Raw genomic sequence first — 56,042 nt, forward strand, 5'->3', positions numbered from 1 at the left:
GTCACCGGCCCGCGCAAGCCGGGCGCGATCGGCTTCGCCTCGCTGCGCGGCGGCACGGTGGTCGGCGACCACAGCGTGATCTTCGCCGGCGACGGCGAACGCATCGTCCTCTCCCACCACGCTGAGGACCGCTCGCTGTTCGCGCGCGGCGCGCTCAAGGCGGCGTTGTGGGCGCACGGCCGCAAACCGGGCCTCTATTCGATGGCCGACGTGCTGGGGTTTGGCGAGGCGTAAACGGGCGCCGGGCGCGGCCGCTCCAGCATCGTCACCGGATCGCCGTGGTAGGTCGTCTCGGCGTAGGGCGCGAAGCCGAGCTTCGCGGCGACGCGCAGCGAGGCGACGTTGTCGACGTTGACGATGCAGGTCATGCGCGGGCCGGGATGGACGCGGTCGGCCCAGGCGATCGCGGCGCGCATCGCCTCCTCGGCCAGGCCCCGGCCCTGCATCGCGGCGACGAGCCCCCAACCCGCTTCCATCGTCCCCTCGTTCGACGGGACGATCGTGCGGCGCAGATCGTGGAAGCCGGCCTCGCCGACGAAGGCGCCGTTTTCGCGATCCTCGAGCGCAAAAAAGCCGAACCCCAGATAGCGCCAAAGGCCGATCTGGCGCAGGAAGCGGATCCAGGCCGCCTCGCGCGACAACGGTTTGCCGCCGATGAAGCGCACAACCTCTGGCGCCGCCCACATCCTGGCGTAGCTGTCGAAATCGTCGGCGCGATAGGGGCGCAGGCGCAGGCGCGGCGTTTCGAGCCTCACGGCGTCAGGCAAAGTCAAAGCGTCGATCCTGTCGTTGCGGCCGATCGAGTCGGCCGACTGGGCGATGATTGCGCGATTGTCGCCGTCGTCGGCTGCTCCGTCTATCGGTTGAGCGGGAACCTCGCTAGTTTGACGGCGAGCAACGAACGGACGCGCCGCCTGTTCGAAGAAGCCCGGGTTCGGCGGCGAGCGGGAGGTTGAGCGGATGAAAGTCGGCGTCGTCGGAGCGGGCGCGGTCGGCAGCAGCGCGGCCTATGCGATGGTTCTGCAGGGGACGGCCGACGAGATCGTCCTGACCGACCTCAACGCGAATCTGGCGGCCGCTCAAGCGCAGGACATTCTGCACGCGACGCCGTTCGCCCATTCCAATTTCGTGCGCGCCGGCGGCTATGACGCGCTGGCCGGGGCCGACGTCGTCATCCTCGCGGCCGGCGTCGCGCAGCGGCCGGGGGAAGCCCGGCTCGGTCTGCTCGAACGCAACGCGGCCGTGTTCGGCAAGATCATCCCCGCCGTCCTCGGCGCCGCTCCAGACGCGGTCTTGTTGGTCGCCTCGAACCCCGTCGACGTCATGACGGACATCGCCGCGCGCATTTCCGGCTTGCCCGACGGGCGGGTGTTCGGCTCCGGAACGATCCTCGACACCGCCCGTTTCCGCTCGCTGCTGGGCGAGCACCTGGGCGTTTCGTCGCGTTCGGTGCACGCCTATGTCGTCGGCGAGCACGGCGATTCGGAAGTGCTGTGGTGGTCGGGCGCGGCCGTCGGCGGCCTTTCGGTGATCGACGTCGCCACGCAGCTCGGCCGGCCCCTGAACGACGTCGAGCGGGCCCGCATCGACGAAGACGTGCGGCGGGCCGCCGACCGCATCATCGCCGGCAAGGGCGCGACCTGGTTCGGCATCGGGGCCGGCCTGTCGCGCATCGTCCAGGCGATCGGCCGCAACGAGAACGCGCTGCTTTCGGTGTCGGCGCGGGCCGAGAACGTCGAAGGCGTCGTCAATGTGACGCTGTCGCTGCCGCGCATCGTCGGCGCCGGCGGCATCCGCGGCGCGCTGCTGCCGCATTTCGACTCGGCCGAGCGCGCGGCGCTGCGCGACAGCGCGCGCATCCTCAAGCAAGCGGCCGAGAGCGTGAAGCTTTAGAGGCGGACGGGGAGCAGCCGGTTGGCGGCCATCGCCGCGGATCGGGAATTGGCGCTCCCATGGGGAATCGAACCCCAGTTTTCGCCGTGAGAGGGCGACGTCCTGGACCGCTAGACGATGGGAGCAAACCGCGGTCGGCGAGGGCGTTCTATATCGACGCGGCGGCGCGAAGGCAAGGCGAAGCGCGGGCCGAGCGGCGGTCGGCTCTTTAGCCGCGCGGCGGCGCGCGGCAGGCGTTGATGAAGATCGCGACCGACTGGTCGACTGCGGCGTCGATCTCTTCCTGCGAGATCTCCACGTCCACCATGAACAGCAGGCGCTTGATGAAGTCGCCAGTGCACATGTCGATGAAAAGGCGCGCCGCGAGCGTCGTGTCTGCGACTGTCAGCGAGCCGGCGGCGACGAAGGCGTCCAGCCGCTGCTTCAGCTTGAGCAGGCCGAAAAGCGGCCCCGCTTCGTAGAAGGCCCGGCCGAGGCGCGGGAACTTCGCCGCGACGGCGACGACGACGCGGGCCTGGGTGAGCGCGTCCGACCCGGTGACGTGCGCCACCAGCGCGCGGCCGTAGATCGCCAGCGCCTTCGCCGGATCGGGCTCGTCGTCGGGGAACATCGTGTTGCGCTCGGGCTGATGGGCGCGCTCCTCGCGGATCAACGCCTCGAACAGCGCCTCCTTCGAATCGAAATAAGCGTAGAGCGTCCCTTTGGACACGCCTGCCGCGCGCGCGATGTCGTTCATGCTGGCGGCGTCGAAGCCCGCCGACATGAAGATCTCGCGGGCGCCCTCCATGATCTGTCGCCGTTTGACGCCGTCGTCGGCCGACGGCTGGCCGATCTCCTCCGCGCTCGTGGCCGCTGTCACCGAAATTGCGTCAGCCATGTCATCCATCAAATGTTGACCGAACGGTTCGGTCAGGGGTTGATTTAGACAAGCGATTGGTCTATGTCAAGCCATCGACCGAACCGTTCGGTCAAAAATGTAGGGCGCAGCCCAATGTCACAGGACCAAGCCCAGACCGCTCCCCTCGCCCGGGCGCCGGCGCACGGGCCCGGCGCGCTCGCGCCGATGCGTGAACCGGGACAGCTCGCAACCCTGAGCCGCGACGCGGCCCAACCGCCGGCTGGCGGCGCTCCTCCCGCCGCTCCCGGCCGCGTTCGCTCGCCGCGGCGCTTCGTCCTGCCGCTCGTCGCCTTGGCCGCGCTCGGCTACGGCGTCTATTGGGGCTACGATTGGTTCGTCGAGGGGCGCTTCCTCGTCTCGACCGACGACGCCTATGTCGGCGCCGACGCGTCCATCATCGCCGCCAAGGTCGCCGGTCATATCGTCGAAGTTCCGGTCGCCGAGAACCAAAAGGTCCACGCCGGCGATCTGCTGGCGCGCATCGACGACGGCGACTACCGCCTCGCGGTCGACGCCGCCAAGGCCAAGATCGCCACCCAGGACGCGACGATCGCCCGCATCGGCCGGCAGGTCGAGGCGCAGAACGCGGCGATCGACCAGGCCGCCGCCCAGATCGCCTCGACCGACGCCCAGGCCGAGGGCGCGGTCGCCGACCAGAAGCGCGCCGCGCTCGAGCTCGACCGCTCGCAGAAGCTCGCCGACGTCGCTTTCGGCTCGCAGCAGCGCCTCGAGCAGGCGACCGACGACCGCGCTCGCGCCGCCGCTGCGCTCGCCGCCGCGCTCGCCGCCAAGGCTGGCGCCGTGGCCGCGCTCGCCGGCGCTAAGGACGCTGCCGAGGTGCTCAAGGCCGAGCAGACCGAAGCCGAGCGCGCGCGCGGCGAACTCGTCACCGCTGAGGCCAAGGCCGAACGCGATCTTTCGTTCACCGAAATTCGCGCGCCGTTCGACGGCGTCGTCGGCAACAAGGCGGCGGTGGTCGGCCAATACGCGATGCCAGGCACGCGGCTGCTGGCGGTCGTGCCGACTCAGTCGGCCTATGTCGACGCCAATTTCAAGGAGACCCAGCTCGACGCGATTCGCCCGGGACAAAAGGTCGACATTGCGGTCGATTCGTTCGATGGGCGAGTCGTGCCCGGAATCGTCGAATCGGTCTCGCCCGCTTCAGGGGCGCAGTTCTCGCTGCTGCCGCCTGACAACGCGACCGGCAATTTCACCAAGGTCGTGCAGCGCGTGACGGTGCGCATCGCGATCGCGGCGGAAGCGCTGGCGCGCGAGCCGCTGCGGTCGGGGCTGTCGGTCGTCGCCACCATCCACACCCGCGACGAAAGCCAGCCGCGCCCGACCCTGCTCGGTCTGTTCGGCCTCGGCGCCAAGGCTGGGGAAGCAGGCGGGGCGAAGTGACCGACGCCGTCGTCCTCGGCGGCCCGCCTGCCGCGGCGCCGACGCCCGTGGCGGAGCCCCATTTCGAGCTGCGCCGTCTGTTCGCCTTCATCTTCATGGTCTTCGGGATGTTCATGGCGATCCTGGACATCCAGATCGTCTCGGCGTCGCTGCAGCAGATCCAGGCCGGCCTGTCGGCGTCGTCTGACGAAGTCACCTGGGTCCAGACCGCCTATCTGATCGCCGAAGTGATCATGATCCCGCTGTCGGGATTTCTGTCGCGCGCCTTCTCCACCCGCTACGTCTTCGTCGCCTCGGCGGCGGGCTTCACGCTGATGAGCTACTTCTGCTCGCGTGCGACGACGATCGACGAAATGATCCTCTGGCGCGCGGCGCAGGGCTTCATCGGCGGCGGCATGATCCCGACCGTCTTCGCCACCGCCTACACGATCTTCCCGCGCAGCAAGCTGCCGATCGTCGCGCCGGTCATCGGCCTGGTGGCGACGCTGGCGCCGACGATCGGCCCGACGGTGGGGGGCCTGCTGACCGACTATTTCTCCTGGCACTGGCTGTTCCTGGTCAACATCCCGCCAGGGATCATGGTCACTGTCGCCGCCTGGCTGCTGATCGACTTCGACCACCCCAATCTCAAGCTGCTGGACAACTTCGACTGGGTTGGGCTCGTTTCGATGGCCGCGTTCCTCGGCGCGCTCGAATACATCCTTGAGGAAGGCCCGTCGAAGGACTGGTTCCAAAGTGGGGCGATCACCTATGCGGCGATCCTTTCGGTCACCGGCGCGGTCGTCTTCTTCTGGCGCGTCACCAGCGCGCGCAGTCCGATCGTCGACCTGACCGCATTCCGCGACCGCAACTTCTGGTCGGGGTGTTCGCTGTCGTTCATCCTCGGCATCGGCCTCTACGGCCTGACCTACATCTATCCCGTCTACCTCGCGGTGGTGCGCGGCTACTCGCCGCTGATGATCGGCAACACGTTGTTCGTCACCGGCGTCTGCCAGTTCATCATGGCGCCGGTGTCGGGCATCCTGATGACCAAGATCGACCCGCGGTGGATGATCGCCGTCGGCTTCGTCGGCCTCGGCGCCGGCACCTGGATGTCGTCCTACGTCACCGTCGACTGGGACTTCTGGGAGTTGTTCGTGCCGCAGATCCTGCGCGGCTTCTCGATGATGCTGTGCATGGTGCCGATCAACAATCTCGCGCTCGGCACCATGTCGCCCGACCGGGTCAAGAACGCCTCCGGCCTGTTCAACCTGACGCGCAACCTCGGCGGCGCGTTCGGCCTGGCGCTGATCAACACTGTGCTCGACAAGCGTATGGACCTCCATCTCGAGCGGCTGCGCGAGTCGGTCGTCTGGGGCCGGACCGCCGCCGACGAGACGGTGGCGGCGCTCACCCAGGCGCTGGCGGCGCGCGGCTCCGACGCGGCTCAAACGGCCATGCACGTGATCGCGATGAAAGTCCGTCAGCAGGCGGAAGTGCTTGCCCTCGGCGACGTCTTCCTGGCCCTGACCGTGATCTACCTCGTGTTCGCCGTGCTGCCGCGGGTGATGCGCCGGCCAGCCTATCTCGGCGGGCCGGCGGGCTTCGGCGACTGAGACCGTCCGCGCGCTCGCCGATTGCGTTAACGATGCGGCCGGCGGCCATTGTTACAAGGCGGAAAGGCGGCGCGGGCGGCCCTGCGGCCGAGCCGCTCCGACCATATTAGCCGCCTAGCGCGGCTTCTCCCCGCCGCGACCTGTGAGAGGATTCCATGTCCGACTATGACCGCTACGCCAACGCCCGCGCCGGCGTCGGCATCGCCCGGTCCGCCGCTTCGATCGACCAGGGTCTGCGCGCCTATATGCTCGGCGTTTACAATTACATGACGCTCGGCGTCGGCCTCACCGGCGTCGTCGCCTATTTCACCTACCTACTGGCCGACGTGCATTTCGCCGGCGCGCGCATCGTCTCCGCCAGCCCGTTCGGCGAGGCGTTGTACTTCTCGCCGCTGCGCTGGGTGGTGATCTTCGCGCCGCTGGCGCTGGTGTTCGCGATCTCGGCCGGCCGCAACGCGATGTCGGTGTCGGCGACGCGACTGGTTTTCATCGGCTTCGCGGCGCTGATGGGCCTGTCGCTGTCGACGGTGTTCCTGATCTACACCCAGGCGTCGATCGCGCAGGTGTTCTTCATCACCGCCGCCTCGTTCGGCGCGCTCAGCCTCTACGGCTACACCACCTCGCGCAGCCTGTCGGCGATGGGCTCGTTCCTGGTGATGGGCCTGATCGGCTTGATCATCGCGAGCGTCGTCAACGTGTTCTTGCAGAGCGGCGCGTTTCAGTTCTGGCTGTCGCTCATCGGCGTCGGCATCTTCGCCGGCCTGACCGCGTGGGACACGCAGGCGATCAAGGACAGCTACGTCTCCGGCGACGCCTACGAAACGTCGGAGAAGAAGGCGATCTTCGGCGCGCTGCGGCTCTATCTCGACTTCATCAACCTGTTCCAGCAGCTGCTGTTCCTGATGGGCAACCGCCGCAGCTGACGGTTCGCCTCCTCCTACCCGTCTCGAGCCCCGGGCCGCGCCGCGGTCCGGGGCTTTCGTTTGCGCGCCTGACGGCGGAGGGGCGCGCGGGCCGAGGTCAATTGATTTGTCGCAACGCGGCCCGGGCCCGGATGCGGCAGAATTCGCTTGTGGGCGGCGGCGAACATATGGCCGCCCTGCTTCGGCGCAGAGACTTCGCCTGGATAAATCGCCGCGTCGGGGTTGGTTAGTGAGGAAGGGACGGCTTTTCGCCGTCCCTTCTTTTTGTTTTGCGGCGCTGTCGGCTGAAGGCGCCGAGGCTGCGCGAACAGCGCCGCTGTTCCTTGACAGTTTCGCCGCCGCCACTATAAGCGGGCCGCTTCACGTAAGCGCGTGGCGGGGTAGCTCAGCTGGTTAGAGCAGCGGAATCATAATCCGGAGGTCGGCGGTTCGAATCCGCCCCCCGCTACCAACGCCCTCGATCGCAAAAGGATCTTTGGCTTCAGGCGCTTGGGCGCCCGCAAGGCGGCGTCCGGCGCGGCGCGGCGCGAGCCTTCGGGCATGACCGCCAACGCCGCCAAGTCGGCGCCAAACGCAAGGGCGCGAGCGCGCGCTCAGACGAAGCAGGACCGCTGCGCTGTCGGCGCCGTTCGCATGACCGACAGACCCCTCACGAATGGTCGCGTTGGAATGTCGGTCCGCCGGTCAAAAGCGGAAGGCCGCAGGCGCTCGCGAGGTCGCTGGACTGCGGCTGCTCGCCGAACGCCGCCGGGTCCGATTCGCACGTCGCGATCGAAGTCCGATTTCGGCCGCCGCGTTTGGCGCGATAGAGTTCGGCGTCGGACAAGGCGACCAGCCGCTCGGCTGAACCGTCAAAGCCCCGGGCGGCCACACATCCGCCAATGCTCAGCGTGAGACTTCGAGACGCCGCCGAAAAAGGGTTCGCGATGCGAAGGGCGTCGATGCGCCCGCGAATGTGTTCGGCGACCCGCAACGCGCCGATCCTGTCGGTATCGGGCAGAATGATCGAAAATTCGTCGCCGCCGTAACGCGCGGCAACGTCGCCGGCGCGCCAAAGCGCGCCGCGGATCGCCTGCGCCACCGTTCTCAAACACGCATCGCCGACCTGATGGCCATGGGCGTCATTGTACGGTTTGAAGTCGTCGACATCGACCATCAGCAACGCCAAAGGAAGCTCGGCGCGCAAGGCCCGACGCGCTTCCAGCGTCAGTCTCTCGTCGAAGCTGCGACGGTTGAGCAATCCGGTAAGGCCGTCGAGCGCGGCCAGGGATTCCAATTCGGTTTGGCGCTGCTTCTCGACGGTGAGGTCGCGAAGCGTCTCCACCGCCGCAATCATCGCGCCCGCTTCGTCGTAGATCGGCGACGCGTCGGCCGCCAAATAAAGCGGTCGACCAAGTCTGGGCATTTCGCACCAATTTTCAGTGGCGGCGCCGGCCCTGCCGTGAACGGCCCTGCCGCCGCGGGCGTAGCGCAAGGCGATGTCTTCGAACTTTTGCCTCAGCACGAGATCGGCGAGACAGGGCCGCCGCTTGTCGTAGAAGGCGCGCCAATGGTCACGCGTGCCGAGCATGTTCTCGGCAGGCGCGCCGGTCAGGCGCTCGCAAGCCTTGTTCCACATCAGGACGCGGCGATCGGCGCCGAGCACGAAGGCGGGAACGCCGAGGTGCTCCATCACGCTGACGGCGAATCCGTGGTCCGACTGGCGCGCTGGCGGCGCGCCGACCCGTCTGCCCAGACGGCTATGAAACGTCTGCATGGCGTTCGCCTTTCAGCGCTGCACAGTCGGTTCCCATCTCAGCACGATCTCCGCCCGACGAAACCGGGTCGACGCGCGGCGGCGAGTCGTCGTTTTATCGGCGCATCGCAGCCGGCAGTTCCGCGTGTTCGATCGTGGCGAGGCCGAACTCTGCGTCCTCGACCTGCTGCTGCTTGGCCTGCAGCCCGGCGAAGACCTTCTTGGCGCCTTCCCAATCGCCCTTCTGATAGAGCGCCCAGCCGCGCACGATGGTCAGCCCCGACGGTTCGGCCAGTCCCTTGCTCTTGCGCTCCTCGAGCATCGCGAGCGCCAGATCGACTTTGCCGGCCTGCATCGTCTTGGCGATCGCGTCGGCGTTCTTGTCCCAACTTCCGCCTCCTCCGCCGCCGGAGCGGGCGGTCGCATTCGACGGCGCGCGCGCCGCCGGCGCGCCGCGCGCGGCGCCCATCGCGGTTTCGAGCGCGGCGACCTTGGGATAGACGTCGCGGTACTTGGCGACCAGATCGGCGTAGTCGCGCATGTTGCGCAGACGCCGCGCGGTGACGATCAGACCGATCGCCGCCGGTTCGTTCTGTTGCCAGTCGACCGACTTGCGGAACCAGTCCGCCGCGCCGGCGACGTCGTTGGCGTTGTACAAATGCCAGGCATAAAGCTGCGCGCCGTCGGACGACTTCGCCAGGTCGATCGCTTGCGACAAGGTCACCAGGTCGTCGGGCGACAGCGGCGTCGCGGCGGGATCGTTGAGCGCCGCCGTCAGCACTTCGATCATCAACTTGCGATTCAGGGGACCCAGTCCCGCGTATTGCACCGCGAGCTTCTGCGCGTCGGCGATTCTGCCCGCGCTGCGAAGGGTCAGCACCAGGCCCTCGGCGGCCTTCGGATCGGGGCCCGGCCGCAGCGCCGTGGCGAACCAGTCCTCGGCCTGGACGAAATCCTTGCGCGAATAGGCGAACCAGCCCAGCAATTGCTGGTCGCCGCGATCGTTGGCGCTGCGCGCGTGCGCGGCGAGCGCGTCGATTTCCGCCTGGCTCGCTTCCGGCCCGGCCTTGCCCGCCGCCGCGTCGCCGAGTTTCTGGCGGATGAGATCGAAGCGGACGGATTCAAATTCGGACGTTCCGTTCGGCAGGCGCCGCCCGAGCCGCAACAGCGTTTCGAAATCCTCGGGCGATTTGAGAATCTGGCTGGCCTTCTGAACCGTCGCCAGCCGCTCCTCGCGCTTGGCGCACGAGGTCAGGATGTAGCGATAGGCCTCGAGGGCGCGCGGCTCGTCGTCGGTGTGCGCCAAGGCCTCGGCGGTGCGCCAGATCGCGTCGACGTCGGCGCAGGTCAGAAGCATCTTGTTGGCGGCGGCGATGTCGATGACGTCGCCCCATTGCTGGGCGTCGGAGGCCTTGACGAGCTTGTCGTTCGCCTCGGCGAACGCCAGTTTGTCGGTCAGGTCCGACGAGGGCTGCCAACCCGGGTTCTTGTCCTGGATCGCCGCGACGCCGGCGCGCACGCCGTCGTAATCATGCTGGGCGAAGAGGTCCCACAACGGCTTCTCGAATTCGCTGTTGCCCGACTGGGCGAAGAGATCCTGCGGCGGCTCCCAACCCGGATGCTTTTCCCGCAGCCGTTTGATTTCCGCCGCGACGCGCGCCAGGTCGCCCTGGCCGGCGAAGTAGCGCAATGCGGTGAGGTCGATGTCGCCTTCGCGGCTCTTGCTTGCGGGGTCGCCGTCGGTCGCGTCGGGCGTCGGCTTGGGCGGCGAAAACTCCCACGGCGCCGCGCTGGCCTGAACGGCGGGGCGCGGCGCGCTCGCCGGCAGGTCGACCGCGCTCGCGGCGTTCGGCGCAACATTGCGTTGCGGCGCGGCGCCGTCGGCCGGGACGTCGGCGAAAATGGGCGCAGGGCGCAAGCTCGGCGCCTCGTCGGAATTGGCGTCCTGCGATCGAATCGCTGCGCCCGCGAGCGCCAATATGGCGGCGAGGACAAGGGGGCGTTTCAAAAGCATTGCGGGAGCCTTTCCTGAATCGCCGCGAGCGACAACATCCGCAGCGTGTCCGGGTAGTAGAGCGGATCGCGGGACTTGATGACCTGCTCGTCGATCGGCGAATCGAGCGAGACGCAGCGCGCCAGCGCGAGCGCCAGACGATAGCCGGCGCCGTCGAGAATCTGTTCCGCCGAACCCGAATTGACGTCGATGACATAAGGACCGGCGCTGCGGGGGCCGCGCCAGAGATTGACGAAGCCGCTCAACGCATGGCGGGCTTGCGGCGCAGAATCCCATGCGAGATAGAGCGGAATGCGGATGGCGTTGTAGCCGAACTGGCTCGGGAACTTCTGCGCCGGAGCGGGCGTCTGGCCGCCGAGCGACAGCCAGTCTGGCGGCAAGCGGAGCGGTCCGAACCGGCCGACGTTCAAAAGCTTCAGCCCGTTGGCGTGAAGCGCCTCCCAATCATAGGCGGGCGCAAGGTCCTTGAGCGTCGAGAAGGCGGGAAAAACCCAATACGACAGGTTGACCACGGGTCCGTCGGGCTGATCGTCACGGCTGAAGCCCTGGGCGGCCGGCAGCAGGATCAGACCGTGATCGCCGTTCTTGATCAAGTTCGCGCCGATCGCGCCGGCGATGACCGCGGCCGTGACGCGATAGTCGGGACGGTTGAACTTTTGCGCGGCTTGGGCGAGCGCCCACGCCACCAGGATGTCGCCGTCGGTCGCGTTGTTCGTATCGGTGATCGCGCCCTTTTGCGGATCCCACCGCCAAGACAACAGGTGGTCCGGCCGGACCATCATGTGGGTCTCGGTCCATCGCCAGATCTTGTCGAAGCGGTCGGAATCGCCGGCGAGCGCCGCGAGAAGAAGGCCGTAGCCTTGCCCCTCGCTGTGCGAGACGTTTCCGTTGGCGTTGTCGACCACCCGACCGTCCTGAGTGACGAAGGTCGAGGCGTAGATTTGCCATTCGGCCTTGAACCACATCCGCGCGACCCGCGCGTTCGCTTCGCGGTCCCCCTGATCGCTCCTCGACGACGCCTCGTCGGCGAGCGGGCGCTGCGGCGTCACCCACGCCTGGGTCTCCGTCCCGGCGTGGATCGGGGAAGCCTGAAGGCAAGCCGCCACGATCAACCCCGTCAACCGACCCTTGACGATCATCGGGCGCCCATTCGTCGGATCAACGCGTGGGTCGACAGACCCAGCATCGACATCAGCAGCAGCAGCACGCCGAGACTGAGAGCGATGTTGTCGGAGAACAGGCCACCGAGGATCGGACGAACGTCGGCGGCGACAAAGTGGTCGGGCAGCACATACGAGACCTGCAGCGGCTGCACGGATCGCAGCTGGTCCGTATCGGGATCGAAGCTGACCGCCTCGCCCGCCAACGCGCTCCATTTGCCGTTGGCGATCATCCGCTCGACCGCGGACTGATACGCCTCGGCGCTGTGCGCGGTGACGACGAGCCATTGTCTCGGGCTGACGACAATCTGCGGGATCCCGACGCCGCCGAAGATCGGGGTCGGCGTCGTCGGATCCACGGCGCCGACCAGCAGGCCGTTCTGAGACAGCGACAATGCGTCCGCGCCCCGGTCGCCGCCGTAGAAGAAGCCGTGCATCCTCAACTGGGCCCTGACTGTCTCGAGCGCGGAGCTCCAATCAAGATTGAACCTGAACGCGTCGGAGGAAGCGGGTTGTTGCGTCGCGTCGGCGACCTTGACCGCCTCGTCGCCCGTCGCCTCCGACGGCGACATCGTGCCGTGCAGCGAAGAGGCGAGAAATTCGGGAAGTTGATCGAGCGGCGCGACCACGACGCCTGGAACGTCGTCGCGTTCTGGCGGCTCGAGATGGACGATGAGCGTCTTTATCGGCCCCAATTGCGGGGCCATGTTCGCCAGGACGGACAGGGCCGCACCGACGGCGCCAGGCTCGGCGTCCGGCAGATAGAGGTTGACCTGCCCATTGCGATCCTTGACGCCGTCCGACAGCGTCGAAGAGAGCTGCGGCAGAGTCCGAAGATGGGCGAACTGCGGAAATTGGAGCTCGGACGTCCCGGCGATCGAAAGCCGGCTCTCGCGAGACGACGAGGCGAGGTCGCACTGTCGATCGGCCGGCGCGGGCAGGATGCCCTCGATGGCGATTTCGTTGTGGCCGGGATGGAAGAATCGCAGCGGGAGTTCAACCATCTTGTGGTTGAATTCCTGGACGGCGCCCGACGCGAGGCGCATTGACGACGCGATCGCGCCGTTCACCCGAAAGACGAGCTGGCTGTCCGGGTCGAGACCGCCCGACCGGACGCCGTCGATCAGCAGCCGTGCGCGATCGTTGTCGGCCGAGAAGAAGTCCGACGGCAGCGTGACGCTGGCGCTCGACAGATAGCGCCGGCCTTCGAAATTGTCGGTCGCCAGGCCGAGCTCGGCGAAAGTCATGCGACCACCCGATTCGATCGCGACGTCGTCGGCGCCCCCGGGCGAAACGCGCGTTTTGGGCGCGGCCTGTTCGAGATTGGAAATCTGCTGGTCGAGATCGGCGTCATCCGCGCCCGACAGAACGACGACCAGCCGATTGGTCGTCGGATCGCGCGCGACCGTGACGGCGTTGTCGCGGTCGAGAACGCGCAGATCCTTGACGAGATCGTCGCCCGCGGCGGCGTCGGCCATGACGAGGTCCAAACCGGCGCCCTGGCCTTCGTCCGGGCCGACGTCGACGACCGGGCGCAACAGACCGGCTCGACGCACGACGGCGTTGACGAAGCGGCCGGCGCGGCCGATCGCGACCGGATCGGCGTCGACCGGCAGGCGCACGTGAATGCGCGTCGCGCCGTCCTCGGCCGCTGGCTCGGCCGCCAGATCGTCGAGCGAATGAATCGCATAGGAGGCGCTGGCGCCGTCGAGCACGAATCCGGTCTTGGTCGGGTCCAACAGCGCCCAGAGTTCGTAGGTCGCCTTGACGGAGCAATCGACCCGGTGCGCGAGGGCGACGCGCATCTGCACGTCGTTGGCGCCCGGCGTCAGAACCCCGGGCGGGATTTTGACCATGACGGTGCTGAGCTTTTCGGCCGACCGAACCGGCACGGTCGACAGAACCCGACCGTTGACGATCAGTTTCAGCGACGACCGTTCCGGCAAGACGACGACCGCGTTCAGCATCGCCAATTGGAAGCTCTGCGTGCGCGCGGCTTCGGCGGGGCTGAGATAGACCGACCAGCGGCCGCTGGCGTTCTCGCCACGGAAGACGAGTTCGCCGGGGCCGGCCGGCAATCGCTTCAGCGCGACGGCGTCCGCGCGCGCGGACGTCTCTTCGCCCGGCTGGGCCATCGCCGCGTCGGGCTCGCGCCACGGCAGGCCGAGCGTGAGCGACGCGGCCAGCGCGCCGATCGCCGCCGATCGCAAGAAAGACGAACCAAGGAGACTCATGGGCATGGCTCTCGCAAAAGGTGGGACGGAAACGCCCTCAAGAGGCGGAACTCTCCGAGGAACGAGCGGCCGGCGAAGCGATGACTTGGCCCCTTCGGAAGAATACGTAGTACAACCCACGGAACGTCTGATTCAACGCTGCTATGGCGAAGTTGAACGAGCCGCGCAGGACGCCAAAATGCAAATATGTCTGGGATCGTCGCGCATATATCGGATCGATAGTTGAAAACATAACCTTGGCGATGATCTTGAAGCGGTCGCCATTGAAACCATAGAACTTGAGGCCGACGCCGCGTCCCTCGTCATTGACGCGCCGCCCGGCGATGACGATCGGCGTTTCGAGAACCGACCCGGCGTCGTCGGCGGAATCGATGCGCAGGACCCCTGTCCCTTTCGGCGGCAGCTTGGTCGCGTCGAGCACGCGCACGCGCAACCCGCCGAACGACATATCCTCGATCGCCACGGGCGACGTCTGCGGGCCGAACGCCAAGCTTGCAACCAGCTTGCTGGCGACCCGCGGCACGCTGCGCCGCTCGCGCCGCTCCGAAACGACGCCCAGCGCGACCCCGGTCAGGCAAAGGTTGAACACGCTCCAGACGCCGACGACGCTGATCAGATCGCGCGCGTCCGGCTCATTGGCGAACTTGACGCCAAGCGCCGCCATGCTGATCGCGACCAGGGCGAAGAGCGCGAAATAGGGCCACGCCAAGCTCGACAGCTGATTTTCTTCGAGGGTCTGACCCTTGGCGGTGACGTTGAATTTCGGCCGGCGAGGATCGAGAAACACGCCCAGCACGGCCGGAAACAGCTTAACCGCCTGGACGTATTCATAGAGGTCCGACGTCCACGGCCACCGCACCCGACCGAAGACATAGCTCTGGATCAACAGCGCGGACAGCATGTACGTCAGGGTATAAGCGACAAATTCCTGTCCGTTTGCAATGTAAATCTTCATGTCGAAGAAGATGTACATGAGCGGAGCGAATATGAACACCATCCTCGACAGCGGGAAAAGCCAGAAGAGACTGCTCGACAGGTAGCACAACCGCTGCGCCATTTTCAGGCCGGGGACGAACAGCGGATTTTTGAGCAGCAGGATCTGGGCCATGCCGCGCGCCCAGCGCGAGCGCTGGCCGATGAAGGACTCGAAGGTCTCCGGCTGCAGTCCGGCGATCAGCGGCTTCTGCACATAGACGCTGTTCCAGCCGTGGGCGTGCAATTCGAGCGCGGTCTCGGCGTCCTCGGTGACGGACGAGCCGTGAAAGCCGCCGACCTCCTCGAGCGCCTGCCGCCGCAGGACGGCGGCCGAGCCGCAGAAGAAGGCGGCGTTCCATTTGTCCAGGCCCTTCTGCACCAGGCCGTAGAACATTTCGTTCTCGGCGGGCATGCCGGCGGCGCCGATATTGCGCTCGATCGGATCCGGGTTGAGGAAGAAATGGGGCGTCTGAACCAGAAACAGCTTTTCGTCCTGCCCGAAAAACCCGACGGTTTCGGTGAGGAAATCCTGGGCGGGCACGTGATCGGCGTCGAAGACCGCCACGAGATCGCCTTGGCTGTGCGCCAGGCCGAAATTGAGATTGCCCGCCTTGGCGTGCTTGTTTTCTTCGCGCGCGAGGTAATGGACCCCGAGCTCCACACACAAAGCCTGAAAGCTCTCGCGCCGATTCTGGGCGCGGCGCGCCGTCGCCGCGTCGTCCGACTGGAGCTTTTCCTCGGTGCCGCCGTCGTCGAGCAGAAAGACGTTGAGCTTGCCTTCTGGGTACCTCATCCGCTTGATCGCCGCCAACGTCGGCGCAACGATTTCGATGGCCTCGTTGTAGGTCGGAACGAAGACGTCGACCGTCGGCGCATCCTCGTCAGTCACGCGCGGCGCCTTCGGCCGCTCGATCGGGTCGGCGACTGTGAACAGGCTCATGAACAGCATCGAGATGCAGTAGACTTCCGCGAGCAGCAGAACCATGCCGGCGGCGAAATCCAGCGGCGAGCTGATCGGGGGGATCGTGCTGGACAGGCGCCAAAACAGGTAGCGCAGGATGACGAACGTCCCCAACCCCAGGAACACGGGGCGGAACGGGCCCCTGATGTTGAAGAGCTTCAACGCCAGCATCGCCGCGAGGGCGCCCGCGGCCAGAGCAAGTTGAGCTTCAATGCCCAACGGAAGGCTTGCGACCCCCAGAGTCGCCGCGGCGCCGAACAGCCACAACAGGAAGGTGAGGACTGCGAACATTGAAACTCCTATCCGTTGCTGAAGCCGCAACTCGCCGCTCCGGAAGAACCTCCCTGTTCTTGCCTCCCCTGCACAATTACTATTTTTCAGTTACGGAACCCGTTATATGATCATTCTAACACAATTATGACGTGGTTCGTGACGGTTACGAGACAAAACAATACACCGACGCAGACTTCAACCATCCGTCCGCGTGACGCTCTGCATAGAATGCTCACAACTTAGGGACTGTTGACTTCGTCGTCCCCTTACATTGCGCGACGATACCACATACACGCCGGAATTGCTCGGCGCGAGGCGATTTACGACACCTCTATGACAACATTGTCATAACAACACTTTCATCATCGTCGACGCCTGTAGACCGATCAGCCGCATCTGACGGTCTGCTGGCATAAACGAAATCATTACAGTACCACGTCTCGAACCTGGCGCATCACACTGCTATTATTGTTGATTATCGTCGATTACGGACGAAGCGTTTCAGGCGCTGGCGCGTCTTCGCTGTCATTGTAAGACAAAGTTTACGCTAGGGTAACTGAAAACGGGAGTCAAGGCGCCCCGTGACCAAAATGTGGGGCGGATAGAACAAAATTGCGCCAGATTGCCCACCTGATAGCCAACGGCCTGCATCTCTCGCCAGCCTTGGATTTTCCAATAGTGTTAGCGAGTTTAGCGGCAGCGTCACACTTGTGCTCGACCTCCGCTGAAGGGCTCTAACCCTGCAAGTCTTCATTCACGGGGCGGCGGACTGACGGCCGGCGACGAGCCTGACCGCGGCTTCAAGTTCGACATCGGGCAGATGTCTCGCCTGCGCGCCGCGTTCGGCCTCCGCATCGCGCAGCCGGCGGCGGCGCCGACCTTGTCGTCGGCGCGCGCGCTCGTCGATTCGAAATCGAGCGGCGCTTGAACGCGCGTCATTCGCAATACGAACTGCCGTTGAAGGTGAAGCAGCGCTTGCCGGCGGCGGGGGCCGGGGCGCGAGCGGCGGCCGTCGTTTGCGGCTTGGGCTGGCGCGCAACGCAGGCGCCGTCGTGCGTAAGGACCTGGTTCGCTCCGCATGTCTTGGGCACGCAGCGCCCGTCGCTTGCGACCTCGCGCGGCGAGCATTGCGGCGCGCAGAAATGGTCGGGCTCGCTCTTCAGCGCCGCGAGCAGGCCGACGTCGGGCTCGGCAGGCAAGGTCGCGAGCTTGGCGAGCTCGGCGAACTTGTCGACGCCGAGCCGCAGATCGACAGCGTCCCAGCCGGTCGCCGCTCCGCTGTAGCAGCCCAGTCGACGAAGCTCGGCGGCGACGAGCGGCGTCAAGGCGGCGAGATCGGTCCGCGTCGGCTTGGCGGCCGGAGCGGCGAGCGCGACCTGAGGTTCTGAGCTCGCCGCAGCCGCCGTCGGCGACGCGGCAACGGGCGTCAGCGGCGCCGAAGCGGCGAGCATCGGCGCCACAGCGACCGGCGCGGCTGCCGTCGGCAGCGCGAAGACCTTCGGCGGTGGCGCGGAAGGGGTCGGCTGCGCCTCGTCCGTCTTGATCTCGACCTCGCGCAGCGGCGGCGCATCCGGGCTCGCCGTCGCCAGCGGGCTTGCCGCAGGCGCAGCGGAGAGCGTCGGTTGCGCTTCGATCGCGCTGACCTTCGTCTCGAGCGCCGGCGGCGCCTTGGCGGTCGCCGTCGCCGCGGGGCTCGGCGAGAGCGACGGCGCGCTCGCCGCGGAAGCCGTCGGTGTCGGCTCCAGCGTCGGCGCTGCCGAAACGACGACGGTCGGCGCGGCGGAGGGCGTCGGCTGCGCTTCGATGGCCTTGGGTTTGGCCTCGAGCGGCGTCGCGTCCGGGCTCGCCGTCGCCAACGGGATTGTCGGCGGCGCAACCGGCGCCGCGGACGGCGCCGCCGAAATCGTCGGCGTCGGCTCCAGCGTCGGCGCTGACGAAACGACGACGGTCGGCGCGGCGGAGGGCGTCGGCTGCGCCTCTTCGATCTTGACTTTGGCCTCGCGGGACAACGGCGCAACCGGGCTCGCCGTCGCCAACGGGATTGTCGGCGGCGCAACCGGCGCCGCGGAGGCGACGACGGTCGGCGCGGCCGAGGGCGTCGGCCGCGCTTGGTCCGTCTTGACTTTGGCCTCGAGCGACGGCGACGCGTCCGGGCTCGCCGCGGGCGCCGTCGGTTCCGTCGCCGCCGTGGGGGTCGAGGTCGGGGCGGCTGCAATCTTCGTCGACATGGGGTTGGCGATCGACGGCGCGCCGTCGGCGCGCTTGGCGATCGAGTCCGTCGCGACCGCCGAAGGCGACGACAATCGCCAGACGAGGACGCCCGCCCCGGCGGCAATCACCGCCAACGCCGCCAGCGCGGCGATCGCCATCGGCGCGAGGCGTCGGCCCGCGGCGACGGGCGAAGCGGCTTCGCGGGCGCTTCGCGTCGAGATTGCGGGCGTTTCGGCGCCGCGCGGCGTCTGCCTCCGCTCCAATTCGAACTGCGCACGCTCCGCCTCGCGCAATCTGCCGATCGCGACGACCAGCGCCTGCACGTCGGCGCGAAAACGCTCGTGGGTCAGCCGGGCCGCGTTGCGTCGCGCGAACCGCTGCAACGCGTCGGGGAGCTTCTCCGGCCGAGGCATCTCCGCGCCGTCGACCAGCACCGGGATGATGTGCTTGCCCAGGCGCTGCGCGGATTCGATCTCGACCCGAACCCAGTCGTTGGGATTGTCGAGCCGGCGGCTGCCGTCGACGTCGACGACATCGGCCCAGCGCCTGCCGATGACAGCGAGAAAGACGTCGCATTGCTCGACGCGGGTCGCCAATTCCTCAGTGAAATCGCGGCCGGGCGCGATATTGTCGACGTCGATGAAAATGCGCTCGCGCGTGAACGTCGCTTCGAGCTGGTCGTAGAGCCGCCCTGCGGCGGCCTGATCCTCGCCGCGTCGGTAATTGATGAAAATGCTCTCGCCCATCGCCGGCGGTCGCGCGGTTGATCGGGAAACTATACTGCCGCAACGGCGCAGAAACACAATAGTCCTCTGCCGCGCTCGCCAGCGAGCGCGGCCGTCGCCCAAAGGCCCGCCGGCTTGGAACGCCGAACGTCGCCGCGAGATTGCGTCCGGCGGCGATTCATCTCACTCTATTGGCGGAAACGGGATTGCCGTTTGCGCAAAGGGGAGCGAGCGACGCCAATGAGCATCCGACGAGCGGCTATCGTGACCGTCGCGGCGTTCGTCGCCGCCGCGGGTTCGACCGTCCCAGCCTCCGTCGCCCGAGCCGGCGGCTATGTCTGCACCATCCCGCGCGCGCTCCTGTGCGACGGCTGCGCCAGCCAGGTCGCGATCACTCTGGTCCGCGGCGGAACCTGCCGCGTCAGCTTCACCCCCGTCGCGCCGGGAACCGCGCCAGCGGCCGGGACGCCATTCAGCTTCTACGTGCAGACGCCAGCCGTCGGCGCCGAGCCGCGCCCCGCGGCAAAGCCGCGCCAACCGGCGGCCGCCGCGACGCGCCAGAAATGCTTCATCTTCAACAACAATCAGTATTGCGAGTGACCGAGAGCGTGGGCGAGGCGGCTGCCGGCGCGCGATGACGCCGGCGCGGAGGCGAAACCGAACTTGTCCAGCTCGACGAACCGGGGCAGGTTTCCCCGTAGCGCGCTACGTGGGGGGGCGGGCGACATGGCGGAAGCCGGGTCGAAGAGGCGGCGCAGGATGCGGGCGAGGCCCCGCGCGTTCGCCGCTTTATCGTCATCGCCTTGGCGGCCGGCGCGACAGCCCCGACCTCGGCCAAAGCCGACAAAGTCCTCACGATCGAATGCGTCGAGACTGATGACCGCCTCGACCCCGACCCCAAGACCGGGATCATCGCCCGGCACGAGATCGAGGCGACCTTGACGGCCGACAATCATGTCGGCGAGCACGACGAGAATCGGGCCGGCGGCCGCCAGCGCGTCTTCTTCAAGCAGCTCGAAAGCCGGGGCGCGCTGGGCGACATTTCCGCCTGGGCGACGTGGCGCGTGCTTCGGCCGCACACCGGCGACCCGGCGCGCATCAGTCCGCCGAAGGTTCTCAGCGCGCAATGTTCGATTCGCTGAACCGCGCTCCGACGCAGCGAGAGCCGGGCCTCGCCGTGGCGACAAGCGCGGCTGGATCGGGTGGCGAACCGCCCTATTTCCGCCCCGCAACCGGCAGTCCGTTCCAGCCCGCGACGAAATCGGAAAGCATCGGCACGTAGGCTTCGCCTTCGCCGGCGGCGACCGCCTGGGCGAAGCTGTTGCGCACCGCCGCGCCGACCGGGTTGGCGACGCCGAGCGCCTGGGCGAAGCTCGCCAGATAGGTGACGTCCTTCAGCGCGTTGGCGAGGGTGAAGCGGTGCGCCTCGCGATCGCGCTCCAGCACGTACTTGAAGAACGTCTGGTAGAACAGGCAGTCCATTCGCCCGCCGCGGATCACCGCGTCGAACACCTTGGCCGACAGACCCGCCTTCGCGCCGATCATCAGCGCTTCGGAATAGAGCGCCGCGTAGCCCATCGCGACGAAGTTGTTGAGCAACTTCATCGCGTGGCCGGTTCCGACCGGGCCGGTCTCGACGATGCGGCCGGCGAACGCCTCGAGCACCGGCCGCGCGCGCGCGACCGCCGCCGCTTCGCCGCCGACCATGACGTCGAGCGTTCCGGCCCATGCGTCAGTGGGGGTGCGGCTGAGCGGCGCGTCGACGAGCGCGATTTGTTTCGTCGCCAGTTCGGCGGCGAGGCGCGTGGTGGAGGCCGGATCGCAGGTCGAGCAGTCGACGATCAGCAGCGGCTTGTCCGCCGCCGCAAGCCCTTTGGCTCCGTGGATCAACGCTTCGACCTGAGGCGAGCCGGTGACGCACAGAACGACCACGTCGCTCTCGGCGGCGAGCGCAAGCGGCGAAGCCGCCTCGTTCGCGCCACGCCGCTTCAAGTCGTCCACGGCCTCGCGGCGGCGGTGGCCGAGCACGGTCAGCGGCCAGCCCTTTTCGACGATGTTCTTGGCCATGCCGTGGCCCATGGCGCCAACGCCAATGAAGCCGATCCGCTCTTTCATCGCCGCCGCTCCTGTGCCGCCCGGCATTGCGCCGCGGGTTCAAGACATCGCCAAAGCGTCGCCAAAGTGACTCGCGCCGCGCCGGCCCGCAAGCCCGGGACAAGCTTGCTGTGATCGCATCCCCGTCAAGCGCGCAAAAAGGACCCTCGGGCGATGGACGACGTTGTCAACGACGGCTTGCGCATCCGGTTGCGCGACGGACGCGATATCGCCGACCTGTTGGCGCTGTTCAACGAGGAGCGGTTCCTGCGCTACGCTTCGGCGCGCGGTCCGTTCGCCTCCGCCGCCGAACTGGAGGCGTGGCTTTCGGCAGTCACCTGCGCCAAGCGCTATGAGACGGTCGCGGTTCTGGCCGGGCGGACGATCGGCTTCGCCGGTCTTTACGTCATGGGCGAGGGCCTCGAACATTCGGGCTGGATCCTGATCGGCGTGCGCGAGGAATTCCAGGCGCGCGGCGTCGGCGCGCGGCTGCTCAAGACGCTCGTCGGCGCGGCGACCGTCGTTTTCCGGCTGCGGCGCGTTCAACTAACCGTGTTCGGCGACAACGACCCGGCGATCAAACTCTACCGTCGTTTCGGTTTCGAGATCGAAGGCCGCCATCAAGACTTTGTCCGCCGGGGCGAAAACTTCGTCGACGGCTATACCATGGCGAGGCTTAACATCGCCGGCGCACGGAGGCCTGACGCAGCGTAACCTGCGGTTTCGACGGCCGATTTCATCGTCGAGCAACTTTTGTCCGTTAGCATCCCCGAGCGCCGCCCTCTCGGGCCGCGGTTAAGAAACCCTAATCAGGTCATTGGTTCGCCGATGAATCCGCCGGGCGAAACGAGCGCCGGCCCTGCCGCTGAAAAGCGACGTGCGCCGCGAATGCGCTGCCTGCGCCCTGCGCGTTGCGTGTTCAACAGAGGCTATTCCGATTTCACCGTCCTGGTCCGCAATATCTCGGCGACCGGAGCGAAGCTGGCCGGCGACGAGCTGTACCGCCTTCCCGACGAATTTGAGCTGCAGATGACCAACACCGCGGGCGCGGTTACGACGCGGCGGGTCCGCCGGGTGTGGAGCCGCCCAGACTCGATCGGCGTCGAATTCCTCGAACCGGAGCGCGCGGCGCCGAAGGGCGCGGTCGAGCCGACAGCCGCGGCGATGCGCTAGGCGAACGCCTTCTCCAGCACCCGGCGCAGCCGCCCAGCGAACGCCGGGGCGTCGCTCAGCGCGTCGCCGTCGGCGAGCCGCGCCTCCTCGTAGATCAGCCAGGCGGCGTCCTCGATCAGCGCTTTGTCCGGCCCGCCGGCGAATTTACGCGCCAGCGCCAGGATGAGCGGGTGGCTGGCGTTGACCTCGAGCACCGCCTTGGCGCGTTCGGCGAGGCGCCCGTGAGCGGCGAGGATCTTCTCGAGCTGACGGTCCGGGGCGAATTCCGGCGCGACCAGGCAGGCGAGGCTGTCGGTCAACCGATCGGAGGCGCGCGCTTCCGCGATCTCGCTTTCGAGCGTCTGCTTGAAGAACGCGATCAGGGTCGCGACTTCGGGCGAGGCGTCGGCAGGCGTCGATACGCCATCCTTGAGCGCGATCGCCTTGATGTCGGCGACCCCCTGGCTGACCGACTTGAACGGCTTGCCTTCGAAGCCGACCGCGCTCGAAATCCAGAAGGCGTCGACCGGATCGGCGAGCAACAGCGCCTCGACGTCGCGGGCGCGGAAGCCCTCGAGCTGCGGGCTTGCGGCGAGCCGCTTGGCGTCCTCGCCGGTCAGGTAATAGATCGCCGTCTGGTTCTCGCGTAAGCCGGCGACGTAGTCGGCGAGCGTGCGATCGCCGGCGGGATGCGTCGTGGTGGTGAAACGCGCGAGCTTGAACAACGCGTCGCGCCGCTCGGGGTCTTCGTACAGGCCCTCTTTGAGCACCGCGCCGAAATGCTCCCAGATCTTGGCGTAGCGCTCCGGCTCGCTTTCGGCGAGCTTGGTCAGCTCCTGGACCATGCGGTTGGTCACGCCCTTGCGGATCGCGGCGAAGACGGCGCTCTGCTGGATCATCTCGCGCGAGACGTTGAGCGGCAGGTCGGCGCTGTCGACCACCAGCCGGACGAAACGCAGCCAGCCCGGCAGCAGGTCGGCGTCCTGGGTGATCAGCACGCGCCGAACATAGAGCTTGTTGCGGCTCTTGCGGGCCGGATCGAACAGGTCGAACGGCCGCGAGCCGGGCACGAACGCCAACGCCGAATATTCGTGCCGCCCCTCGGCGCGCCAGTGAACGGTCAAGGCCGGCTCGTCGAACTGGCCCGACAGGCTGCGATAGAACTCGACGTATTGCTCGGCGGCGATTTCGCTCTTCGACTTGGCCCAGATCGCCGCGCCGTCGGCGACGCGGCGCGGTTCGGCGCCCGGCTTGTCGACGAGGTCGATCGGCACGGCGACGGCGCCCGAATGTTCGCGCACGACGCGCTCGAGTCGGTGGGGCTCGAGGTACCCGCTCGAGTCCGCGTTGAGATGGAGGATCACCCGCGCGCCGCGCGCCGGCGCTTCGATGAGCGGCAGCGGCGCGACGGAGAATACGCCCTTGCCATCCGACGACCAGCGCCAGGCTTCCTCGGTTCCGGCGCGGCGGGTCTCGACGACGACCTCGTCGGCGACCATGAACGACGAATAGAAGCCGATGCCGAATTGGCCGATCAGATTGGCCGCCTCCTTGCCGGCGTCTTCGGCGGCGAGCCGGTCGAGGAACGCGCGCGTGCCGGAGCGGGCGATGGTGCCGAGCGCGTCGATGAGCTCGGCGCGGGTCATGCCGACGCCGTTGTCGCCGAAGGCGATCGTCTTTCGTTCGGGATCGAGCGCAATCTCGATGCGGAACGGCTCGCCCGATTCGATCAGCTCCGGCTTGGCGATCGCCTCGTAGCGCAGCTTCTCGCAGGCGTCGGCGGCGTTGGAGACGAGCTCGCGCACGAAGATGTCGCGGTCCGAATAGACAGAATGGACCATCAGTTGCAGGAGGCGGGCGACATCGGCCTCGAAACTCTGGGTCTTGGTCTCCTCGCCGGCGGAAACATGCGCGTCGTTCGTCAATTTCGCCTCGTTGACAATGAAATCGGCCAGGGCGAACGCGGCCGCTCGCCCGCAGCGCTCATATCGCGAAGATTTTCTGCGATTTCAAGGCGCCAGGGCGTCGTCGCGCCGGGCAAAAAAAGAGGCGGATCGGCGAGGAGGGGGCCTGCCGATCCGCCAGCCTGCGTGGCAATTTCAGTGCCCGGACGCCGCTCGGGGGCTGGGGGGCAATATACACCGAGCGCGGCGCCGAACCGAACCATCGCGGCTCAGTGTTGTTTTGACGGACCGATGCGGCGTCTGATTGACCACAAGCGGGCAAAAGCAAGGCATTTGTCACGCCATCGTGAGCCCCGCCTCTCTCAATGGGCGGGCGGGAGCTGCGCGTCGGCGGCCGGCTTCTTCGCCTTGACGGCGACCGTCTGCTTCTGCGGCTTGGCGGCGACGGGTTTGTGCGATCGCGCGGCGAGCGGCGCCAGTTTCACCGGTTTGAGCGCGCCCTTCAGCGCCGCCGGCGCGCCCTGCGTTTCGGCGCCTTCGGCCAACGGCGACTTATCGGTAACGTAAGCGCGCGCCGCATCGGGGCTTCCCGCGCCGGCGTCGTTGCCGCTCGGCTTCGCGGCGAGCACCGGCCCAGTCCAGCCAGGCTTGGGGCCGATGAAGATCGGCTCGGGATCGAAATGGACCGGTTTGATCGCGTCTTCGAGCGTCATCTGCGCCGGCGCCTGCATGAAGGCGGAGTAGGGCGCGCCCCGCCCGACGACGGCGGTCGCCGGCCCGGCGTTTTCTTCCTCGGCGGCGAGCACCGCGGCGCGATTGCGTCGCGAGCAGATCTCGCCGCGCATGTCCGGCGCGCTGCGCACGGCCGAATCCGGCAGACTCTCCGGCGGCCCTTCGCCGCCGCCCAATTTGGCGAAGCCGGCGTCGAACAGGCGCCCCGCCTCCATCGTGCGCTCGAGCGGCGAAGGCGCGCCGAGCACGACGACGATCAGCCGGCGCCCGCCGTGGGTCGCGGTCGCGACGACGTTGAAGCCGGCCGGGCAGGTGAAGCCGGTCTTCATTCCGTCGGCGCCGGGATAGCGTCCGAGCAGGCCGTTGTGATTGGCGATGATCTCATCGCCGAGTTGCAGCGCGCCGATGCCATAGAGGTCGCGCTGGTCGGGAAAGTCGCGCAGCAGCGCGCGGGCGACGATCGCCATGTCGCGAGCGGAAGAGACGTGGGCGGGATCGTGCAGGCCGTTGGGGTTGACGAAATGCGATTCGCGCATGTCGAGCTTGAGCGCGGTCGCGTTCATCTCGGCGGCGAAGGCTTCGACCGAACCGTCGACGCTCTCGGCGATCATCACCGCGACGTCGTTGGGCGACTTCACCATCAACATCTTGAGGGCATTGTCGAGCGTCACCTCGACGCCGGGAGCGAAGCCCATTTTCGACGCCGGCATGCTGGCTGCGCGCGCCGACATCGTCAGCGGCGTATCGAGCGTGAGGCGGCCGTCGCGCACCGCCTGCAGCGCGACATAGGTGGTCATCAGCTTGGTCAGCGAGGCGGGATACCAGGGCTCGGTCGCGCTGGTCTCGCTCAGCGTCTGACCGCTGTCGACGTCGACGACCAGCGACGGACCCGCAGCCGCGGCGCCCGCGACGAGCGCCAATGCGCCCGCGAACGCGGCGACGCGAATCGGGGTCGTCAAGCTCGCTGACAACGTCATTGTCGATTTCCCTCGCACGCGGCTCACGAGCGGCCGCCGCTGCGCCGATCGCCTTGGTACCGGCTATCGCCCCCCGCCTCAAGCCGCGAAGCGTTGGCGCGAGTGACAGACCGGAAAATGTTGGCGATGGTGGGGCGAAGCGGCGTTTTTGCGGCGCGAAGCGACATTCGCGCGCTTGTGCGCGACAAGCGCGGCGACGGTCCGCGTTTCCGGCTAGCGCTGCGCCGACGACTTCAGGCGGCCTTGCCGGCGAAGGACTTGGCGATCGTCCAGGCGATCGGGATTGCGACAACGAGGCCGATGATCGCCGCCATCGGGATCCGCTTGCCGAGTTCGGCCTGCAGCGCCGGAGTCAGGAGCGTCGGCAAGACGAGAACGCCGGCCGCGACTGGCGCGATGAAGACCGAGACCAGCGCAGCGCCCCCCACCTGGCCAAGCCCTCCCTTGCATTGCCTCAGCGCAAGATTGGGGCTGAGGCGAAGGGCGCCTTTCCGATGCGGGTCAAAACGTCACGAGGCGGAGGCGGCGCGCGACCAACGGTCGCGACGGGACGGCGGCGACCGGGAGCCCCCAACCCCAACGCAGCGCCGCGGCTTCCCCCGCCGCGGGGGCCTCGAGGAAGCGGGCGATCCCGCGCGCGGCCGGCACGCCATAAACGGCGCCGAGCAGCGCAGCGATCGGAATCCACAGCCCGGCCTCGGCGGCGAGTTGCGGCGTCGCGAGCACGGCGATGATCAACGCCCCGGCCAACGCCGGCGCGGTGAAGACCCAGCAAAGTGCGACGATTCGCCACATGACGTTTCCTCCGAGGCGCGATAAGGGTTTAGTGGGGTTTTTTGCCCTCAATTACCCCTTTTGGCGAAAGCGTAACTTGGATTCGACCGCGGGTCAAAGGACCCCGGCGTGTCTTTGCGCGCCCGGCGCTTGATCGCCGCCGCCGCATTCACTAGAAAGCCGCCACCGGCCCGGCGGTCGGCTCCCCCGCCCGCTCCCCATGCGAAGCCGCGGAAACGCCAGCGAAGGACATTCCATGCGCGTGTATTACGATCGCGACGCCGATCTCAACCTGATCAAGGGCAAGAAGGTCGCGGTGATCGGCTATGGCAGCCAAGGCCACGCCCATCTGCTCAACATGCGCGACAGCGGCGTGAAGGAGATCGCGGTCGCGCTGCGCGCCGGCTCCGCCAGCGCCAAGAAGGCCGAAGCGGAGGCGATCAAGGTCCTCAGCGTGCCGGATGCGGCCAAATGGGCCGACGTGGTGATGATGCTGACGCCCGACGAATTGCAGGCCGACATCTACCGCGATCAGCTCGCGCCCGCCATGAAGCAGGGCGCGGCGCTGATGTTCGCCCACGGCCTCAACGTTCATTTCAACCTGATCGAGCCGCGCCCCGATCTCGACGTGCTGATGGTCGCGCCGAAAGGGCCCGGCCATACCGTGCGTTCCGAGTACAAGCGCGGCGGCGGCGTGCCGTGTCTGATCGCCATCCATCAGGACGCGAGCGGCAACGCCCATGACCTCGGCCTCTCCTACGCCAGCGCGATCGGCGGCGGGCGCGCCGGCATCATCGAGACGACGTTCCGCGAGGAATGCGAGACCGACCTGTTCGGCGAGCAGGTCGTGCTATGCGGCGGCCTGGTCGAACTGATCCGCAACGGCTTCGAGACGCTGGTCGAGGCCGGCTACGCGCCGGAAATGGCCTATTTCGAATGCCTGCACGAGGTGAAGCTGATCGTCGACCTCATCTACGAGGGCGGCATCGCCAACATGAACTACTCGATCTCCAACACCGCCGAATACGGCGAATACGTCTCCGGTCCGCGCATCATCACCGCCGAGACCAAGGCGGAAATGAAGCGCGTGCTCGCCGACATCCAATCGGGCAAGTTCACCCGCGACTGGATGCTCGAGAACAAGGTCAACCAGACCTCGTTCAAGGCGACGCGCGCGCGCAACAACGCCCATCAGATCGAGGCGGTCGGCGAGAAGCTGCGCGCGATGATGCCGTGGATCGGCAAGAACAAGCTGGTCGACAAGTCGAGGAACTGACGGCGCTCCGCGGCGATTTCGGCGCTGGACAGGCCGGCGCGCCTTTGCTAAATGCCGGGCCGCGCACGGGGCCCGGCTCCGGCGATTTCGATGGGCGCATAGCTCAGTTGGTAGAGCAGCTGACTCTTAATCAGCGGGTCCAAGGTTCGAGCCCTTGTGCGCCCACCATCGAAAGCCTTCGCGCCGCCTTCGACTGACGGCGCCGCTACGCTCGCTCGCCGCTTCGATTCGACGTGCTCTCGTTGCGCGCGACGGCGCAAAAAGAAACGCGCCGGCGGGAGGTCGTCGCCGGCGCGTTCATGAGGACGGGCAAGGCTCAGTAGCAGACGTTGACCGGGCGATTGCCGATGTAGTTGCCCCAGCGGTCGTAGACCGGCTGATAGCGGGTGCAGTCGTAATTGTTCGCGGCGATCGCGGCGCCGGCGGCAAGGCCGATGACGCCGACGGCGGCGTAGGGGCCCCAGCCGTAGTGGTTGTGGTAGCCCCACCAGCCCGGGCCGGCGGAGGCCGGCGCGGCGGCGAAAACGGCGAAAGCAAGGGTCAGGGCCGCCACCGTTCCGGCGACCGTCTTCTTCAGCGAAGCGTTCATTGTCTTGGCTCCAAGGTTCGGCGCCGTCCGCCGCGAGCGGCGGTGGTCGCGTTGCGCTTGGAGCTTACGGGATGACCGCGCGCGGCCTTGGTCGCGCGCCGCCGGGATCGAGCGTTGGAAACGAAAACGTGATCGGCGGGGCGAGGCCCCTCTTTCTCACCAGTAACGGCAGACCGTATGGCCGGCGCTGCGGCTCCACCAGCAGTGCCGATGGGCGTAGCGGGGCCGGGTCAAGTCGGCGATCGCCACGCCGGCCACGGCGCCGAGCGCGCCGCCGACCACCGCCCCGCCGACCGAATGGGAGGCGACGCCGCCAACCACCGCGCCGGCGCCGCCGCCGAGCAGGGCGCCGTTGGTTTCACGGTCGGACAGGCCACAACCGGCGACCGACAGGGCGACAACGCTCGCGAGTAGCAGCTTATTCATCGGATCCTCGCCAGTCTGGAGGGTCTCATCGCGGCGAACGATAGCCGGACTGCGGCCGCCGGTACAGCGGCCGCACAGACAGAAACGCCGGGCGCGTCACTTGCGACACGCCCGGCGTTCAAACGCGAATTTCAGCCGCCTCAGGCCGCCTCTTCGACCGCCGCCTCTTCGCCGTCCGCCGCATCCGCCTTGGCGGCGCGACGCTGCGACTTCTTGAGGTGGCTCTCGATCAGCTTCAGCGCGTCGATCTCGGACAGCTTCTGCACCGCCGCGATCTCGCGCATGATCCGGTCGAGCGCCGCTTCGTAAAGCTGGCGCTCGGAATAGGACTGCTCGGGCTGCGCCTCGGAGCGGTAGAGGTCGCGCACCACTTCGGCGATGGCGTTGATATCGCCGGAATTGATCTTCGCCTCGTATTCCTGGGCGCGGCGCGACCACATCGTGCGCTTGACGCGCGCGCGGCCGGTCAGGATCTCGAGCGACCGCTTGGCGGCGTCGGGATCGGACAGCTTGCGCATGCCGACGCCCACGACCTTCGACGTCGGGACCCGCAACGTCATCTTGTCCTTGGCGAAATTGATCACGAACAGCTCGAGGCGGAACCCGGCCACCTCCTGATCCTCGACAGCGACGATCTGCCCGACGCCGTGGGCCGGATAGACGACGAATTCACTGACCTTGAACCCCTGACGCGGACCGGAGGCCGGCCTGGCCGACCTGACGGCGGCGGACTCCGTCTCGATTGCCGCGGCGACGTCGACCGGGCGTCCCTTGACCGGAAACGGCGCCCGCTTGCCGAGCGGCGCGGCGGGTTTGGCCGGCGCGGCGGCGGCCGGACGCGGCGCCTGAACCGCGGCGCGCGCCACCTTGCCGTCGACCGCGGGCTTGGCGGCGGCGGCCTTGGCGGCTTCGTTGACGACGGGCTTGGCCGCAGCGGCCTTGCCGGCCTTAGCGGCGACAGGCTTCGCGGCCGGAACCGCCGAAGCCGAACGTGCGCGACGCTTGGCGGCGGCGCTGGCCGCGGCGCGCGCCGCGCGGCGCTTGGCCTCGACCTTGTCCGTCTTGGCTTTGGCGTTGCGAGCGGTTTTGGCCTTGGCCGTCCGGCGCGGGGCCGATGCGGCGGCGGAAGGCTTGCGCTTGCGCGAGGCCGTCGATCTGACCGGCGCTTTCGTCTTCTTGGTAATCGTGCCGGACCCCTTCTTGCTCGCCTTCTTGCGCGCCGCCATGACGGAAAAACTCCAAACGCGATGACCGACCGGCCAGACGGATTTCCGAATTGCCGGTGCAGACAATCAAGAGATTAACGCTGTGTGCCCCAACTCTGAGGATATGGGGCGAGAATCGCGCCTTGCTAGGCCGCAGGGGGCCTTACAATGTTTTCTTTAGCACAATTTCGGCGAAGAATCAAAAATGACCGCGATCAGCGTTAAGCGGCGACGCGGCTCAATCCCCCTGGCCGGGTTTGGGCGAGAAGAACGCTGCGAATTTTGCCTCGATGCCGTCGTAGTCCTTCGCATCCGGCGCCGGCTCGCGTTTGGCCGTAATATTCGGCCAAGTCTTTGAATAGTCAGCGTTAAGGCGCAGCCAAGCGTCGAGATTGGGCTCGGTGTCGGGCTTGATCGCCTCAGCCGGGCACTCGGGCTCGCAGACGCCGCAGTCGATGCACTCGTCAGGGTGGATGACGAGCATGTTCTCGCCTTCGTAGAAGCAATCGACCGGACAGACCTCGACGCAGTCCATGTACTTGCACTTGATGCAGTTTTCGACCACCACGTAGGTCATTTCGCCGATCCTCGCCCTTTCCGTCGACGCCGCGCGTCGCAGGACGCCGTCCCCAAGTCGCAGCCCAGCGCTCTATACAGCAATTTCATCATAAGACTAGCCGCCGCGAAGCGAGGCGATCAAACGCCGCGCCCGCCGAGGACCGTCTCACTGGTTTTTGTCGCGCCCTTGCAGCAGCGGCTTGAGGGCGAGCAACTTGGCGAACGGCGAGTCGAGGTTGACGCGCGGCTCGGCCGGCGGCGGCCGCGGTCTGTCCTTGTCCGGCCGCTTCGCCTCCTCGTCGCGCGGGCGCCGATCGTCGCGGCGATCGCCCTTTGCGCCGGCGTCGCGCCGCCATTGCGGCGGAACGCGCCGGCCTTCGCCAGGCCGGGCGTCGCCACGCGCCTCGCCGGCGGCGGCCACGGGACGAGCGTCCTCCCCCGACGCGTTCCCCGACGCTTGGCGCTCGCGCCATGGCTTGCGCCCGCGCCCGTCCTGGAGGCGCGGACCTTCCTGGAGGCGCGGACCTTCCTGGGGGCGCGCGCCGTCCTGGGCGCTGACGCCGCCCTCGACCGTCGCCGCTATGCGTTGCGGGCGAAGGTCGCGATGGCGATGATGATGGGGGGCGTGGCGCGGGCGGCGCGGCGCCGGCCGCCAGACTTCGATCATCTCTTCTTCCGCCGGCGCGGCTTCGGCCGGCGCGGCTTCCGTCGGAGCGGATTCGCTCGGGCCGGCCTCAGCCAGCGACGCTTCGGGCGCGGGCGCGACCGCTTCGGACGACGACGAAAGCGCACTTTCGGCCGCATCCGCGACCGGCGCGGGCGCAGGTTCGATGGCGTCAGGCGCCGCGGCGAGTTCGCTGACGGCCACGACGGCAACCGGCGGCGCGGCCTCAACCGCGACAGGCTCGGCAGCGGCCTCCGCTTCCTTTGGCGCCTCCACGGACGCGGCGGCGTCGACGACCGCCGCTTCTTCGACCGGGGCCGCGCCTTCGGTCGCGATCGGCTCGGCCGCAGCTGGCGCCGTTTCGCCTTCCGCCGCGGGCGGAACCGCGACTTCGGCGACGGGCGCGGCGGCGGCGGCGGCGGCGCGGCGCGCGATCGCCGCCAGATAGGCCGATTTCTTGACTTGGTGGGCGACGAAGCCGAGCGAACGCAGGATCGACGCGAACGGCTCGCCCGAGCAGCCCGTCAGCGAAGTCATCTGCCCGGTGACGACGAAGCCGTCGGCCTCGTCGGCCGGTCCCGGCGTCGGCGAGCGCGGCAGCGCGGCGCGGATCAGGTCGGATAGCCGCTCGACGATGTCGACCCGCACCGCCCGATCGCCGCACAGGCGGAAGCCGGCGATGCGACAGAGTTCGGCCGAGGCCGGCGGCTCGGCGGCGAAGGACGTTCGTCCCGAAGCGGCGAAGTGCAGCAGCCGCTCGGCCCCGTCCTGATCGACGCCGGGCTGGGCCAACGCCCACAATTGCGCGCACAGCGTCCGCGCCGCCGGCTTCAGCAGCGCCGGGACATAGATGTAATGGGCGCCGAAGCGGACGCCGAGCTTGCGCAGGGCGCCGCGCGCTTCCTGGTCGAGCGCCTTGACCTCGGCCTTGACGCGCTCACGCTCCAGCACGCCGAGCGCCTGCGAGACCTTGAGGGCGATCGAGCGCGCCGCTTCGGGCGCGCCTTGCGCGTCGGCGAGCGCGATCAGGGGCCCGAGGACCCTATGCAGATAAGCGGCGAGCCATAGCGACAGACGGCGTTGGGCCGCCTCGCGGCCTTCCGACGGCAGCGCCTCGTCGGCGAGCAGCGTCGCGCCCGGCTCGAGCGACCCTACGCCCACGATGAGCTTGCCGATCGGATCGCCGAGCCAGCGGATCGCCCCGTCGCTGGCGAGCGTCAGCGCGTCATCGACCGCTTCGGCGAGCCGCGAGGCGCGCGCGGCGAGCGCCTGAACGATCGCCTCCTTGCGCGCGGCCTCGTCGAGACCGTCGGCGGCCGCCTCCCCCGCGGGGGCGAACAGCTGCAGGCCGCGGATGACGCCCGGGTCGAAGGCCGGCGCGGCCGGCGCATCTGGCGGCGCACCGTCAGCCGGCGTCGCTTCTGGCTCTGACATCGCGATACTCTGCAACCTCGATACGACGGATCGACGCCCGGCTTGTCGCCGCCGCAGCCGAGCGGCGACGTTCTTTACCTGAGGCTGGCCGCGGCGCCAATGGCGGGCGGCCGAGGCGGAGGGCCGCAGGCGCCGCGAGAAACCCATTATTTGCCCTCATGGCCTCAGGGTGCGATGCGGGCCCTTCGGCCCACTCGGGTGATTCGCGGCCAGGCATGTACCGCAACTTCCTCTCGGTCGGCGGGTTCACCGCCCTGTCGCGGCTGACCGGCTTCGCCCGCGATCTGATGATCGGCGCGGTGATGGGCGTCGGCCCGCTCGCCGACGCCTTCGTCGTCGCGTTGCGGCTGCCCAATCAATTTCGCGCGATCTTCGGCGAGGGCGCGTTCAACTCGGCCTATGTGCCGACCTATTCGCGCGTGCTGGTCGCCCAAGGGCGCGAGGCCGCCAATCGTCTCGCCAGCCGCGTCTTCACCCTGCTGCTCGTCTCGCAGGTCGTGCTGCTCGTCGCCGCGCTGGTCTACACCAACGCGCTCGTCGCGCTGATCGCGCCCGGCTTCTCCGAGCACCCGGATAAGTTCGCGCTCGCCGTCGGCATGACGCGCATCACCTTCCCTTATCTCGCCTTCATCACGCTGGCGACGCTGCACAGCGGCACGCTCAACGCGAACGGCTATTTCAGCGCCGCCGCTTTCGCGCCGGTGCTGCTCAACCTGTTCGTGGTGGGGTTCCTCGCGCTCGCCTTCCTCTTTCCCAACGCCGGCGTGGCGGCGTGCTGGGGCGTGTTCGTTTCCGGAATCGCGCAGCTCGCGCTGCTGATGGCGGAAGCGCGCCGGCGCGGCGTGCTCGAACGGCTCGCCGTTCCGCGCCTCGACCCCGACGTCAAGCAGTTCTTCGCCGCGCTCGGGCCGGCGGTGATCGGCTCGGCCGGCCAGCAGATCGCCATCCTCGCCGACACGATCCTCGCCTCGCTGCTGCCCAACAGCGCGAACTCGTCGATGTATTACGCCGAGCGGCTCTACCAACTGCCGCTCGGCGTGATCGGCGTCGCGGCCGGCACGGTGCTGCTGCCGGAAATGAGCCGGCGCCTCGCAGTCGGCGACGTGGGCGGCGCGGCGGCGGCGCAGAACCGTTCGATCGCGCTCACCTTCGCCCTCGCCGCGCCGTTCTTTGTCGCCTTTCTCGTGCTGCCCGAGGAGACGATGCGCGGCGCGTTCCTGCGCGGCGCCTTCACCGCCCAGGCGGCGCACGGCTCGGCGGCGGTGCTGGCCGCCTACGGGCTCGGGCTCGCGCCGATGGTGCTCATTCGCTCGGCGGTGGCGAGCTTCCAGTCGCGCGGCGACACGACGACGCCGATGCTGTGCTTCTTCGCCGGGCTGGCGGTCAATCTCGCGCTCAAGCTCGCTCTCTACCAGCCGATGGGGCCCGCCGGCCTCGCCCTGGCGACGGCGGCCGGCGCCTGGATCAATTTTGCCCTGTTGATCGCGCTCGGGATGCGGCGGCGATGGTTCGCCCCCGACAAGCGGCTGATCGAGAACATCGCCATCGCCGCCTTCGCCGCCGGCGCCGCGTCTTTCGCCGCGCCGTTCTGCTTCCTCGCCGCCGACCATTATCTCGGCCGCCTGCCGCTGCTGCGCAACGAACTCGACATCGTCGTCGTCGGGCTGCTCGCGTTCGTCGTCTATGCGATCGTCTACGTCCTGGGCGCGCTCGCCTTTGGCCGCTCTGCGCGAAAGCAATTGCTGTAACGAAAAACTTGGCTTGCCCGCCGGTCCGATTGTGCTAGGTGGGCGGCTGTTTTTCCGATTGCGTCAGGGATGTTCATGTCGCGCCGCTCGATCGTCATCATCGGCGCCGGTCACGCCGGCGTCCAGGCCGCGGCCAGTCTGCGCGAAGAAGGGTCGGACGATTCGATCGTCCTCATCTCGGGCGAGCCCGACCTGCCCTATCAGCGCCCGCCGCTGTCGAAGGCGTTTCTCAAGGGCGCGATGGACCTCGCCGGCCTGCCGCTGCGCGCCGAGCAGTTCTATCGCGAGAAACGGATCGACCTCAGGCGCGGCGTCCAGGCGACGCGCATCGACCTTGCCGCGCGGCGGGTCGAACTCGGCAAAGACGGCGCCGAATCGTTCGACCATCTCATCCTCGCCGCCGGCGCGCGGCCGCGGCCCTTCGCCATTCCCGGCGCCGATCTCGACGGCGTGCTGACTTTGCGCAACATCGCCGACGCGGCGGCGATCCGCGAGCGGCTTGGTCCCGGCCGGCGCGTCGTCGTCATCGGCGCCGGCTTCATCGGGCTCGAGATCGCCGCCACCGCGCTCGCGGTCGGCGGCGAGGTGACGGTGGTCGAGATCGCCCGCCCGCTCGGCCGCGCCGTGTCGCCGCCAACCTCGGACTTCTTTCTCGACGCGCACCGGGTCTTCGGCGCGCGCTTCCGTCTCGGCGTCGGCGTCAACGCGATCGAGGGCGCAAAGGGCGCCGCCGCCGCAGTCATCCTTTCTGACGGCGAACGCGCGCCCGCCGACCTGGTCATCGTCGGCGTCGGCGTGCTTGCCGAGGACTCGCTCGCGCGCGCGGCGGGGCTCGTCTGCGACAACGGCGTCGTCGTCGACGCCCATTTGGTCGCGTCAGACCCGGCGGTGTCGGCGATCGGCGACTGCGCGCTGTTCCCGCAGCATTCGGTCGGCCAGATGCTGCGCCTCGAATCGGTGCAGAACGCGACCGACCAAGCCAAAAGCGTCGCGCGGCGGCTGACCGGCAAGCCGGCGCCCTATGCGGCGCTGCCGTGGTTCTGGAGCGACCAGGGCGACCTCAAGCTGCAGATCGCCGGCCTGTCGCACGGCGTCGATCGCTGGGTCTTGCGCGGCAATCCGACCGATCGCGCCTTCGCCGCGTTCGGCTTCCGCGCCGGCGCGCTGGCGGCGGTGGAGACGGTCAATCGCGGCGCCGAGCACATGGCGGCGCGCCGCATCATCGGCGGCGGCCTGCCGATCAGCGCCGAGGAGGCCGCCGATCCCGCCTTCGACCTGCGCAAGCTCGCGCTTTCGGCCAAGGCTTGAAGCGTCACAGCGACGTCCACTTCAGCGCGTTGGCGATTTCGCCGACGATTCCGCGGCGGAACATCAACACGCAGGCGACGAAGACGCCGCCCTGAATGACCGTCACCCATTGCCCGTACTGGGCGAGATAGTTCTGCATCGACACGACGACGATTGCGCCGACGACCGGGCCGTAGAGCGTCCCCATGCCGCCGAGCAGGGTCATCAGCACGACTTCGCCCGACATGGCGAAGGCGACGTCGGTCAGCGAAGCGTTCTGGCCGACGATCGCCTTGGTCGCGCCGGCGAGGCCGGCGAGCGCCGCCGACAGGACGAAGGCGGCGAGCTTGTAGCGCTGGACGCGATAGCCGAGCGAGATCGCGCGCGGCTCGTTCTCGCGGATTGCCTTGAGGATCTCGCCGAACGGCGAATTGACCGCGCGATAGACGGTCAGAAAACCGAACAGGAACACGACCGCGACGAAGACATAGAGCAATGCCGGTTGGCTGAGATCGATCAACCCCAATGCGCGGCCCTGCGGTACGCCTTGGATGCCGTCCTCGCCGTGGGTGAACGGCGCCTCGACGCAGAAGAAGAAGATCATCTGCGACAGCGCCACCGTGATCATGGCGAAATAGATGCCCTGGCTGCGGATCGACAGCGCGCCGGCGACGAAGCCGAGGATTGCCGAACAGGCGACGCCGGCGAAGATCGCCAGAACCGGATCGAGCCCCCACACCTTGGCGGCGTGGGCGCAGACGTAACTCGCCGCGCCGAGGAACATCGCGTGGCCGAGCGACAGCAGGCCGACGTAGCCGATCAGCAGGTTGAAGGCGCAGGCGAAGAGGGCGAAGCACAACGCCTGCATGACGAAGAACGGATAGGCGACGAAGGGCGCGACGGCGATCAGCGCCAACATGACGACAAAGGCGACGGCGAACTGCCGCGTTTCGCGCGGGAGAGCGCCGGCGGGGGTGACGATCGGGTTCGCGCTCATCTCAGGCGACCTTGCCGAACAGGCCGGCCGGCTTGATCAGCAGCACGACGGCCATGATGACGAAGACGACGGTGTTGGAGGCTTCCGGATAGAAGACTTTGGTCAGGCCTTCGACGACGCCGAGGGTGAAGCCGGTGATGATCGCGCCGAGGATCGAGCCCATGCCGCCGATCACCACCACGGCGAAGACGACGGCGATGATGTCGGCGCCCATGCCCGGCCGCACCTGGTTGATCGGCGCGGCGAGCACGCCGGCGAGCGCGGCGAGGCCGACGCCGAAGCCGTAGGTGAGCGTGATCATGCGCGGCACGTTGAGGCCGAAGGCGCGGGTCATCGTCGGGTTCTCGGTCGCCGCGCGCAGATAGGCGCCGACGCGCGTCTTTTCGATCAGGAACCAGGTCGCGAAACAGACGAAGCCGGAGAAGCCGATCACCCAGGCGCGATAATTGGGCAGGAACATGAAGCCGAGGTTGTGCGCGCCGGCCAGTTGCGGCGGGATCGCGTAAGGCTTGCCCGAAGCGCCGAAATAGTTCTGGAACAACCCCTCGATCACCAGCGCCAGGCCGAAGGTCAGCAGCAGGCTGTAGAGCGGGTCGAGCCCGCGCAGGCGGACGAGCAATGTGCGCTCGACCAGCGCGCCGAAGGCGCCGACGATCAGCGGCGAGCCGATCAGCGCCCACCAGTAGTTGAGGCCGAGTTCGTGCAGCAGGAAATAGGCGACGAACGCGCCCATCATGTAGAGCGCGCCGTGGGCGAAATTGACGATGTTGAGCATGCCGAAGATGACGGCGAGGCCGAGGCTCAGCAGCGCGTAGAATGAGCCGTTGATCAGCCCGATCAGCAATTGCCCAAAGAGCTGCTGGGCGGTGATGGCGTGGCCGAAAATCATCGCCTCACGCCCCCTTGGCCGCCGGCCGGCGCTCGTCAGACGCCGAGACGCACATGCAGCTTCTCCATGTTGTTGGCGTCGAGGTCGGAATTGCCGAAGCCGATGCCGATGCGGCCGTGCTCCATTACGTAATAGCGGTCCGACACCGTCGCGGCGAAGCGGAAGTTCTGCTCGACCAGCAGAATGGTGAAGCCGTCGCGCTTCAGCTCGGCGATGGTCTGGCCGATCTGACGGATGATGACCGGCGCCAGGCCTTCGGTCGGCTCGTCGAGCATCAGGAAACGCGCGCCGGTGCGCAGGATGCGGGCGATCGCCAGCATCTGCTGCTCGCCGCCCGACAGCTTGCCGCCGCCGCTGGCGAGGCGCTCGGCGAGATTGGGGAAGAGCGCGAAGATGCGTTCGAGCGTCAGCCCGCCGGGCGCGACGCGCGGCGGCAGCAGCAGGTTCTCGCGCACGCTGAGGCTGGCGAAAATCGCACGCTCCTCGGGGCAGATCGCCATGCCGAGACGCGCGATGCGGTCGGAAGAGAGGCCGACCGTCTCGCGGCCGGCGAAGACGACCGAGCCGCTGCGCTTGCCGACGATGCCCATGATCGCTTTCAGCGTCGTCGTCTTGCCGGCGCCGTTGCGGCCGAGCAGCGTGACGACTTCGCCCGGACGCACCTCGAAGTCGACGCCATGGAGAACATGCGACTCGCCGTACCAGGCCTGCAACCCGGAGACGACGAGCGTCGGCGCGGCGGCCTCAGCCGTAGCCATGTCCGTCTCCCATATAGGCCTGCCTGACTTGCTGGTTGGCGGAGATGGCTCTGTAGTCGCCCTCGGCGAGCACCCGGCCGCGCGTCAACACGGTGATGCGGTCGGAGAGGTCGGCGACGACTTGCAGATTGTGCTCGACCATCAGGATGGTGCGATGGGCCGAGACGCGCCGGATCAGCGCGGCGATGCGCTCGATGTCCTCGAGGCCGAGGCCCGCCATCGGTTCGTCGAGCAGCAGCATCTCAGGGTCGAGCGCCAGCGTCGTGGCGATCTCCAGCGCGCGCTTGCGGCCATAGGGGAACTCGACCGCGACCGAATGAGCCCAGTCGCCCAGGCCGACCTGATCGAGCAGTTCCAGCGCGCGCGCGTTGAGCGGCGTCAGCGCCTTCTTGGAGCGCCAGAAGTCGAAGCTGTCGCCGCGATGGCGCTGCAGCGCGACGCGCACGTTCTCGAGCGCGGTCAGATGGGGAAAGATCGCCGAGATCTGGAACGAGCGGGCCAAGCCGAGGCGGGCGACGTCGGCCGGGCGCGTACGGGTGATGTCGCGGCCGTTGAACAGGATGCGGCCGAAGCTCGGCGCGACGAACTTGGTCAGCATGTTGAAGCAGGTCGTCTTGCCGGCGCCGTTGGGGCCGATCAACGCGTGAATCGAGCCGCGCCTGACCTTGAGATTGACGTCGCTGACCGCCGCGAAGCCGCCGAAGGACTTGCCAAGGCCTTCGGTGACAAGGATGTCGTCCTCGCTCATCGCCGCCGACCGTCCGCCCGCATGCGTTCCCCCGAATTCCGCTTTGCCTAGTCAAGGCACGGCGAGGCGGGGCTTGTAAAGCCCGACCATCGGCAGATTGCGAGGGAATTGCGGGCGGCGGCGGTTCAGGCCGGATCGGGCGGGCCGAGGCGATTGTGCAGGCGCCGCTCCCAGTCGAGCGCTTGGCGGACGATCGCGTCGAGATCGTCGCGCTTCGGCCGCCAGCCCAGCGTGCTGCGGACGCGCTCGGCCTTGGCGACGATCGCCGCCGGGTCGCCCGGCCGCCGCGGCGCGTGGTTGACCTTGAAATCGACGCCGGAGACGCGCTTGACGACCTCGATCACCTCCTTGACCGTCGCGCCGTGGCCGTAGCCGCAATTGCAGGTCAGGCTGTCGCCGCCCGCTCGCAAATAGGCGAGCGCGGCGAGATGGGCGTCGATCAGGTCGGTGACCTGGATGTAGTCGCGCACGCAAGTGCCGTCGCGGGTCGGGTAGTCCTCGCCGAAGACGTCCATGCTGGCAAAACGGCCGAGCGCCGTCTGCACGCCGCGCTTGATCAGATGGGTGGCGTTGGGGGTCGACTGGCCGAGCCGCCCCTGGGGGTCGGCGCCGGCGACGTTGAAGTAGCGCAACGCGACGTAACGCAGGCCGTAGGCGCGGCTCGAGTCCTGCAGCATCCACTCGACCATCAGCTTCGACCGGCCGTAGGGAGAGATCGGATTGAGCGTCGCGTCCTCGGCGACGGGCTCGGCCGAAGTCTCGCCATAGACCGCCGCGGTGGATGAGAAGATGAAATGCTTGACGCCGCCCTCGACGGCGCACCGGATCAGGCTTAACGCCTTGGCGGTATTGTTGTCGTAGTAGCCGAGCGGGTCGCCGATCGATTCGGGGACGACGATCTTGGCGGCGAAATGGGCGATCGCGTCGATTCCATGTTCGCGGATCAATCGGGCGACCAGCGCCGAATCGCCGAAATCGCCGACCACCAGCTTGGCCGGCGGCTGGACCGCCCAGGCGAAGCCGGTCGACAGATTGTCGAGCACGACCACGTTTTCGCCGGCGTCGCCGAGGCCGAGCGTCATATGGCCGCCGATGTAACCCGCCCCGCCGGTCACCAAAACCGCCATCGCGTCACCGCGGCCCTTGCGGGCCCGCGTCCCCTTTTGACAAATGGAGGCCAATCGGCGAGCCATGGCCGCCGTCCCGTCGCCGGAAGCGCAATACACTCCGCGCGGCGGATTGACCACAGCTTCGCACGCGACTTCCGTTGTGAACCGCCGCGTCAAAGAGGAAACGAAAGGCATTTTCCCGATGCGTAAACCCATCCGCAAGGCTGTGTTGCCGGTGGCCGGTCTCGGCACGCGATTTCTGCCGGCGACCAAGGCGGTGCCTAAGGAAATGCTGACGGTGGTCGACCGGCCGATCCTTCAGCACGTCGTCGACGAGGCGCGCGCGGCGGGGATCGAGAAATTCATCTTCGTCACCGGCCGCAACAAGGGCGTCATCGAGGACCATTTCGACATCGCCTACGAGCTCGACGACACGCTGCGCCGGCGCGGCAAGCTGCAGCAGATCGAGGCGTTGAAGGCGGACATGCTGCCCGAGGGCGCGGCGATGTTCACCCGCCAGCAGGCGCCGCTCGGGCTTGGCCACGCGGTGTGGTGCGCGCGCGACCTCGTCGGCCGCGAGCCGTTCGCGCTGCTGCTGCCCGACATGGTCACGTCGGCGGGGCCGCGCGGCGACCAATGCCTCGCCCAATGCGTCGAAGTCTACGAGCGCTTCGGCGGCAACGTCGTCGCGGTCGAGGAAGTTTCTCCAGAGGAGACCCAGTATTACGGCATCGTCGGCATCGGCGAGGACGAAGGCCACGCCTTCGAGATCAATGGCATGGTCGAAAAGCCGCCGAAGGGCACGGCGCCGTCGAACCTGATCATTTCCGGCCGCTACATCCTGCAGCCGGAAATTTTCGACTTCCTCGAAAACGTCGAGAAGGGGTTCGGCGGCGAGATCCAGCTCACCGACGGCATGATCGAGCTCGCCAAGCGCCAGTTCTTCCATGGCGTGCGCTTCGACGGGCGCAGCTACGACTGCGGCTCCAAGCTCGGCTTCCTCAACGCCAACATCGCTTTCGCGCTGATGCGCGAGGACCTCGGCCCGCAACTGCGCGCGGAACTGAAGAAGCTCGATCTGTAGGCGAGGCGGCTCAGCGCTGCAGCTTGAGGCCGAGCATGAAGACATCGGCGACGTAATTGGAATTGGCCGCGTTCGATTCATAGATCTGGCGGCTGGCGCTCGCTTTCAGCACCAGCTCGCGCGACACGTGATATTCGGCGCGCAGTCCGTAGGTCGCGGTCGAATCGCGCTGCGTCACGCCGACGTAGGTCTCGCCCGACCAGCTCGCCGTGGCCCCGAGCGTGAAGGCGCGCGTCAGCTCGTGGGCGACGTCGAGCGAATAGGCGCGGGTCAAGACGCCCGAGGCGCCGGCGACGACGGAGTCGCCAAGCGTCGTCTGCGCTTTCGCCGTCACCGTGGTCAGCGGCGTCGCCGACCAGATCAGCGACGCGTCGATCACCGGGCCGCCGAAATTCTCCAGGCGCGGATCGACATAGGCGCGCGCGCCATAGCCGAAGCTCGCTTCGCCGGTAAGCTGGCGGGTGAAGGCGAGCGTCGCGCCGGCAACCGCCTGCCAGCCATCCGAATTGCGATCGTAACCGTTGTAATCGATCGAAGAATCGTAGCGGCGCGCGTCGGCGCCGAGCTCGACGAAGGGCGAGATCGCCTCGCTCAGCCGGTAGGAGACGCGGCCGCGCAGGCCCCAATCGTCGAAATCGTCGCTGGCGAGATCGTCGGTCCCGGCGCTCGCATAGGTGGTGCGGTCGAGAGTCGCATGCAGCGCCAGCGTCAGGTCGCCAAACTTCTGCGCGCCGCCGAGGGTCGCGCCGTAGGTCGAGACCAACGGATGCGCGGTCGTCCCCGTTCCCGAGCCGAGGCCGAGCGAGGTCAGCGTCTGCTCGCTGACGTTGAAACGGCCTTCGGCGTCGAACGACAGGTCGCGGCTCGCGTCGTAACGCCCGTCGAGCGTGCCGCTCGCGGTCGGCGAATTGGCGCTGGGGTCGTCGAAATAGTCGGTGTAGGCGCCCTTCAACTGGCCGTGCAGATCGCTGCGCGACCAGTCGGATTGCAGCGCGACGCCCGCTTCGGTCGTCTCGAAGGCGCTGCCGCGTTGCGGCCCGGGGCTCAGGCCGGGATTGGAGGCCCAGCCGCCATCCTCTTCGACATAGGGCGTCAGCTTGAGATCGCCGACGCGAAAGCCGACGGGATCGAACGGCTTGTCGTCGGGGGCGGGCTTTCGCCGTTGCGGGGTCGGCTGGGCCGCGACGGTCGGCGCCGGAACCTTGGCTTGCGGGTCGGCCGGGCCGCCGCGCAAGCCCAGCCGTTGCGCGCCGGGATAGGGCTTGAGCGGCGGCAGCTTCGTCGCATCGGCCTTGGCCGGCTTGGTCTTCGTGTTCGCGTCGTTTGCCCCGTCGACCGGCGGCGCGATCGTCGGCGCGGCGGTTGCGGCGTCGGGCGTCTGGATCGGCGCGGCTTGCGTGAGCGGCGAGGCGGCGTCGGCGAGCCTTTCCGTCGCGCCGCGCAGACCGAGGTCGGCGTCCTGGGCGAAAGCGGGCGCAAACGCCCCGCCGAGCCCCGCGGCCAGCGCGCCGAGGGCGACCCAGCGAGCGCGGCGAAGCTCGACCAGACGCGACCGCACGAAGGCTCCTTTCGCCCGCGCGTCAGCCGCTTTACGGGCGCTTCGAGGGTTAGGCCGGTATGGTTAATGGCGGCTTAAACGGCCGGGCGGCGGGACCCATTGGCGCACGGGGATGATTGGCGGCGGCGGTCGTGCTAAGAGCGCGCATGACAACCAGCTCCGTCGAAGCCGTGGCCACTGGGCTGCGCACGATTTTCATTGAACAACAAGGTCTTACGGCGATGGCCGAGGCGCTCAGGGCGCCCGGCGGCGATGGCCTCGGGGCCGCCTTCCGCCGCGCCGTCGAGACGATCGCCGCCGCGCCCGGGCGGGTGATCGTCACCGGCTTGGGCAAATCCGGCCATGTCGGGCGCAAGATCGCCGCGACCTTCGCCTCGACCGGCCAGCCGGCGTTCTTCGTCCACGCCACCGAGGCGAGCCACGGCGACCTCGGCATGCTGCAGAACGGCGACGTCGTCATCGCCGTCTCGTGGTCGGGCGAGACGCCCGAGCTGGCGGCGGTCGTCACCTACGCCAAGCGCTTCGCCATCCCGCTGATCGCCATCACGTCCAACGGCGACAGCGCGCTCGGCCGCGAGGCCGACGTTCGCCTCTGCCTGCCCAACACCCAGGAGGCATGCCCCAACGGCCTTGCGCCCACCACTTCGACGACGATGCAACTCGTGCTCGGCGACGCGCTGGCGATGGCCCTGCTCGAAGGCAAGGGCTTCACCGCGCGCGACTTCCGCGTCTTCCACCCCGGCGGCAAGCTCGGCGCCAAGCTCGCGTTCGTGCGCGATGTCATGCATCGCGGCGACCGCATCCCGCGCATTCGCCTCGGCGCCAAGATGGCCGACGCGATCCTCGAAATGAGCGCCAAAGGGTTCGGCTGCGTCGGCGTGTTCGACGATTCCGACAAGCTGGTCGGCATCATCACCGACGGCGACTTGCGCCGCCATCTGAAATCGCACCGTATCGTCGATACGCCGGTCGAGGAGGTGATGACCCGTTCGCCGCGCACCGTCGCCCCCGACGCGCTGGTCGCCGAGGCGCTGGAGCTGATCAGCCGCAAGATCTCGGCGCTGCTGGTGGTCGAAGCCGGCGAGGTCGTCGGCATCATCCACTTCCACGACCTGCTCAGCGTCGGCGCGGCCTGATCCGCTAGCGCGACAAACCGGCTGGCGGCCGGCGCGACCGTCCAGGGAGCGCTTGGCGGCGATTGCGCGCGCGGCGCTTCCGCTCCGCCGAGCAAACAATGAACACGCTCGCCCAGGAGTCCCAATGAGTGGCCTGCGACGGCGCACATCCTTGCCTTGGCGGCCCCGCTATGGCAAAAGCCCGCCGTCCGCCGCGGCAGGAATCCGCGCGCGAAGGCTGCAGTAGCTCAGTGGTAGAGCACTCCCTTGGTAAGGGAGAGGTCGAGAGTTCAATCCTCTCTTGCAGCACCAGCAAATTCCATCAATACAATCAATGAACTATAAGCGGGTCGGCGGCTTCGTGGCGCCTGCGCCGGCCGACATGGGCGAATCGCGACGCCTGCCGGCGTGGCGCGACCGAAGCGGGTCGACGGCGTCTCTTGCTTCCGACAAAGCGCCGCCGGCAGGCTCATGCTTCGGCGCGGGAACGACAGCCGATCGGCGCCGATCAGCAGGCGAGATCCAGACCGACATCCAGAATTGGCGCGCTATGCGTGAGCCAGCCGACGGAAATGAGATCGACGCCCGTCGCGGCGATCGCCGGCGCCGACTGAGGCGTCACCCGACCTGAGGCTTCCGAAATCGCGCGGCCGGCGATGCGATCGACGGCGCGGCGAAGGTCGTCGAGGTCCATATTGTCGAGCAGCACCGCGTCGACGCCTTCCGCCAGCGCTTCATCGAGCTGGGCGAGCGTATCGACTTCGACCTCGATCTTGACCAGATGGCCGACGTGGGCCTTCGCGCGCCGGATCGCGGGGACGATTCCACCCGCGACCGCCACGTGGTTGTCCTTGATCAGAACCGCGTCGTCGAGACCGAAGCGATGGTTGGCGCCGCCTCCGGCTCTCACCGCGTACTTTTCGATCGCGCGAAACGTCGGCGTCGTCTTGCGCGTGCAAACGATTCGCGCCTTCGTCCCGGCGACGCTTGCGACAAGCGCGGCGGTCGCCGAGGCGACGCCGCTCAGCCGGCTGAGAAAATTGAGCGCGACCCGTTCGGCGCCGAGGATTCCCTGCGCCGATCCCGAGACGCGCGCCACCGTCTCGCCCGCGCCGACCGCCGCGCCGTCCGGTCTTTCAATCTCGAACGCGATCTTGGGGTCCATCAGCGTGAAGGCGAGCCTGGCGAGATCGAGACCGGCGATCACGCCGGCCTGACGGGAGACGAAAGCGCCCGCGATCGCCAGATCGGCGGGCGCGATCGCGTCGGTCGTGATGTCGCCGGCGCGGCCGAGGTCCTCGATCAGGGCGGCGCGAACCAGCGGTTCGACGATGATCGGCGGCAGGAGAGCGAGCGGCATCGTTCAGGCCTTGCGAAAGTTGGCGGTGAAGGCGAGTTCGCGCGCCGAGCAAAGCGCTTCGGCGAGCGTCACGGTTTGCCTGGCGGGCGCTTGCGCCTTGCCGGGAAAGTCGACGCGCGCGTGCGCGCCGCGCGATTCTTCCCGCCGCAACGCGGCGACGCAGATCATCATCGCCACCGCTGCAGGGTCCGCGCCGGATTCGTCGCCATCGGCGAGCGGCAGAAGCGCCCTGATACCGGCGCGTAGGCCCTCCGCGTCGCGTTCGACCCCGGCGGCGGCGGACAACGCGCGGCGAGCGCCGGCCGGATCGGGCGCAGCGTCGCTGAAACGGCGGCGAACCGGCGCCGCGCGGGTCGCGGTCGCGCTGGCGACGTCGTCGGCGACCCAGCCGGCGAAGACGACCGCTTCCGTGAGGGAATTGCTGGCGAGGCGATTGGCGCCGTGCAGCCCGGTGCAGGCGACCTCGCCGCAGGCCCAAAGCCCATCGATCGAACTGCGCCCCGTTTGGTCCACGACGATCCCGCCCATGTGATAATGCTCGGCGGGCCGAACCGGTATGAGATCGCGCGTCGGGTCGACGCCATGCCGCGCGCAGATCGCCGACACCGAGGGGAACCGCGACCCGAACCGGGCGCCGATCGCGCGCGCATCGAGAAACACGCGGCGCCCGGCGCGTCTTCGTCGCCAGATCGCGCGCGCGACCACGTCGCGCGCCGCCATCTCGCGGCCCGGAATGTCGGCCATGAAACGCTCGCCGGCGTCATCGACGAGGATGGCGCCTTCGCCGCGCACCGCTTCGGTGATCAGCGGGGCCGGCCGCGTCGCCGCCTGCAGCGCGGTCGGATGGAACTGCACGAATTCGAGGTCGGCGAGCGCGGCGCCCGCGCGCGCGGCGAGCGCCAAGCCTTGCCCGAAGCTTCCCAGAGGGTTGGTGCTGACGTCATAGAGCCCGCCGACGCCGCCGGTCGCCAGCACGACCGCGTCCGTCGCAATCGCCGCGCTCTCGTTCGCGCCCGTTACGACGACGCCGCGAATTTTGCCGTCCTCGACCAGAAGACGCCGCGCCGCCGCGCCTTCCAGCGCCGTGATCGACAGCGTTCGTCGGACGGCTGCGGTCAGGGCCCGCATGACCTCGCGCCCCGACCCGTCGCCCTCGGCGTGAACGACGCGGCGACGGCGATGCGCCGCCTCCTGGCCGAGTTCGAGGCGTCCTTCTGCGTCGCGATCGAATCGGGCGCCCCAAGCCGCCAGCTGCTCGATCGCCGCCGGCGCGGCGCGGGCGAAGCGGCGCACGACTTCCTCGTCGCAAAGGCCGTCGCCGGCCGCGAGCGTGTCGATTGCGTGTTGCTCGGCGTCGTCGCCGTCGCCGACGGCGGCGGCGAGTCCGCCCTGCGCCCAGTTGGTCGAACCCTCGGCGCCGAGCGGTCCCTTCGAGACGACCACGACCGGACGCGGGGCGAGGCGCAACGCCGTCGCCAGCCCAGCGATCCCGCCGCCGACGACGACCACCCGCCCGTCGAGCGCTGAGACGTCGCCGGTCATAGCGCCGTCATCCGTTCGACCGCGCGGCGCGCCCGCGTCGCAACGGCAGGATCGATCTCGATCGCCGTCGTCATCGTCTCCAGGGCGCGCCGAATGGCGGGCAGCGTGATCCGCTTCATGTGAGGGCAGAGACCGCATGGCCGCAGGAACTCGACCTCCGGATGTTCACCGGCGATGTTGTCGCCCATCGAGCACTCCGTCAGCAGCAGGGCCCGACGCGGGCGGCGCTCGGCGACGAACGCCGACATCTGGGCGGTCGAGCCGGAAAAGTCGGCGGCGGCGACGACCTCCGGCGGGCACTCGGGGTGCGCGAGCACGACGGCGTCCGGGTAGACGGAGCGCAGTTCGCGGACATCCCCGGCGCGAAAACCTTCGTGGACCTCGCACGCGCCGTCCCAGGAGATGATCTCGACCGCCGTCGTCTTGGCGACGTTGGCGGCGAGAAACCTGTCGGGCAGCATGATGACGCGCGGCGCGCCCAGCGACTCGACGACGTCGCGCGCATTGGCCGACGTGCAGCAGATGTCGACCTCCGCTTTCACCGCCGCCGTCGTATTGACGTAGGCGACGATGGGAACGCCGGGGTGGCGGCGGCGAAGCGAACGCACGTCCTCGGCGACGATCGAGGTCGCCAACGAACACCCCGCGCGCGTATCCGGAATCAGCACGACCTTGTCCGGGTTCATCAGCTTGGCGGTCTCGGCCATGAAATGAACGCCGGCCATTACGACGACGCGCGCTTCGATCTTCGCCGCCGCCTTGGCGAGCGCCAGGCTGTCGCCGACGACGTCGGCGACGCAGTGGTAGATTTCGGGCGTCATGTAATTATGGGCGAGGACGACCGCGTCGCGTTCGCGTTTGAGGCGCAAGATCGCCTCGATGTCGGGCATGTAGGTCAACCATTCGATCGGCGGAATGACGCGACTGACCCGCGGATAAAGCGCCTCGAGGTCGAAATCCTGCGCGCGAGCGTTCATGTTATTCTCATAGTGAGCATATCACGACGCTTATTCTTAGTTTGATAATAAGTGCGCGTCAAGAGGGGGGATGTCGGTCAGCGGCTCTCGTCGATAGCGGACCCGCAGCGGACGACATGAAAGAACGAAGACCGTTTGCGACAGGTCCGCAATCGCCGATTGCCGGCGCTTTGCGCGCTCGGCCCGCAGTTCGGCTGCTAGGCGTTCGCGGGCGCGGCGCCGGCCTGGCGACGGCGAACCGCATCGAGCGCGTCGCGTCACGCCTTGGCGATCGGCAGCTTCGTCCCGACGACGGCGCGCTCTTCTTTCACCGCCTCGCGGAAGCGGAAGGCCTTTGCCGGTCGTCCCCCCGTTTCGGCGACCATGTCGCCAGTCTCCTCGACCAGTTGCTGCTGCTCGATCAGGCGGCGAAAGTTCGGTTTGTGCAGGTTCATCCCAGCGATCGCCTCGACGCAGCGCTGTAGCTGCAGCAGCGTGAAGGCCGGCGGCATCAGCTCGAAGACGACGGGGTTGTATTTGATCTTGGCGCGCAGGCGGGCGATCCCGGTCGCCAGGATCCGCCGATGGTCGGCGACCATGGCTCGGCCGAGCCCGTTGGCCCCGCGGCCTGAAGGGTTGGCCTCGGACGCCAGCCCGGCCTCGTAAAGCAATTCGTAGCGCTGCAGCGCCAACTCTTCGTTCCACCGCCGACCGTCGAGGCCGAAGGCGATTTCGGCGCGGGTCCGGCGGCTCTCCTTCGCCAGGCGCGACCCGCCGGCCGCCATCCACCGCTTGAGCTTCGGCTCGATCGACGCCGCGAGCGGCTGGGCCGCGCGCTGGCGCTGGTCTTCCCACGGGAAGTAGTCGTACCAGCGGCGCCAACTCGCGCCCGCGACCGCCGCCGCTTCCGCCTCCGCGCGCGTCAGGCCGAGATAGCTGATCGAAATCCGCCGCCCGGCGCCGAGCCCTTCGCCGCGTTCGCGGTCGGCGAAGGTGTAGAGCTGCTCGAGATAGCCCAGCGCGTGGCCTGTCCGCTGCTCCACCCAGGCGCGCAGTCCGGATTGGAGCGAGCGGTGCGCGACCTCGAACGGGCCCGACGGCAGCGCGTCGCCCGCTTCGACCGTCATGACCATCGGGTCTCCGCTCGGCACGGCGACGATCACGGCGATCAACTCCGCCGAAACGCTCCCGGTTGGAGCGTCAAAAACTGTCTTCGCGGACATTCGAGTCAATTGATGGAGCGCCGCGGCGACTTAGAGGCGAGGCTGAACATTTGGTCAAGCCGGCCCGCCTCCGGGCTTCGGGACCAGGGGAGGCTAAAGAACGCCAACTTATGAGCTTGCCCCCGGCGCCGGACTGCGCGAGCCGGAGGATCGCAGGCAGGTCAAAACGACGCCAGTCGCAACCGAATCGAGCGCCGATTGGCGCCGACCATTCTCAAGGCGCGCCGGCGTCTCGGCTTTCCCGTTTTTCACGCGCCGCCTTGAACACGAACACGCCCGTGCGCTTGATCTCGGCGTCTTCGAGCGCGCGCGAGGTCGGGACCGAATATTCGGCGACGCATTCGAGCCGGTCGAGGGCGAGATAGCTGCGGCGCGGATCGCCGACGAGCACCAGCGCGCCGCGCCGCGCGAGGCCTTCGAGCCAGGCGAATGCGGCCGCCGCCATGTCGCGCTCATAGGCGACGTCGCCGGCCAGCACGACGTCCCAGCCGCGGTCCTGGCCGATCACGTCTTCAGCCAGCACGTCAACCGAGACGCCGTTCGCGGCGGCGTTGAGCGCGATCGCGGCCTGGGCGAACGGGTCGATCTCGCTCGCCTCGACCTTCGCCGCGCCGGCGAGCGCGGCGGCGATCGCGACGATCCCCGAACCGGAGGCGAAGTCGAGCGCGCGCCGGCCGGCGATGCGGCCGGAATGATCGCCGATCCAGCGCGCCAGCGCCTGTCCGCCCGCCCAGGCGAAGGCCCAGAACGGCGGCGGCAAGCCGGAAGCCTGCAGCTGAGTCTCGGTCTTGGTCCACAGCTCGACCGCTTCGTCGGCGAGATGAAGCCGCATTTCGGGCGCGAGCGGCGGGGCGAGCAGCCGCGTGTTGGCTCGGATGAAGGCGGCGCGCTCCTCGGCCGGCGCCGCCGTCACGGATGCCAATGCAGGGCGGAGACCAGGGTGAACAGGCGGCGCGCGGTCGCCTCGTCGATCTCCACCTTGTCGGCCAGGCGCGCGGCGAGCAGCCCGGCGCCCTCGTTGTGCAGCGCTGTCCGGGCGCGGTCCATTTCCTGGATCTGACGCGGGCCGGCGCTGCGAATCGCCGTGTAATAGTTCTCGCAGATGTTGAAGTAGTCCTTCAGCAGCGGCCGAAACGGCGTCATCGACACCGCAAACTCGACGACGGGAACGCCGGCGCTGGTGCGCACTTCGAAAGTGAGTCGCGACTCCACCTGAGCGATGCGAAGGCTATAGGGCCCGTCGTCGCGGCCGCGCACGCCGAAGCGATTGTCCTCGATCAGGTCGAACACCGCGGCCGCGCATTCATGGTCGCGGTCGGCAAGTCCGCGCGGAATCGACTTCTCGTCGAACTTCACTTCCGCCAGCCGGTTGCGGTCGGGCTGGGCCTCGTCGTTCACGTCGCGCCGTCCCGCCCCAGACGCAGCGCCACCGATCGCGCGTGGGCGGTGAGGCCCTCGGCCTCGCCGAGCGTCACCGCCGCCGGTCCGAGCGTCGCCAGCGATCGCGCGTCGCATTTGAGGATCGACGTGCGCTTGACAAAGTCATAGACGCCAAGCCCCGAGGAGAAGCGCGCTGAACGCGACGTCGGCAGCACGTGGTTCGAGCCGCCGACGTAGTCGCCGATCGCCTCGGGCGTATGCGGCCCGAGGAAGATCGCGCCGGCGTTGGCGATCGCCGCCGACAGCGCTTCGGCGTCGCGGGCGATGATCTCGAGATGCTCGGGCGCGATGCGGTCGATCAGCGCCGGCGCGGCGGAAAGCTCGGCAACGAGAATGATCGCGCCGTAGTCGCGCCAGCTCGCGCCGGCGATCGCGGCGCGCGGCAGGTCGGCGAGCTGCGCTTCGACCGCGGCGGCGACGTCGCTCGCCAGGCGCGCGTCGTCGGTGACGAGGATCGACTGCGCCGCCTCGTCGTGTTCGGCCTGAGCGAGAAGGTCGGCCGCGACGAACTCGGCGTCGGCGCTGGCGTCGGCGAGCACGACGACCTCCGACGGGCCGGCGATCATATCGATGCCGACGACGCCGAACACCCGCCGCTTGGCCGCCGCGACGTAGGCGTTGCCGGGGCCGACGATCTTGGCGACCGGCGCAATGCTCTCGGTTCCGTAGGCGAGCGCGGCGATCGCCTGGGCGCCGCCGACGCGGTAGATTTCGCTCACGCCGGCGATCTTGGCCGCGGCGAGCACCAGGGGATTGAGCCTGCCGTCGGGCGTCGGTACGACCATGGCGAGACGGCGGCAGCCGGCGACAGCCGCCGGCGCGGCGTTCATGATCACCGATGACGGATAGCTCGCCGCGCCGCCAGGCACATAGAGGCCGACCGCGTCGATCGCCCGCCAGCGCCAGCCGAGCTGGACGCCCAGGTGGTCGACGAACGAAACGTCGCCGGGAAGCTGGCGGCGGTGATAGGAGAGCACCCGCTCGTGGGCGAGCTCCAACGCGTCCAGCGCCTTGCGATCGCAGGCGTCGAACGCCGCCTCGATCTCGGCCGGCGCGATGCGGAAGCCCGAGCGCGACAGGTCGACGCGATCGAAGCGCAGCGTGTAGTCAATCAACGCCGCGTCGCCGCGCGCCCGCACGTCGGCGATGATCGCAGCCACCGCGGCGTCGACGTCGACCGACGCCTCGCGCTTGGCGGCGAGCAGGGCGCGGAACCGCGGCTCGAACTCCGCGGCGCGCATATCGAGTGTGACCGCCATGACGAGCTCCGCGGCCGCGCCTCTAGAACGACTCGGCGCTGGTCAGCGCGTGGCCGGGACATTCCTGCGCCGGGCGGCGCGGGCCGACGTCGACGAGTTCGGCCTCGAGGCACTCGACCTCGAGCCGCACCACCGCGCCGTCGGCGAAGGCGAGCAGCACCATGCCCGATGGCGCATCGGTGATCTCGAACGTCACCGCCAGCAGATTGAGCACCCGCGACTCGTCGCCTTCGTCGAGGCCGAGATGCGACACCTTCAGCACCCGGTCGAACCGCAGCACCGAGCCGATGCGCTCGGCGCGGCCTTCTTCGGCGCCCACCCAGTCGTAGCGCATGCCGCTGACCAGGAATCGCTTCTGGCTCGGCAGCCAGCGCAAGTCGGCGCGCCTGAGGCAGGTGTCCTGGGCTTGGGCGGAAATCACGCCAAGGCCTTCGCGGTCGAGCGCGATCAGCTTGAGTTTGTCGAGCGTCTGCGTCATCGCCTCAGCCCGAAATGCGCTCGATGTCGGCGCCGCAGGCGGAGAGCTTCTGCTCAAGCCGTTCGAAGCCGCGATCGAGATGATAGACGCGATTGACCGTCGTTTCGCCTTCGGCGGCGAGCGCGGCGATCACCAGCGAGACGGACGCGCGCAGGTCGGTCGCCATCACCGGGGCGCCGAGCAGCTTGTCGACGCCCTCGACGACCGCCGTGTCGCCGTCGAGCTTGATGCGCGCGCCGAGCCGCGCCAGCTCCTGGACGTGCATGAACCGGTTCTCGAAGATCGTCTCGGTGATGCGCGAGACGCCGCGGGCGCGCGTCATCAGGGCCATGAACTGCGCCTGCAGGTCGGTCGGAAAACCGGGGAACGGCGCGGTCGAAATGTCGACCGCGCCAATGCCGGCGCCGTTGCGCGCGACGCGCACGCCGCGATTGTCGCTCGACACCTTCGCCCCGGCGCGCGACAGCGCGTCGAGCGCCTCCTGGAACAGGTCGGGGCCGACGCCCTCGAGCAGGATGTCGCCGCCGGTCATCGCCACCGCGGTCGCGTAGGTGCCCGCTTCGATGCGGTCGGGCAGCACGCGATGGCGCGCGCCGTTGAGCCGCGCGACGCCGGTGATTTCGATTGTCGAGGTTCCCGCGCCCTTGACGCGCGCGCCCATCTTGTTGAGGCAGTCGGCGACGTCCTTCACCTCCGGCTCGCGCGCCGCGTTGGCGATCAGGGTCGAACCGCGCGCCAGCGCCGCCGCCATCATCGCCACGTGCGTGCCGCCGACCGTCACCTTGGGAAATTCGATTTCCGCGCCGACGAGGCCCTTCGGCGCCTTGGCGACGACATAGCCGCCCTCGATCGCGATCTCGGCCCCGAGCTTCTCCAGCGCCATCAGCAGCAGATCGACCGGGCGGGTGCCGATCGCGCAGCCGCCGGGCAGCGACACGCGTGCTTCGCCCACGCGCGCGATGAGCGGCGCGATCACCCAGAAGCTCGCGCGCATGCGCGAAACGAGCTCGTAGGGCGCGGTGGAATCGACGATCGTCTTGGCGCGCAGATGCGCGGTCTGGCCGGCGGTCGCCCCTTCGCCCGCCCGCTTGCCGTCGACCGAGTAGTCGACGCCGTGATTGCCGAGGATGCGCACGAGCTGGCTGACGTCGGCGAGCCGCGGCAGGTTTTCCAGCGTCAGAGTCTGGTCGGTCAGCAGCGAAGCGATCATCAGCGGCAGCGCGGCGTTCTTGGCCCCCGAGATCGGGATCGAACCCTGAAGCTTGGCGCCGCCGCGGATTTGGATGCGATCCATTCGTTCTTCCTCTTCGCGGATTCCGCGCTTCAGCGGTCCGATTCGGGGTTGGCCTGTTGCGGCGCCGCGGTCGACGGCGCCGCTTCGGCGGCCGCCTGCCGGCCGCGCTGCTGCGCCTTGCGGCGCTTCAAGTTTTCCCGCAGGGCCGCGGCGAGCCGCTCGCGCCGCCGCCGATCTTCGTTCCCCGCGTTTGCCCGAGCCATGCCGTTTCGCCCGTCGACTGCCCGCTAGATAGGCTGCCGGGGCGCCCCGGGCAAGCCGAAACCCCCTCCGCAGCCGCCCTTCCCTATCCGGCCTTCTCGATCAGGCTCTTCGCCGCCGCCCGCGCCGCGCCGGTGACCTCGGCGCCGGCGAGCATGCGGGCGATCTCTTCGCGCCGCGCCGAGGCGTCGAGCGCCACCACCTGGGTCGCGACGCGTTCGCCCTTGCCGACGTCGTTCTTGACGATCCGGAAATGCTGGTTGGAGCGCGCGGCGACCTGCGGCGCGTGGGTGACGGCGAGCACCTGCGCCTTGGCGGCGAGCCGGGCGAGCCGCTGGCCGATCGCGTCGGCGACCGCGCCGCCGACGCCGCTGTCGACCTCGTCGAACACCAGAGTCGGCGCGGTGTCGCGCTCGGCGAGCGACACTTTCAGAGCGAGCAGGAAGCGCGCAAGCTCGCCGCCGGAGGCGACCTTCATCAGCGGGCCGGGGCGCGAGCCGGGATTGGTCTGGACGGTGAACTCGGCGCGGTCGTAGCCGTCTGGCAAAGCCTGCGAATCATCGCGCTTGAGCGCGACGGCGAAGCGCGCCCGCTCGAGCTTGAGCGCCGGCAGCTCGGCGGCGACCGCCGCCTCCAGCGCGCGCGCGGCGGCGGCGCGGGCGTTCGACAGCGCGTCGGCGGCGCTGGCGTAGACGGCGGCGGCGGCGCGGGCTTGCGTCTCGAGCGCGACGACGCGCACTTCGCCCGCCTCGAGCGCGGCGACTTCGTCGGCGTATTTGCGGGCCAGAGCGGGGAGATTGTCGACCGTCGTCGCGTGCTTGCGCGCCATGCCGCGCAGCGCGAACAGGCGCTCCTCGCATTTCTCCAGTTCGCGCGGATCGAAGTCGCAGGCGGCGAGCGCCGACTCGACCGCCTGGGTGGCGGTCTCGAGCGCCTGCATCGCCTCGTCGAGCGCCTGGACGCTCGGCTCGATCAGCCCCGGCGCCTGCGGCAGGCGCCGCTGCAGCCGGCGCGAAATCGCCGACAGGACGGGCAAGATCGCCGAATCGCCGGAGAGATTTTCGTGCGCCTCGCGGATGTCGGCGGCGACCTTCTCGCCCTGCATCATGCGCTGGCGGCGTTCGGCGAGCGCCGCTTCCTCGCCGGGCTGGGCCTCGAGCGCGGTCAGCTCTTCGTGGGCGTGGCGCGCGTAATCGGCGGCGGCGCGCGCGGCGGCGACGCGGGCGCGCTCCGCTTCGAGCTCGGACTCGGCGCGGCGCAAGGCGGAGCAGGTCGAGCGCGTCGCTTCGACCAGCGCGCCGTGGCCGCCATAGGCGTCGACCAGGGCGCGATGGGTCGATGCGTCGAGCAGCGCGCGCTCGTCGTGCTGGCCATGGATCTCGACCAGGCCGGCGGCGACGGCGCGCAGGGTCTGGGCGCTGACGCTCTGGTCGTTGACGAAGGCGCGGGTGCGCCCGTCGGCGAGCTGGATGCGGCGCAGGATCAGTTCGCCGTCGGCGCGCACGCCTTGATCGGCGAGCGCGGCGAAGACGGGATGATCGGGCGCCAGGTCGAAGCTCGCCGTCACCTGCCCCTGCGCTTCGCCGTGGCGGGTCAGCGCGCCGTCGCCGCGCGCGCCGAGCGCGAGCGACAGAGCGTCGAGCAGGATCGACTTTCCCGCCCCGGTTTCGCCGGTGAGGATGGTGAGGCCGTCGGCGAACTCGAGGTCCAACTGGTCGATCAGCACGATGTCGCGGATCGAAAGCCGGGCGAGCATGGGCTTCGGCCTCGGCGCCTCAGGAGGGCACGACGGAATGATAGAGCTTGGAAATCCAGGACTGCTGGTTTTCCTTGGGCGACAGGCCGCCGTTCTTCAGCAGATTGTAGGCGTCCTTGTACCAGTCGCCATCGGGGAAGTTGTGGCCGAGCACGGCGGCGGCGGTCTGCGCTTCGTCGGTGATGCCGAGGCCGAGGTAGGCCTCGACCAGGCGATAGAGCGCCTCTTCCGAGTGGCGGGTGGTTTGGTAGGCGGTCAGCACGCTGCGAAAGCGATTGATCGCCGCGGTGTAGTTGCGCCGGTTGAGGTAGAAACGCCCGATCGACATCTCCTTGCCGGCGAGCTGGTCCGTCGTCACCTGGATCTTGTATTTCGAGTCCTCGACGTACTCGGAATTGGGATAGTCCTTGATCACCTGCTGGAAGGCGGCGAGCGCCTTGGCGGCGCGCTCCTGGTC

General features: G+C 68.4%; 50 protein-coding genes and 4 tRNA genes (1 of these 54 running past the window's edge). 16 read left to right on the forward strand and 38 right to left on the reverse strand.

Features of this window, described 5'->3' with window-relative positions; all coding sequences use genetic code 11:
- Positions 1 to 234, forward strand: a 234-nt coding sequence (locus ABSF49_RS01540) for a dihydrodipicolinate reductase C-terminal domain-containing protein (protein WP_424110869.1), incomplete at its 5' end; no start/stop codon positions are given.
- On the opposite strand, the gene ABSF49_RS01545 is transcribed toward ABSF49_RS01540, so the two are convergent.
- Positions 195 to 767: a GNAT family N-acetyltransferase gene (locus ABSF49_RS01545; RefSeq protein WP_424110919.1), complete on the reverse strand. Its 573-nt coding sequence runs from the start codon at positions 765 to 767 to the stop codon at positions 195 to 197. The genes ABSF49_RS01540 and ABSF49_RS01545 overlap by 40 nt on opposite strands.
- A gap of 193 nt (positions 768 to 960) precedes the next feature.
- On the opposite strand from ABSF49_RS01545, the gene ABSF49_RS01550 reads away from it, so the two are divergent.
- The gene (locus tag ABSF49_RS01550) at positions 961 to 1,893 is read left to right on the forward strand and encodes an L-lactate dehydrogenase (protein ID WP_424110870.1); all 933 of its coding nucleotides are present in this window, start codon (positions 961 to 963) and stop codon (positions 1,891 to 1,893) included.
- Between the two features lie 49 nt (positions 1,894 to 1,942).
- Here ABSF49_RS01550 and ABSF49_RS01555 read toward each other — a convergent pair.
- Positions 1,943 to 2,018 (reverse strand) — tRNA-Glu (locus ABSF49_RS01555).
- Between the two features lie 83 nt (positions 2,019 to 2,101).
- Positions 2,102 to 2,770, reverse strand: a complete 669-nt coding sequence (locus ABSF49_RS01560) for a TetR/AcrR family transcriptional regulator (RefSeq protein WP_424110871.1) — start codon at positions 2,768 to 2,770, stop codon at positions 2,102 to 2,104.
- A gap of 114 nt (positions 2,771 to 2,884) precedes the next feature.
- Between ABSF49_RS01560 and ABSF49_RS01565 the strand changes: the two genes are divergently transcribed.
- From ABSF49_RS01565 to ABSF49_RS01580, 4 genes are all read left to right on the forward strand, one after another.
- Positions 2,885 to 4,192 (forward strand): HlyD family secretion protein, encoded by a 1,308-nt coding sequence (locus tag ABSF49_RS01565; RefSeq protein ID WP_424110872.1) that lies wholly within the window; start codon positions 2,885 to 2,887, stop codon positions 4,190 to 4,192.
- Entirely contained in the window at positions 4,189 to 5,787 is a 1,599-nt protein-coding gene (locus ABSF49_RS01570) for a DHA2 family efflux MFS transporter permease subunit (protein ID WP_424110873.1), read from the forward strand. The genes ABSF49_RS01565 and ABSF49_RS01570 overlap by 4 nt, the downstream gene beginning before the upstream one ends.
- Positions 5,788 to 5,942: 155 nt before the next feature.
- A complete protein-coding gene (locus tag ABSF49_RS01575; RefSeq protein WP_424110874.1) occupies positions 5,943 to 6,710 on the forward strand; it encodes a Bax inhibitor-1/YccA family protein in 768 nt (255 codons plus the stop codon).
- A 374-nt stretch (positions 6,711 to 7,084) separates the two neighbouring features.
- Positions 7,085 to 7,161, forward strand: a tRNA-Met gene (locus ABSF49_RS01580).
- A 198-nt stretch (positions 7,162 to 7,359) separates the two neighbouring features.
- Here the strand turns inward: ABSF49_RS01580 and ABSF49_RS01585 are convergent.
- The 6 genes from ABSF49_RS01585 to ABSF49_RS01610 all read right to left on the reverse strand — a co-directional run bounded on the left by ABSF49_RS01585 (position 7,360) and on the right by ABSF49_RS01610 (position 19,019).
- On the reverse strand, positions 7,360 to 8,466 hold the full coding sequence (locus tag ABSF49_RS01585; RefSeq protein ID WP_424110875.1) for a sensor domain-containing diguanylate cyclase: 1,107 nt from the start codon (positions 8,464 to 8,466) through the stop codon (positions 7,360 to 7,362).
- Positions 8,467 to 8,560: 94 nt separating this feature from the next.
- Positions 8,561 to 10,459 (reverse strand): hypothetical protein, encoded by a 1,899-nt coding sequence (locus ABSF49_RS01590; RefSeq protein WP_424110876.1) that lies wholly within the window; start codon positions 10,457 to 10,459, stop codon positions 8,561 to 8,563.
- Positions 10,450 to 11,598: a family 8 glycosyl hydrolase gene (locus ABSF49_RS01595; RefSeq protein WP_424110877.1), complete on the reverse strand. Its 1,149-nt coding sequence runs from the start codon at positions 11,596 to 11,598 to the stop codon at positions 10,450 to 10,452. The genes ABSF49_RS01590 and ABSF49_RS01595 overlap by 10 nt, the downstream gene beginning before the upstream one ends.
- A complete protein-coding gene (locus ABSF49_RS01600; protein ID WP_424110878.1) occupies positions 11,595 to 13,853 on the reverse strand; it encodes a cellulose biosynthesis cyclic di-GMP-binding regulatory protein BcsB in 2,259 nt (752 codons plus the stop codon). The genes ABSF49_RS01595 and ABSF49_RS01600 overlap by 4 nt, the downstream gene beginning before the upstream one ends.
- A gap of 37 nt (positions 13,854 to 13,890) precedes the next feature.
- Positions 13,891 to 16,080 (reverse strand): UDP-forming cellulose synthase catalytic subunit, encoded by a 2,190-nt coding sequence (gene bcsA, locus ABSF49_RS01605; RefSeq protein WP_424110879.1) that lies wholly within the window; start codon positions 16,078 to 16,080, stop codon positions 13,891 to 13,893.
- A gap of 917 nt (positions 16,081 to 16,997) precedes the next feature.
- On the reverse strand, positions 16,998 to 19,019 hold the full coding sequence (locus tag ABSF49_RS01610) for a toll/interleukin-1 receptor domain-containing protein (RefSeq protein ID WP_424110880.1): 2,022 nt from the start codon (positions 19,017 to 19,019) through the stop codon (positions 16,998 to 17,000).
- A gap of 243 nt (positions 19,020 to 19,262) precedes the next feature.
- Here ABSF49_RS01610 and ABSF49_RS01615 point away from each other — a divergent pair, with 243 nt between their 5' ends.
- On the forward strand, positions 19,263 to 19,598 hold the full coding sequence (locus ABSF49_RS01615) for a hypothetical protein (RefSeq protein WP_424110881.1): 336 nt from the start codon (positions 19,263 to 19,265) through the stop codon (positions 19,596 to 19,598).
- Here ABSF49_RS01615 and ABSF49_RS01620 read toward each other — a convergent pair.
- Together ABSF49_RS01620 and ABSF49_RS01625 are read right to left on the reverse strand one after the other, a co-directional pair.
- Positions 19,583 to 20,125: a hypothetical protein gene (locus ABSF49_RS01620; RefSeq protein ID WP_424110882.1), complete on the reverse strand. Its 543-nt coding sequence runs from the start codon at positions 20,123 to 20,125 to the stop codon at positions 19,583 to 19,585. The two genes, ABSF49_RS01615 and ABSF49_RS01620, sit on opposite strands and share 16 nt — an antisense overlap.
- A gap of 88 nt (positions 20,126 to 20,213) precedes the next feature.
- Complete coding sequence (locus tag ABSF49_RS01625; RefSeq protein WP_424110883.1) at positions 20,214 to 21,113, reverse strand: NAD(P)-dependent oxidoreductase; 900 nt, start codon at positions 21,111 to 21,113, stop codon at positions 20,214 to 20,216.
- 153 nt (positions 21,114 to 21,266) lie between these two features.
- Between ABSF49_RS01625 and ABSF49_RS01630 the strand changes: the two genes are divergently transcribed.
- Complete coding sequence (locus ABSF49_RS01630) at positions 21,267 to 21,806, forward strand: GNAT family N-acetyltransferase (protein WP_424110884.1); 540 nt, start codon at positions 21,267 to 21,269, stop codon at positions 21,804 to 21,806.
- A 114-nt stretch (positions 21,807 to 21,920) separates the two neighbouring features.
- Complete coding sequence (locus tag ABSF49_RS01635) at positions 21,921 to 22,265, forward strand: PilZ domain-containing protein (RefSeq protein WP_424110885.1); 345 nt, start codon at positions 21,921 to 21,923, stop codon at positions 22,263 to 22,265.
- Here the strand turns inward: ABSF49_RS01635 and htpG are convergent.
- From htpG to ABSF49_RS01655, 4 genes are all read right to left on the reverse strand, one after another.
- Positions 22,262 to 24,169 carry a molecular chaperone HtpG gene (gene htpG, locus ABSF49_RS01640; RefSeq protein WP_424110886.1) on the reverse strand — a complete coding sequence of 636 codons (1,908 nt, stop codon included), beginning with the start codon at positions 24,167 to 24,169 and terminating at the stop codon, positions 22,262 to 22,264. The genes ABSF49_RS01635 and htpG overlap by 4 nt on opposite strands.
- Positions 24,170 to 24,510: 341 nt before the next feature.
- Positions 24,511 to 25,857, reverse strand: coding sequence for a D-alanyl-D-alanine carboxypeptidase family protein (locus ABSF49_RS01645; RefSeq protein WP_424110887.1), 1,347 nt, complete (start codon positions 25,855 to 25,857; stop codon positions 24,511 to 24,513).
- Positions 25,858 to 26,090: 233 nt separating this feature from the next.
- Positions 26,091 to 26,285 carry a hypothetical protein gene (locus tag ABSF49_RS01650; protein ID WP_424110888.1) on the reverse strand — a complete coding sequence of 65 codons (195 nt, stop codon included), beginning with the start codon at positions 26,283 to 26,285 and terminating at the stop codon, positions 26,091 to 26,093.
- Between the two features lie 73 nt (positions 26,286 to 26,358).
- Entirely contained in the window at positions 26,359 to 26,652 is a 294-nt protein-coding gene (locus ABSF49_RS01655) for a hypothetical protein (RefSeq protein WP_424110889.1), read from the reverse strand.
- A 235-nt stretch (positions 26,653 to 26,887) separates the two neighbouring features.
- Between ABSF49_RS01655 and ilvC the strand changes: the two genes are divergently transcribed.
- Both ilvC and ABSF49_RS01665 read left to right on the forward strand, forming a co-directional pair.
- Positions 26,888 to 27,907, forward strand: a complete 1,020-nt coding sequence (gene ilvC, locus ABSF49_RS01660; RefSeq protein ID WP_424110890.1) for a ketol-acid reductoisomerase — start codon at positions 26,888 to 26,890, stop codon at positions 27,905 to 27,907.
- 92 nt (positions 27,908 to 27,999) lie between these two features.
- A tRNA-Lys gene (locus ABSF49_RS01665) sits at positions 28,000 to 28,075 on the forward strand.
- A gap of 148 nt (positions 28,076 to 28,223) precedes the next feature.
- On the opposite strand, the gene ABSF49_RS01670 is transcribed toward ABSF49_RS01665, so the two are convergent.
- The 5 genes from ABSF49_RS01670 to ABSF49_RS01690 form a co-directional block, all read right to left on the reverse strand.
- The gene (locus ABSF49_RS01670) at positions 28,224 to 28,496 is read right to left on the reverse strand and encodes a hypothetical protein (RefSeq protein WP_424110891.1); all 273 of its coding nucleotides are present in this window, start codon (positions 28,494 to 28,496) and stop codon (positions 28,224 to 28,226) included.
- 156 nt (positions 28,497 to 28,652) lie between these two features.
- Entirely contained in the window at positions 28,653 to 28,922 is a 270-nt protein-coding gene (locus tag ABSF49_RS01675; protein WP_424110892.1) for a YMGG-like glycine zipper-containing protein, read from the reverse strand.
- A gap of 140 nt (positions 28,923 to 29,062) precedes the next feature.
- On the reverse strand, positions 29,063 to 30,148 hold the full coding sequence (locus ABSF49_RS01680) for a CarD family transcriptional regulator (protein WP_424110893.1): 1,086 nt from the start codon (positions 30,146 to 30,148) through the stop codon (positions 29,063 to 29,065).
- Positions 30,149 to 30,365: 217 nt separating this feature from the next.
- Positions 30,366 to 30,704 carry a ferredoxin FdxA gene (gene fdxA, locus ABSF49_RS01685; RefSeq protein ID WP_424110894.1) on the reverse strand — a complete coding sequence of 113 codons (339 nt, stop codon included), beginning with the start codon at positions 30,702 to 30,704 and terminating at the stop codon, positions 30,366 to 30,368.
- A gap of 147 nt (positions 30,705 to 30,851) precedes the next feature.
- On the reverse strand, positions 30,852 to 32,783 hold the full coding sequence (locus ABSF49_RS01690; RefSeq protein ID WP_424110895.1) for a hypothetical protein: 1,932 nt from the start codon (positions 32,781 to 32,783) through the stop codon (positions 30,852 to 30,854).
- A gap of 215 nt (positions 32,784 to 32,998) precedes the next feature.
- Here ABSF49_RS01690 and murJ point away from each other — a divergent pair, with 215 nt between their 5' ends.
- Together murJ and ABSF49_RS01700 are read left to right on the forward strand one after the other, a co-directional pair.
- Positions 32,999 to 34,531, forward strand: a complete 1,533-nt coding sequence (murJ, locus tag ABSF49_RS01695) for a murein biosynthesis integral membrane protein MurJ (protein ID WP_424110896.1) — start codon at positions 32,999 to 33,001, stop codon at positions 34,529 to 34,531.
- A gap of 69 nt (positions 34,532 to 34,600) precedes the next feature.
- On the forward strand, positions 34,601 to 35,839 hold the full coding sequence (locus ABSF49_RS01700) for an NAD(P)/FAD-dependent oxidoreductase (RefSeq protein ID WP_424110897.1): 1,239 nt from the start codon (positions 34,601 to 34,603) through the stop codon (positions 35,837 to 35,839).
- Between the two features lie 4 nt (positions 35,840 to 35,843).
- On the opposite strand, the gene ABSF49_RS01705 is transcribed toward ABSF49_RS01700, so the two are convergent.
- From ABSF49_RS01705 to galE, 5 genes are all read right to left on the reverse strand, one after another.
- Positions 35,844 to 36,815 (reverse strand): branched-chain amino acid ABC transporter permease, encoded by a 972-nt coding sequence (locus ABSF49_RS01705; protein WP_424110898.1) that lies wholly within the window; start codon positions 36,813 to 36,815, stop codon positions 35,844 to 35,846.
- A gap of 1 nt (position 36,816) precedes the next feature.
- Positions 36,817 to 37,704 carry a branched-chain amino acid ABC transporter permease gene (locus tag ABSF49_RS01710; RefSeq protein WP_424110899.1) on the reverse strand — a complete coding sequence of 296 codons (888 nt, stop codon included), beginning with the start codon at positions 37,702 to 37,704 and terminating at the stop codon, positions 36,817 to 36,819.
- A gap of 35 nt (positions 37,705 to 37,739) precedes the next feature.
- Positions 37,740 to 38,462, reverse strand: a complete 723-nt coding sequence (locus tag ABSF49_RS01715) for an ABC transporter ATP-binding protein (RefSeq protein ID WP_424110900.1) — start codon at positions 38,460 to 38,462, stop codon at positions 37,740 to 37,742.
- Positions 38,449 to 39,210, reverse strand: coding sequence for an ABC transporter ATP-binding protein (locus ABSF49_RS01720; RefSeq protein WP_424110901.1), 762 nt, complete (start codon positions 39,208 to 39,210; stop codon positions 38,449 to 38,451). Before ABSF49_RS01720 ends, ABSF49_RS01715 begins: the two co-directional genes overlap by 14 nt.
- 125 nt (positions 39,211 to 39,335) lie before the next feature.
- Positions 39,336 to 40,337, reverse strand: coding sequence for a UDP-glucose 4-epimerase GalE (gene galE, locus ABSF49_RS01725; RefSeq protein WP_424110902.1), 1,002 nt, complete (start codon positions 40,335 to 40,337; stop codon positions 39,336 to 39,338).
- A 184-nt stretch (positions 40,338 to 40,521) separates the two neighbouring features.
- Here galE and galU point away from each other — a divergent pair, with 184 nt between their 5' ends.
- On the forward strand, positions 40,522 to 41,403 hold the full coding sequence (gene galU, locus ABSF49_RS01730) for a UTP--glucose-1-phosphate uridylyltransferase GalU (RefSeq protein WP_424110903.1): 882 nt from the start codon (positions 40,522 to 40,524) through the stop codon (positions 41,401 to 41,403).
- A 10-nt stretch (positions 41,404 to 41,413) separates the two neighbouring features.
- Here the strand turns inward: galU and ABSF49_RS01735 are convergent, their stop codons facing one another.
- Positions 41,414 to 42,961 carry an outer membrane beta-barrel protein gene (locus tag ABSF49_RS01735; protein ID WP_424110904.1) on the reverse strand — a complete coding sequence of 516 codons (1,548 nt, stop codon included), beginning with the start codon at positions 42,959 to 42,961 and terminating at the stop codon, positions 41,414 to 41,416.
- Between the two features lie 146 nt (positions 42,962 to 43,107).
- Between ABSF49_RS01735 and ABSF49_RS01740 the strand changes: the two genes are divergently transcribed.
- Together ABSF49_RS01740 and ABSF49_RS01745 are read left to right on the forward strand one after the other, a co-directional pair.
- Positions 43,108 to 44,097 carry a KpsF/GutQ family sugar-phosphate isomerase gene (locus ABSF49_RS01740; protein WP_424110905.1) on the forward strand — a complete coding sequence of 330 codons (990 nt, stop codon included), beginning with the start codon at positions 43,108 to 43,110 and terminating at the stop codon, positions 44,095 to 44,097.
- 216 nt (positions 44,098 to 44,313) lie between these two features.
- Positions 44,314 to 44,388: transfer RNA gene (locus ABSF49_RS01745), tRNA-Thr, on the forward strand.
- A 196-nt stretch (positions 44,389 to 44,584) separates the two neighbouring features.
- On the opposite strand, the gene nadC is transcribed toward ABSF49_RS01745, so the two are convergent.
- From nadC to ABSF49_RS01805, 12 genes are all read right to left on the reverse strand, one after another.
- Positions 44,585 to 45,436, reverse strand: coding sequence for a carboxylating nicotinate-nucleotide diphosphorylase (gene nadC, locus ABSF49_RS01750; protein WP_424110906.1), 852 nt, complete (start codon positions 45,434 to 45,436; stop codon positions 44,585 to 44,587).
- A 3-nt stretch (positions 45,437 to 45,439) separates the two neighbouring features.
- Positions 45,440 to 46,978 carry an L-aspartate oxidase gene (locus tag ABSF49_RS01755; RefSeq protein ID WP_424110907.1) on the reverse strand — a complete coding sequence of 513 codons (1,539 nt, stop codon included), beginning with the start codon at positions 46,976 to 46,978 and terminating at the stop codon, positions 45,440 to 45,442.
- Positions 46,975 to 47,955: a quinolinate synthase NadA gene (gene nadA / locus ABSF49_RS01760; protein ID WP_424110908.1), complete on the reverse strand. Its 981-nt coding sequence runs from the start codon at positions 47,953 to 47,955 to the stop codon at positions 46,975 to 46,977. Before nadA ends, ABSF49_RS01755 begins: the two co-directional genes overlap by 4 nt.
- A 257-nt stretch (positions 47,956 to 48,212) precedes the next feature.
- Positions 48,213 to 49,157, reverse strand: a complete 945-nt coding sequence (locus tag ABSF49_RS01765) for an NUDIX hydrolase (protein ID WP_424110909.1) — start codon at positions 49,155 to 49,157, stop codon at positions 48,213 to 48,215.
- Positions 49,158 to 49,371: 214 nt separating this feature from the next.
- Positions 49,372 to 50,070, reverse strand: coding sequence for a class I SAM-dependent methyltransferase (locus ABSF49_RS01770; protein WP_424110910.1), 699 nt, complete (start codon positions 50,068 to 50,070; stop codon positions 49,372 to 49,374).
- Positions 50,067 to 50,555, reverse strand: a complete 489-nt coding sequence (locus ABSF49_RS01775) for a UPF0262 family protein (RefSeq protein ID WP_424110911.1) — start codon at positions 50,553 to 50,555, stop codon at positions 50,067 to 50,069. Before ABSF49_RS01775 ends, ABSF49_RS01770 begins: the two co-directional genes overlap by 4 nt.
- The gene (gene hisD, locus ABSF49_RS01780) at positions 50,552 to 51,856 is read right to left on the reverse strand and encodes a histidinol dehydrogenase (protein ID WP_424110912.1); all 1,305 of its coding nucleotides are present in this window, start codon (positions 51,854 to 51,856) and stop codon (positions 50,552 to 50,554) included. Before hisD ends, ABSF49_RS01775 begins: the two co-directional genes overlap by 4 nt.
- Positions 51,857 to 51,878: 22 nt before the next feature.
- Complete coding sequence (locus ABSF49_RS01785; protein ID WP_424110913.1) at positions 51,879 to 52,334, reverse strand: DUF2948 family protein; 456 nt, start codon at positions 52,332 to 52,334, stop codon at positions 51,879 to 51,881.
- A 4-nt stretch (positions 52,335 to 52,338) separates the two neighbouring features.
- Positions 52,339 to 53,628, reverse strand: a complete 1,290-nt coding sequence (gene murA / locus ABSF49_RS01790) for a UDP-N-acetylglucosamine 1-carboxyvinyltransferase (protein WP_424110914.1) — start codon at positions 53,626 to 53,628, stop codon at positions 52,339 to 52,341.
- A 29-nt stretch (positions 53,629 to 53,657) separates the two neighbouring features.
- Positions 53,658 to 53,831, reverse strand: coding sequence for a hypothetical protein (locus tag ABSF49_RS01795; protein ID WP_424110915.1), 174 nt, complete (start codon positions 53,829 to 53,831; stop codon positions 53,658 to 53,660).
- A gap of 83 nt (positions 53,832 to 53,914) precedes the next feature.
- Positions 53,915 to 55,585, reverse strand: a complete 1,671-nt coding sequence (gene recN / locus ABSF49_RS01800; protein ID WP_424110916.1) for a DNA repair protein RecN — start codon at positions 55,583 to 55,585, stop codon at positions 53,915 to 53,917.
- Between the two features lie 19 nt (positions 55,586 to 55,604).
- A protein-coding gene (locus tag ABSF49_RS01805) for an outer membrane protein assembly factor BamD (RefSeq protein WP_424110917.1) crosses the window boundary here: on the reverse strand, positions 55,605 to 56,042 show its 3' portion. Its footprint extends 447 nt past the window's final position; the window shows 438 of its 885 coding nt (coding positions 448–885); its start codon lies off the right edge, out of view; its stop codon occupies positions 55,605 to 55,607.

It is taken from the genome of Roseiarcus sp. (assembly GCF_049514155.1).
Taxonomy (GTDB): Bacteria; Pseudomonadota; Alphaproteobacteria; order Rhizobiales; family Beijerinckiaceae; genus Roseiarcus.

Bases quoted from the DNA above. Each gene is read 5' to 3' on its own strand.
- hisD (WP_424110912.1), bottom strand. From the start codon at position 51,856: ATGGCGGTCACACTCGATATGCGCGCCGCGGAGTTCGAGCCGCGGTTC.
- ABSF49_RS01670 (WP_424110891.1), bottom strand. From the start codon at position 28,496: ATGAACGCTTCGCTGAAGAAGACGGTCGCCGGAACGGTGGCGGCCCTG.
- ABSF49_RS01600 (WP_424110878.1), bottom strand. From the start codon at position 13,853: ATGAGTCTCCTTGGTTCGTCTTTCTTGCGATCGGCGGCGATCGGCGCG.
- ABSF49_RS01630 (WP_424110884.1), top strand. From the start codon at position 21,267: ATGGACGACGTTGTCAACGACGGCTTGCGCATCCGGTTGCGCGACGGA.
- fdxA (WP_424110894.1), bottom strand. From the start codon at position 30,704: ATGACCTACGTGGTGGTCGAAAACTGCATCAAGTGCAAGTACATGGAC.
- ABSF49_RS01625 (WP_424110883.1), bottom strand. From the start codon at position 21,113: ATGAAAGAGCGGATCGGCTTCATTGGCGTTGGCGCCATGGGCCACGGC.
- ABSF49_RS01645 (WP_424110887.1), bottom strand. From the start codon at position 25,857: ATGACGTTGTCAGCGAGCTTGACGACCCCGATTCGCGTCGCCGCGTTC.
- ABSF49_RS01680 (WP_424110893.1), bottom strand. From the start codon at position 30,148: ATGGCGGCGCGCAAGAAGGCGAGCAAGAAGGGGTCCGGCACGATTACC.
- ABSF49_RS01550 (WP_424110870.1), top strand. From the start codon at position 961: ATGAAAGTCGGCGTCGTCGGAGCGGGCGCGGTCGGCAGCAGCGCGGCC.
- ABSF49_RS01565 (WP_424110872.1), top strand. From the start codon at position 2,885: ATGTCACAGGACCAAGCCCAGACCGCTCCCCTCGCCCGGGCGCCGGCG.
- ABSF49_RS01710 (WP_424110899.1), bottom strand. From the start codon at position 37,704: ATGATTTTCGGCCACGCCATCACCGCCCAGCAGCTCTTTGGGCAATTG.
- ABSF49_RS01795 (WP_424110915.1), bottom strand. From the start codon at position 53,831: ATGGCTCGGGCAAACGCGGGGAACGAAGATCGGCGGCGGCGCGAGCGG.
- ABSF49_RS01585 (WP_424110875.1), bottom strand. From the start codon at position 8,466: ATGCAGACGTTTCATAGCCGTCTGGGCAGACGGGTCGGCGCGCCGCCA.
- ilvC (WP_424110890.1), top strand. From the start codon at position 26,888: ATGCGCGTGTATTACGATCGCGACGCCGATCTCAACCTGATCAAGGGC.
- ABSF49_RS01590 (WP_424110876.1), bottom strand. From the start codon at position 10,459: ATGCTTTTGAAACGCCCCCTTGTCCTCGCCGCCATATTGGCGCTCGCG.
- ABSF49_RS01610 (WP_424110880.1), bottom strand. From the start codon at position 19,019: ATGGGCGAGAGCATTTTCATCAATTACCGACGCGGCGAGGATCAGGCC.
- murA (WP_424110914.1), bottom strand. From the start codon at position 53,628: ATGGATCGCATCCAAATCCGCGGCGGCGCCAAGCTTCAGGGTTCGATC.
- ABSF49_RS01700 (WP_424110897.1), top strand. From the start codon at position 34,601: ATGTTCATGTCGCGCCGCTCGATCGTCATCATCGGCGCCGGTCACGCC.
- galE (WP_424110902.1), bottom strand. From the start codon at position 40,337: ATGGCGGTTTTGGTGACCGGCGGGGCGGGTTACATCGGCGGCCATATG.
- ABSF49_RS01740 (WP_424110905.1), top strand. From the start codon at position 43,108: ATGACAACCAGCTCCGTCGAAGCCGTGGCCACTGGGCTGCGCACGATT.
- ABSF49_RS01705 (WP_424110898.1), bottom strand. From the start codon at position 36,815: ATGAGCGCGAACCCGATCGTCACCCCCGCCGGCGCTCTCCCGCGCGAA.
- galU (WP_424110903.1), top strand. From the start codon at position 40,522: ATGCGTAAACCCATCCGCAAGGCTGTGTTGCCGGTGGCCGGTCTCGGC.
- ABSF49_RS01575 (WP_424110874.1), top strand. From the start codon at position 5,943: ATGTCCGACTATGACCGCTACGCCAACGCCCGCGCCGGCGTCGGCATC.
- ABSF49_RS01715 (WP_424110900.1), bottom strand. From the start codon at position 38,462: ATGGCTACGGCTGAGGCCGCCGCGCCGACGCTCGTCGTCTCCGGGTTG.
- nadC (WP_424110906.1), bottom strand. From the start codon at position 45,436: ATGCCGCTCGCTCTCCTGCCGCCGATCATCGTCGAACCGCTGGTTCGC.
- murJ (WP_424110896.1), top strand. From the start codon at position 32,999: ATGTACCGCAACTTCCTCTCGGTCGGCGGGTTCACCGCCCTGTCGCGG.
- ABSF49_RS01675 (WP_424110892.1), bottom strand. From the start codon at position 28,922: ATGAATAAGCTGCTACTCGCGAGCGTTGTCGCCCTGTCGGTCGCCGGT.
- ABSF49_RS01560 (WP_424110871.1), bottom strand. From the start codon at position 2,770: ATGGCTGACGCAATTTCGGTGACAGCGGCCACGAGCGCGGAGGAGATC.
- ABSF49_RS01595 (WP_424110877.1), bottom strand. From the start codon at position 11,598: ATGATCGTCAAGGGTCGGTTGACGGGGTTGATCGTGGCGGCTTGCCTT.
- ABSF49_RS01690 (WP_424110895.1), bottom strand. From the start codon at position 32,783: ATGTCAGAGCCAGAAGCGACGCCGGCTGACGGTGCGCCGCCAGATGCG.
- nadA (WP_424110908.1), bottom strand. From the start codon at position 47,955: ATGAACGCTCGCGCGCAGGATTTCGACCTCGAGGCGCTTTATCCGCGG.
- ABSF49_RS01765 (WP_424110909.1), bottom strand. From the start codon at position 49,157: ATGTCCGCGAAGACAGTTTTTGACGCTCCAACCGGGAGCGTTTCGGCG.
- ABSF49_RS01655 (WP_424110889.1), bottom strand. From the start codon at position 26,652: ATGTGGCGAATCGTCGCACTTTGCTGGGTCTTCACCGCGCCGGCGTTG.
- ABSF49_RS01755 (WP_424110907.1), bottom strand. From the start codon at position 46,978: ATGACCGGCGACGTCTCAGCGCTCGACGGGCGGGTGGTCGTCGTCGGC.
- ABSF49_RS01785 (WP_424110913.1), bottom strand. From the start codon at position 52,334: ATGACGCAGACGCTCGACAAACTCAAGCTGATCGCGCTCGACCGCGAA.
- recN (WP_424110916.1), bottom strand. From the start codon at position 55,585: ATGCTCGCCCGGCTTTCGATCCGCGACATCGTGCTGATCGACCAGTTG.
- bcsA (WP_424110879.1), bottom strand. From the start codon at position 16,080: ATGTTCGCAGTCCTCACCTTCCTGTTGTGGCTGTTCGGCGCCGCGGCG.
- ABSF49_RS01635 (WP_424110885.1), top strand. From the start codon at position 21,921: ATGAATCCGCCGGGCGAAACGAGCGCCGGCCCTGCCGCTGAAAAGCGA.
- ABSF49_RS01720 (WP_424110901.1), bottom strand. From the start codon at position 39,210: ATGAGCGAGGACGACATCCTTGTCACCGAAGGCCTTGGCAAGTCCTTC.